The sequence below is a fragment of the uncultured Amphritea sp. genome, from assembly GCF_937127095.1.
Taxonomy (GTDB): Bacteria; Pseudomonadota; Gammaproteobacteria; order Pseudomonadales; family Balneatricaceae; genus Amphritea.
Map to the genome: position 1 here is coordinate 1 of NZ_CAKZLP010000040.1, position 57,671 is coordinate 57,671.

60 protein-coding genes are annotated in these 57,671 nt (G+C 50.8%); 23 read left to right on the forward strand and 37 right to left on the reverse strand.

Annotated elements, in window-relative coordinates; genetic code table 11:
* From Q0499_RS08935 to secB, 3 genes are all read left to right on the forward strand, one after another.
* The coding region (locus Q0499_RS08935) for a rhodanese-like domain-containing protein (protein WP_363317784.1) at positions 1-447 on the forward strand (447 nt) is incomplete at its 5' end.
* A 2-nt stretch (positions 448-449) separates the two neighbouring features.
* Positions 450-704, forward strand: coding sequence for a glutaredoxin 3 (gene grxC, locus Q0499_RS08940; RefSeq protein WP_299198427.1), 255 nt, complete (start codon positions 450-452; stop codon positions 702-704).
* Positions 705-730: 26 nt separating this feature from the next.
* On the forward strand, positions 731-1,213 hold the full coding sequence (secB, locus tag Q0499_RS08945) for a protein-export chaperone SecB (protein ID WP_299198429.1): 483 nt from the start codon (positions 731-733) through the stop codon (positions 1,211-1,213).
* A gap of 92 nt (positions 1,214-1,305) precedes the next feature.
* On the opposite strand, the gene trmL is transcribed toward secB, so the two are convergent.
* The 4 genes from trmL to glnA all read right to left on the reverse strand — a co-directional run bounded on the left by trmL (position 1,306) and on the right by glnA (position 5,993).
* The gene (trmL, locus tag Q0499_RS08950) at positions 1,306-1,770 is read right to left on the reverse strand and encodes a tRNA (uridine(34)/cytosine(34)/5-carboxymethylaminomethyluridine(34)-2'-O)-methyltransferase TrmL (RefSeq protein WP_299198432.1); all 465 of its coding nucleotides are present in this window, start codon (positions 1,768-1,770) and stop codon (positions 1,306-1,308) included.
* Between the two features lie 55 nt (positions 1,771-1,825).
* Complete coding sequence (gene glnG / locus Q0499_RS08955; RefSeq protein ID WP_299198609.1) at positions 1,826-3,250, reverse strand: nitrogen regulation protein NR(I); 1,425 nt, start codon at positions 3,248-3,250, stop codon at positions 1,826-1,828.
* The gene (gene glnL / locus Q0499_RS08960; protein WP_299198434.1) at positions 3,250-4,314 is read right to left on the reverse strand and encodes a nitrogen regulation protein NR(II); all 1,065 of its coding nucleotides are present in this window, start codon (positions 4,312-4,314) and stop codon (positions 3,250-3,252) included. Before glnL ends, glnG begins: the two co-directional genes overlap by 1 nt.
* 275 nt (positions 4,315-4,589) lie before the next feature.
* Positions 4,590-5,993: a glutamate--ammonia ligase gene (gene glnA, locus Q0499_RS08965; protein WP_299198436.1), complete on the reverse strand. Its 1,404-nt coding sequence runs from the start codon at positions 5,991-5,993 to the stop codon at positions 4,590-4,592.
* A 438-nt stretch (positions 5,994-6,431) separates the two neighbouring features.
* Here glnA and typA point away from each other — a divergent pair, with 438 nt between their 5' ends.
* The 4 genes from typA (at position 6,432) to Q0499_RS08985 (ending at position 10,651) form a co-directional block, all read left to right on the forward strand.
* Positions 6,432-8,249 (forward strand): translational GTPase TypA, encoded by a 1,818-nt coding sequence (gene typA, locus Q0499_RS08970; RefSeq protein WP_299198439.1) that lies wholly within the window; start codon positions 6,432-6,434, stop codon positions 8,247-8,249.
* A 97-nt stretch (positions 8,250-8,346) separates the two neighbouring features.
* Positions 8,347-9,297: a prolyl aminopeptidase gene (gene pip, locus Q0499_RS08975; protein WP_299198441.1), complete on the forward strand. Its 951-nt coding sequence runs from the start codon at positions 8,347-8,349 to the stop codon at positions 9,295-9,297.
* Between the two features lie 19 nt (positions 9,298-9,316).
* Positions 9,317-9,754: a D-aminoacyl-tRNA deacylase gene (dtd, locus tag Q0499_RS08980; protein ID WP_299198444.1), complete on the forward strand. Its 438-nt coding sequence runs from the start codon at positions 9,317-9,319 to the stop codon at positions 9,752-9,754.
* 3 nt (positions 9,755-9,757) lie between these two features.
* On the forward strand, positions 9,758-10,651 hold the full coding sequence (locus tag Q0499_RS08985) for an AEC family transporter (protein WP_299198446.1): 894 nt from the start codon (positions 9,758-9,760) through the stop codon (positions 10,649-10,651).
* 71 nt (positions 10,652-10,722) lie between these two features.
* Here Q0499_RS08985 and Q0499_RS08990 read toward each other — a convergent pair whose 3' ends face one another.
* From Q0499_RS08990 to gyrA, 12 genes are all read right to left on the reverse strand, one after another.
* Positions 10,723-11,004 carry a ComEA family DNA-binding protein gene (locus tag Q0499_RS08990; protein ID WP_299198448.1) on the reverse strand — a complete coding sequence of 94 codons (282 nt, stop codon included), beginning with the start codon at positions 11,002-11,004 and terminating at the stop codon, positions 10,723-10,725.
* Between the two features lie 79 nt (positions 11,005-11,083).
* Positions 11,084-11,791 (reverse strand): orotidine-5'-phosphate decarboxylase, encoded by a 708-nt coding sequence (pyrF, locus tag Q0499_RS08995; RefSeq protein ID WP_299198450.1) that lies wholly within the window; start codon positions 11,789-11,791, stop codon positions 11,084-11,086.
* 32 nt (positions 11,792-11,823) lie between these two features.
* Positions 11,824-12,999: a lipopolysaccharide assembly protein LapB gene (gene lapB / locus Q0499_RS09000; RefSeq protein ID WP_299198452.1), complete on the reverse strand. Its 1,176-nt coding sequence runs from the start codon at positions 12,997-12,999 to the stop codon at positions 11,824-11,826.
* Position 13,000: 1 nt separating this feature from the next.
* Positions 13,001-13,306 (reverse strand): LapA family protein, encoded by a 306-nt coding sequence (locus Q0499_RS09005; protein WP_299198454.1) that lies wholly within the window; start codon positions 13,304-13,306, stop codon positions 13,001-13,003.
* A gap of 32 nt (positions 13,307-13,338) precedes the next feature.
* Positions 13,339-13,638: an integration host factor subunit beta gene (gene ihfB / locus Q0499_RS09010; protein ID WP_299198457.1), complete on the reverse strand. Its 300-nt coding sequence runs from the start codon at positions 13,636-13,638 to the stop codon at positions 13,339-13,341.
* A 69-nt stretch (positions 13,639-13,707) separates the two neighbouring features.
* Positions 13,708-15,384 (reverse strand): 30S ribosomal protein S1, encoded by a 1,677-nt coding sequence (gene rpsA, locus Q0499_RS09015; protein WP_299198459.1) that lies wholly within the window; start codon positions 15,382-15,384, stop codon positions 13,708-13,710.
* A gap of 26 nt (positions 15,385-15,410) precedes the next feature.
* Complete coding sequence (gene cmk, locus Q0499_RS09020; protein ID WP_299198461.1) at positions 15,411-16,094, reverse strand: (d)CMP kinase; 684 nt, start codon at positions 16,092-16,094, stop codon at positions 15,411-15,413.
* 1 nt (position 16,095) lies between these two features.
* Complete coding sequence (locus Q0499_RS09025) at positions 16,096-18,312, reverse strand: bifunctional prephenate dehydrogenase/3-phosphoshikimate 1-carboxyvinyltransferase (RefSeq protein ID WP_299198463.1); 2,217 nt, start codon at positions 18,310-18,312, stop codon at positions 16,096-16,098.
* Positions 18,309-19,436 carry a histidinol-phosphate transaminase gene (gene hisC, locus Q0499_RS09030; protein WP_299198465.1) on the reverse strand — a complete coding sequence of 376 codons (1,128 nt, stop codon included), beginning with the start codon at positions 19,434-19,436 and terminating at the stop codon, positions 18,309-18,311. The genes Q0499_RS09025 and hisC overlap by 4 nt, the downstream gene beginning before the upstream one ends.
* A gap of 15 nt (positions 19,437-19,451) precedes the next feature.
* On the reverse strand, positions 19,452-20,552 hold the full coding sequence (pheA, locus tag Q0499_RS09035; RefSeq protein WP_299198467.1) for a prephenate dehydratase: 1,101 nt from the start codon (positions 20,550-20,552) through the stop codon (positions 19,452-19,454).
* A gap of 23 nt (positions 20,553-20,575) precedes the next feature.
* Positions 20,576-21,658, reverse strand: a complete 1,083-nt coding sequence (gene serC, locus Q0499_RS09040; RefSeq protein WP_299198469.1) for a 3-phosphoserine/phosphohydroxythreonine transaminase — start codon at positions 21,656-21,658, stop codon at positions 20,576-20,578.
* 206 nt (positions 21,659-21,864) lie between these two features.
* On the reverse strand, positions 21,865-24,525 hold the full coding sequence (gyrA, locus tag Q0499_RS09045; protein ID WP_299198471.1) for a DNA gyrase subunit A: 2,661 nt from the start codon (positions 24,523-24,525) through the stop codon (positions 21,865-21,867).
* Positions 24,526-24,769: 244 nt separating this feature from the next.
* Here gyrA and ubiG point away from each other — a divergent pair, with 244 nt between their 5' ends.
* The 3 genes from ubiG to Q0499_RS09060 are packed head-to-tail and all read left to right on the forward strand — an operon-like array spanning position 24,770 to position 26,942.
* Positions 24,770-25,495: a bifunctional 2-polyprenyl-6-hydroxyphenol methylase/3-demethylubiquinol 3-O-methyltransferase UbiG gene (gene ubiG, locus Q0499_RS09050; RefSeq protein ID WP_299198473.1), complete on the forward strand. Its 726-nt coding sequence runs from the start codon at positions 24,770-24,772 to the stop codon at positions 25,493-25,495.
* 3 nt (positions 25,496-25,498) lie between these two features.
* The gene (locus Q0499_RS09055) at positions 25,499-26,179 is read left to right on the forward strand and encodes an HAD-IA family hydrolase (RefSeq protein ID WP_299198475.1); all 681 of its coding nucleotides are present in this window, start codon (positions 25,499-25,501) and stop codon (positions 26,177-26,179) included.
* A 22-nt stretch (positions 26,180-26,201) separates the two neighbouring features.
* Positions 26,202-26,942 carry a YciK family oxidoreductase gene (locus tag Q0499_RS09060; RefSeq protein WP_299198477.1) on the forward strand — a complete coding sequence of 247 codons (741 nt, stop codon included), beginning with the start codon at positions 26,202-26,204 and terminating at the stop codon, positions 26,940-26,942.
* Between the two features lie 94 nt (positions 26,943-27,036).
* On the opposite strand, the gene rluB is transcribed toward Q0499_RS09060, so the two are convergent.
* The 4 genes from rluB to Q0499_RS09080 all read right to left on the reverse strand — a co-directional run bounded on the left by rluB (position 27,037) and on the right by Q0499_RS09080 (position 30,010).
* The gene (gene rluB, locus Q0499_RS09065; RefSeq protein WP_299198479.1) at positions 27,037-27,882 is read right to left on the reverse strand and encodes a 23S rRNA pseudouridine(2605) synthase RluB; all 846 of its coding nucleotides are present in this window, start codon (positions 27,880-27,882) and stop codon (positions 27,037-27,039) included.
* A gap of 111 nt (positions 27,883-27,993) precedes the next feature.
* On the reverse strand, positions 27,994-28,380 hold the full coding sequence (locus tag Q0499_RS09070) for an H-NS family nucleoid-associated regulatory protein (protein ID WP_299198481.1): 387 nt from the start codon (positions 28,378-28,380) through the stop codon (positions 27,994-27,996).
* A gap of 85 nt (positions 28,381-28,465) precedes the next feature.
* Entirely contained in the window at positions 28,466-29,086 is a 621-nt protein-coding gene (locus Q0499_RS09075) for an L-threonylcarbamoyladenylate synthase (RefSeq protein ID WP_299198483.1), read from the reverse strand.
* A 48-nt stretch (positions 29,087-29,134) separates the two neighbouring features.
* Complete coding sequence (locus Q0499_RS09080) at positions 29,135-30,010, reverse strand: PHP domain-containing protein (RefSeq protein WP_299198485.1); 876 nt, start codon at positions 30,008-30,010, stop codon at positions 29,135-29,137.
* A gap of 38 nt (positions 30,011-30,048) precedes the next feature.
* Here Q0499_RS09080 and Q0499_RS09085 point away from each other — a divergent pair, with 38 nt between their 5' ends.
* The 5 genes from Q0499_RS09085 to Q0499_RS09105 all read left to right on the forward strand — a co-directional run bounded on the left by Q0499_RS09085 (position 30,049) and on the right by Q0499_RS09105 (position 34,289).
* Positions 30,049-30,612, forward strand: coding sequence for a septation protein A (locus tag Q0499_RS09085; protein ID WP_299198490.1), 564 nt, complete (start codon positions 30,049-30,051; stop codon positions 30,610-30,612).
* Between the two features lie 12 nt (positions 30,613-30,624).
* On the forward strand, positions 30,625-30,924 hold the full coding sequence (locus tag Q0499_RS09090; protein WP_299198492.1) for a YciI family protein: 300 nt from the start codon (positions 30,625-30,627) through the stop codon (positions 30,922-30,924).
* Between the two features lie 112 nt (positions 30,925-31,036).
* Positions 31,037-31,663, forward strand: a complete 627-nt coding sequence (locus tag Q0499_RS09095) for an OmpA family protein (RefSeq protein ID WP_299198494.1) — start codon at positions 31,037-31,039, stop codon at positions 31,661-31,663.
* Positions 31,664-31,894: 231 nt separating this feature from the next.
* Positions 31,895-32,251, forward strand: coding sequence for a rhodanese-like domain-containing protein (locus tag Q0499_RS09100; RefSeq protein ID WP_299198495.1), 357 nt, complete (start codon positions 31,895-31,897; stop codon positions 32,249-32,251).
* Positions 32,252-32,414: 163 nt separating this feature from the next.
* Positions 32,415-34,289, forward strand: coding sequence for a TonB-dependent receptor (locus Q0499_RS09105; protein ID WP_299198496.1), 1,875 nt, complete (start codon positions 32,415-32,417; stop codon positions 34,287-34,289).
* Positions 34,290-34,398: 109 nt separating this feature from the next.
* On the opposite strand, the gene purL is transcribed toward Q0499_RS09105, so the two are convergent.
* A complete protein-coding gene (gene purL, locus Q0499_RS09110) occupies positions 34,399-38,301 on the reverse strand; it encodes a phosphoribosylformylglycinamidine synthase (protein ID WP_299198497.1) in 3,903 nt (1,300 codons plus the stop codon).
* Between the two features lie 112 nt (positions 38,302-38,413).
* On the opposite strand from purL, the gene mltF reads away from it, so the two are divergent.
* The gene (gene mltF, locus Q0499_RS09115; protein WP_299198499.1) at positions 38,414-39,928 is read left to right on the forward strand and encodes a membrane-bound lytic murein transglycosylase MltF; all 1,515 of its coding nucleotides are present in this window, start codon (positions 38,414-38,416) and stop codon (positions 39,926-39,928) included.
* Between the two features lie 147 nt (positions 39,929-40,075).
* Positions 40,076-41,314, forward strand: a complete 1,239-nt coding sequence (locus tag Q0499_RS09120) for a M14 family zinc carboxypeptidase (protein WP_299198501.1) — start codon at positions 40,076-40,078, stop codon at positions 41,312-41,314.
* Positions 41,315-41,332: 18 nt separating this feature from the next.
* Here Q0499_RS09120 and tadA read toward each other — a convergent pair whose 3' ends face one another.
* The gene (gene tadA, locus Q0499_RS09125) at positions 41,333-41,842 is read right to left on the reverse strand and encodes a tRNA adenosine(34) deaminase TadA (protein WP_299198503.1); all 510 of its coding nucleotides are present in this window, start codon (positions 41,840-41,842) and stop codon (positions 41,333-41,335) included.
* Positions 41,843-42,192: 350 nt separating this feature from the next.
* Here tadA and Q0499_RS09130 point away from each other — a divergent pair, with 350 nt between their 5' ends.
* The 5 genes from Q0499_RS09130 (at position 42,193) to Q0499_RS09150 (ending at position 45,306) form a co-directional block, all read left to right on the forward strand.
* Positions 42,193-42,753 (forward strand): twin-arginine translocation pathway signal protein, encoded by a 561-nt coding sequence (locus Q0499_RS09130; RefSeq protein ID WP_299198505.1) that lies wholly within the window; start codon positions 42,193-42,195, stop codon positions 42,751-42,753.
* Between the two features lie 260 nt (positions 42,754-43,013).
* Complete coding sequence (locus Q0499_RS09135) at positions 43,014-43,724, forward strand: Crp/Fnr family transcriptional regulator (RefSeq protein WP_299198507.1); 711 nt, start codon at positions 43,014-43,016, stop codon at positions 43,722-43,724.
* A gap of 235 nt (positions 43,725-43,959) precedes the next feature.
* Entirely contained in the window at positions 43,960-44,502 is a 543-nt protein-coding gene (locus Q0499_RS09140; RefSeq protein ID WP_299198509.1) for a hemolysin III family protein, read from the forward strand.
* Positions 44,503-44,898: 396 nt separating this feature from the next.
* Positions 44,899-45,048, forward strand: coding sequence for a lmo0937 family membrane protein (locus Q0499_RS09145; protein WP_299198511.1), 150 nt, complete (start codon positions 44,899-44,901; stop codon positions 45,046-45,048).
* Between the two features lie 45 nt (positions 45,049-45,093).
* Positions 45,094-45,306 (forward strand): hypothetical protein, encoded by a 213-nt coding sequence (locus Q0499_RS09150; RefSeq protein ID WP_299198514.1) that lies wholly within the window; start codon positions 45,094-45,096, stop codon positions 45,304-45,306.
* A gap of 127 nt (positions 45,307-45,433) precedes the next feature.
* On the opposite strand, the gene Q0499_RS09155 is transcribed toward Q0499_RS09150, so the two are convergent.
* The 6 genes from Q0499_RS09155 to Q0499_RS09180 form a co-directional block, all read right to left on the reverse strand.
* Positions 45,434-45,742, reverse strand: coding sequence for a YqjK family protein (locus Q0499_RS09155; RefSeq protein WP_299198516.1), 309 nt, complete (start codon positions 45,740-45,742; stop codon positions 45,434-45,436).
* Complete coding sequence (locus Q0499_RS09160) at positions 45,739-46,149, reverse strand: phage holin family protein (protein ID WP_299198519.1); 411 nt, start codon at positions 46,147-46,149, stop codon at positions 45,739-45,741. Before Q0499_RS09160 ends, Q0499_RS09155 begins: the two co-directional genes overlap by 4 nt.
* 4 nt (positions 46,150-46,153) lie before the next feature.
* Positions 46,154-46,465 carry a DUF883 family protein gene (locus Q0499_RS09165; protein WP_299198521.1) on the reverse strand — a complete coding sequence of 104 codons (312 nt, stop codon included), beginning with the start codon at positions 46,463-46,465 and terminating at the stop codon, positions 46,154-46,156.
* 219 nt (positions 46,466-46,684) lie between these two features.
* Positions 46,685-48,769 (reverse strand): bifunctional diguanylate cyclase/phosphodiesterase, encoded by a 2,085-nt coding sequence (locus Q0499_RS09170; protein ID WP_299198523.1) that lies wholly within the window; start codon positions 48,767-48,769, stop codon positions 46,685-46,687.
* Positions 48,766-48,912 carry a hypothetical protein gene (locus Q0499_RS09175; RefSeq protein ID WP_299198525.1) on the reverse strand — a complete coding sequence of 49 codons (147 nt, stop codon included), beginning with the start codon at positions 48,910-48,912 and terminating at the stop codon, positions 48,766-48,768. Before Q0499_RS09175 ends, Q0499_RS09170 begins: the two co-directional genes overlap by 4 nt.
* A gap of 22 nt (positions 48,913-48,934) precedes the next feature.
* Positions 48,935-49,057 (reverse strand): hypothetical protein, encoded by a 123-nt coding sequence (locus Q0499_RS09180; protein ID WP_299198527.1) that lies wholly within the window; start codon positions 49,055-49,057, stop codon positions 48,935-48,937.
* 366 nt (positions 49,058-49,423) lie between these two features.
* Between Q0499_RS09180 and Q0499_RS09185 the strand changes: the two genes are divergently transcribed.
* Positions 49,424-50,080 (forward strand): OmpA family protein, encoded by a 657-nt coding sequence (locus tag Q0499_RS09185; RefSeq protein WP_299198529.1) that lies wholly within the window; start codon positions 49,424-49,426, stop codon positions 50,078-50,080.
* 179 nt (positions 50,081-50,259) lie between these two features.
* On the opposite strand, the gene Q0499_RS09190 is transcribed toward Q0499_RS09185, so the two are convergent.
* The 9 genes from Q0499_RS09190 to atpD all read right to left on the reverse strand — a co-directional run bounded on the left by Q0499_RS09190 (position 50,260) and on the right by atpD (position 57,213).
* Positions 50,260-51,138 (reverse strand): F0F1 ATP synthase subunit gamma, encoded by an 879-nt coding sequence (locus Q0499_RS09190; protein WP_299198532.1) that lies wholly within the window; start codon positions 51,136-51,138, stop codon positions 50,260-50,262.
* Positions 51,135-52,685, reverse strand: a complete 1,551-nt coding sequence (locus tag Q0499_RS09195) for an alternate F1F0 ATPase, F1 subunit alpha (RefSeq protein ID WP_299198534.1) — start codon at positions 52,683-52,685, stop codon at positions 51,135-51,137. Before Q0499_RS09195 ends, Q0499_RS09190 begins: the two co-directional genes overlap by 4 nt.
* Positions 52,669-53,502, reverse strand: coding sequence for a F0F1 ATP synthase subunit B (locus tag Q0499_RS09200; protein WP_299198536.1), 834 nt, complete (start codon positions 53,500-53,502; stop codon positions 52,669-52,671). Before Q0499_RS09200 ends, Q0499_RS09195 begins: the two co-directional genes overlap by 17 nt.
* A gap of 3 nt (positions 53,503-53,505) precedes the next feature.
* Positions 53,506-53,787: a F0F1 ATP synthase subunit C gene (locus tag Q0499_RS09205; protein WP_299198538.1), complete on the reverse strand. Its 282-nt coding sequence runs from the start codon at positions 53,785-53,787 to the stop codon at positions 53,506-53,508.
* A 67-nt stretch (positions 53,788-53,854) separates the two neighbouring features.
* Positions 53,855-54,586 (reverse strand): F0F1 ATP synthase subunit A, encoded by a 732-nt coding sequence (locus Q0499_RS09210; protein WP_299198540.1) that lies wholly within the window; start codon positions 54,584-54,586, stop codon positions 53,855-53,857.
* Positions 54,576-54,938, reverse strand: a complete 363-nt coding sequence (locus Q0499_RS09215; protein WP_299198542.1) for an ATP synthase subunit I — start codon at positions 54,936-54,938, stop codon at positions 54,576-54,578. The genes Q0499_RS09210 and Q0499_RS09215 overlap by 11 nt, the downstream gene beginning before the upstream one ends.
* Positions 54,925-55,329 (reverse strand): AtpZ/AtpI family protein, encoded by a 405-nt coding sequence (locus Q0499_RS09220; protein WP_299198611.1) that lies wholly within the window; start codon positions 55,327-55,329, stop codon positions 54,925-54,927. The genes Q0499_RS09215 and Q0499_RS09220 overlap by 14 nt, the downstream gene beginning before the upstream one ends.
* The gene (locus Q0499_RS09225) at positions 55,329-55,742 is read right to left on the reverse strand and encodes a F0F1 ATP synthase subunit epsilon (RefSeq protein ID WP_299198544.1); all 414 of its coding nucleotides are present in this window, start codon (positions 55,740-55,742) and stop codon (positions 55,329-55,331) included. Before Q0499_RS09225 ends, Q0499_RS09220 begins: the two co-directional genes overlap by 1 nt.
* Entirely contained in the window at positions 55,717-57,213 is a 1,497-nt protein-coding gene (atpD, locus tag Q0499_RS09230; RefSeq protein ID WP_299198547.1) for a F0F1 ATP synthase subunit beta, read from the reverse strand. The genes Q0499_RS09225 and atpD overlap by 26 nt, the downstream gene beginning before the upstream one ends.
* Positions 57,214-57,671: the final 458 nt, after the last annotated feature.

Here is a 57,671-nt window from a genome sequence, read left to right on the forward strand (position 1 = left end):
TTCAGCGACTTCGCAACTGGCCGGATACAGAGAATGGAACAACTGCTCGAATTCATCACTAACAATATTATGCTGGTAGCAGCCTGGGGCTTAACCCTGGCAATGCTGCTGTGGACTGAACAGAATAAAGCAGGAAAGTCCGTAGGCACCCATGAAGCTACCCGACTGATCAATAAAGATAACGCGGTGATTCTGGATATCAGACCTAAAAAAGAGTTCACCACCGGCCACATCACCGATGCAATCCATATTCCGGTAACTGAACTGGATAAACGGATGAGTGAGCTGGCCAAACATAAACAGAAGCCGATTATCGTTGTCTGTAATATTGGCCAGACTGCCGGTGCGGTTAGCAAAAAGCTCAAAACTGCGGGTTTTGAAAACGTTGTGCGCCTGTCAGGCGGCATGACCGAATGGAAAGCCCAAAGCCTGCCGGTGATTAAATAGTCATGGCGGAAATCACCCTATACAGCAATAGCTGGTGCCCCTTTTGCCGCAGGGCAAAGATGCTGCTGGATCATAAAGGTGCCCGCTATACAGAAATAGATGTCGAAAAAGTTTCTGGCGCCCGCCAGGAGATGAACAAACGCAGCGGCCGGACTTCCGTGCCTCAGATATTTATCGACCAACTTCATGTCGGCGGTTGTGACGATCTTTTTGCCCTGGAACAACAGGGAAAGCTTGATCCGTTACTGGCCGGTTAACTCATTATTTACAGGAAAACAGGACCATGGCAGAGAACGAACAGAACACTCAGGAACAACAGGCTCCTCAGTTTGCTATTCAGCGTGTTTATATTAAAGACTCCTCTTTTGAAGCACCTAATTCACCTAAGATCTTCACAAAGCAGTGGCAGCCAGAGATCAACCTGGATATGAATACAGCAACCACCACGCTAGATAAAGGCGTTTTTGAAGTGGTTCTGACACTTACTGTTACCGCTAAAAACGATAGCGATACCGCCTTCCTGGTTGAAGTACAGCAAGCGGGCATCTTTACCATCACCGGCCTAGCCGATGCTGAACTGCACCATACTCTGGGCGCGTTCTGCCCGAGCATTTTGTTCCCCTATGCACGGGAAGCGATCGACAACATGGTCAACAAGGGAAGCTTCCCCGCCCTGATGCTGTCACCGGTCAACTTCGATGCATTATACGCTCAACAGATGCAACAGCAGGCTGCAGCAGCGGCTGAAGAAGCGCCACAGCATTAAGTTCACTAGCGTCCAATTAAAAATCCGATAACAGCGATGTCATCGGATTTTTTATGCGTTCTCGAACGATGCTGCTGTTTGCGATCAGCTGCTCAGGTATTGCCACCGAACCCCAACTGTCGCCAGGCTTCATAGACCACCACCGCAACCGTATTTGACAGGTTCAGACTACGGCTGTCGGCATTCATCGGCAACCTGAGACGCTGCACCGCAGGCAGGCTATCCAGAACCTCTGTTGGCAAACCTCGTGTTTCCGGGCCAAACAGCAGCACATCTCCTGCTGCAAAGGCCGCATTGGCATAACACTGACTGCCTTTAGTTGTCAGCGCCCATACAGTTCCCGATGCAAGCTCTGAAAGACAACTGGCAAGATCCGCATAACGCTTTACCCGGGCGAACTCATGATAATCGAGCCCGGCACGACGCAGTTTTTTATCATCAAAATCAAATCCCAGCGGCTCGATAAGATGTAACTGAAACCCGGTATTCGCACACAGGCGGATAATGTTACCGGTGTTTGGCGGTATCTCCGGCTGGTAAAGCACAACATGAAGCATAAAAAAATCCCTGACTCTCAACGAGGCAGGGATTATAGCTGAAACTATCGTAAGATTACTCTTCTACAAACTCAGGCACATCATCCATACCCAGCTCTTTGATCTTGCGCGTCAGGGTATTACGTCCCCAACCCAGCAGCAGCGAGGCGTCCCGACGCCGACCCGCCGTTTGCTTCAGCGCCGCTTCGATCATTATTTTTTCAAACGCCGGTACAGCCGTATCTAAAATAGATGTCGACCCCTGCTGCAACTGTTTCTCCGCCCAGTTGCGTAACGCCTTCTCCCAGTTAGAGGTGACGACCTGTTCATCACCTGTCTGATCCAGCAGCTCCGGAGGCAGATCACCGACCAACACCTCTCGACCAGACGCCATAACGGTTAGCCATCGACAGGTATTCTCTAACTGCCGCACATTGCCGGGCCAGGGTAGCGTGCTCAAAAACTTCTCGGTCTCCGGGTGCAGCAGTTTTGATTCTACACTCAGCTCTTCGGCAGAGCTTTGCAGAAAATGGCGCGTCAGCCGGGGAATATCTTCCCGACGTTCTGCAAGCTTTGGAATATGAATACGGATAACGTTCAGACGATGGAAAAGATCTTCCCGAAAACGCCCCTCCTGCACCAGCTTTTCAAGGTCCTGATGCGTCGCGGCAATAATCCGCACATCCACTTTAACGGATGTATGACCGCCGACACGATAGAACTCTCCTTCTGCCAGTACCCGCAATAATCGCGTCTGGGTATCTGCAGGCATATCCCCGATCTCATCGAGAAACAGCGTACCACCATCCGCTTGTTCAAAACGTCCAGGACGAGCGGAGGCAGCACCGGTAAACGCACCCTTTTCATGACCAAACAGCTCTGACTCAATCAGATCTTTAGGGATAGCCGCCATATTCAAAGGAATAAACGGCTTAGATGAGCGCGGACTATGCTGATGCAGCGCATTAGCCACCAACTCTTTACCGGTACCGGATTCACCATTGATCAGCACTGTGATATTGGATTGTGACAAGCGCCCGATAGCCCGGAACACTTCCTGCATTGCCGGAGCTTCACCGATAATTTCAGTTTGCGCTTCTGGTTCGACACCCCGCTGCTGTTGCTGTTCACGGGAGTGTTCCACTGCACGCAAAACCAGCGCTGCAGCTTCATCAATATCAAAAGGCTTAGGCAGATACTCAAATGCCCCGCCTTTATAAGAGGCCACCGCACTATCAAGGTCTGAATGAGCGGTCATAATAATTATTGGCAGTTCGGGATGTTCGGTATTCACCCGCTCAAGCAGATCCAGTCCGTTAATACCCGGCATCCGGATATCACTCACAACGACATCAGGAACCTCCCGCGAAAGTTGCTGCAACATGCTATCGCCGCTTTCAAATAGTGTGACTCTGACCCCTTCACTGGAAAGAGCTTTATCCATCACCCAGCGAATTGAACGGTCATCATCTACAATCCATACAGATGCAGCATTAGTCATCATTGTAGCTCCAGAGGTATTAATAATTGAAAGCAAGTCTCTCCGGGGACACTACGACACTCGATCAGCCCCCGGTGCTGTGCCAATACAGATTGTGCAATAGACAATCCAAGGCCCGTTCCGACAGCCCTGCCACTCACCATCGGATAGAAAATTTTCTGTAAAAGATCTTCCGGTATACCCGGCCCGTTATCCGTTATCTCGACACAACAAACCAGCCGATGCATCTCCGCGCCCAGTGTCAGGTTACGCACCACACGGGTACGTAACAGAATGCGCGGTTCTTCCGTTTCTGATTCCTGCAGTGCCTGCATACCGTTACGTACAATATTCAGCACCGCCTGTATCAACTGTTCCCGGTCACCCATAAACTCAGGCAAGCTTGGGTCATAATCCCGTTGTACATGAACCAGACTGCCGAACTCAGCAATAACCAGACTGCTCACATGCTCAAGTATGGAATGAATATTTACCTCTTCCATACGCGGCATTTTATGCGGCCCTAACATCCGGTCGACCAGATTTCTTAAGCGATCGGCTTCTTCGATGATCACCCGGGTATAATCGTGCAACGACTCATCGGCCAGTTCACGCTCAAGCAACTGTGCAGCGCCCCGCAACCCACCCAGCGGATTTTTAATCTCATGAGCCAGCCCCCTGACCAGTGAGATCACGGTTTCATGATTACTCAGCAACTCCTCTTCACGGGAGATCCGAATCAATCGGTCCCTGGGCGTCAGTTCAATCAACACCAGCCGACCATATTTCTGTGGCATAGGATTGACACTATAATCAATGGTGATCTCCCGCCCCGCCAGCGTTGTCAGCTTTGCCTCCCGTTTAGTAAACGGGTGGCCATTCTCCAGCGCGCCGGTTAGCGCGTTGTGATCATCATCCACCAGAAACCAGTCATGAAACGGCAACTGACACAAACGCCGGGCACTGGCCTCCAGCAACATCTCAGCAGACGGATTCATATACACCAGCTGCAGCTCACTATCGACCAGCAGGGCCGCAGTAGACAGGTTGTCTAATATATGTTTATGCAGATCGGGTGTTTTCATCTTTGATGTTCTGCCTCAGAAACGGACCATGATTACGTTTAACTTAACGTACAAGGTTGCTATAAAGATGTTAGCAAAAAGCAAACCAACTCAGTGCACAGAATAAAATAAGCACAGATTCGGGGATTTTCAGTCACTCTGGCGCAATTCAAGCCATCCGAGAATCCACAACAATAAAATCATACGCACCAACTTAGTGCAATCAAAAGCCTACCAAATACGAGGAATAAAAAAAGCCTCCCGAAGGAGGCTTGTTTTAGTTAATCCAGAGTGGATTAAACAGAGTAGTACAGATCAAACTCAATCGGGTGAGTTGTCTGACTTACTTTCAGACACTCTTCCTTCTTCAGACCGATATACGCGTCAATCATGTCGTCGGTAAATACACCGCCAGCAGTCAGGAATTCACGATCGTTATCCAGCGCATCCAGTGCCTCTTCCAGAGAAGCCGCAACCGTTGGGATAGCCAGTGCTTCTTCTGCAGGCAGGTCATACAGATCTTTATCTGCCGGATCACCAGGGTGAATCTTGTTCTGGATACCATCGAGGCCAGCCATCATCAGCGCAGCAAAGCACAGGTAAGGGTTAGCAGAAGGATCCGGGAAGCGAGTCTCGATACGGTACGCTTTAGGATTAGTCACGTATGGGATACGGATAGACGCGGAACGGTTACGGGCAGAGTATGCCAGCATAACAGGCGCTTCAAAGCCTGGAACCAGACGCTTGTATGCGTTGGTAGAAGCGTTAGTCAGTGCATTCAGGGCTTTCGCGTGCTTGATGATACCGCCAATATAGAACAGCGCAGTTTCACTCAGTCCTGCATAGGCATCGCCGTGGAAGATATTTACACCATCTTTAGACAGAGACTGATGCACGTGCATACCGGAACCGTTATCACCTACCAGCGGTTTAGGCATAAAAGTTGCCGTTTTACCGTAAGCGTGAGCAACGTTATGTACACAGTATTTCAGAATCTGAACTTCGTCAGCTTTAGCTGTCAGTGTGTTCGGGCCCACACCGATCTCACACTGACCAGCCGTTGCAACTTCGTGGTGATGTACTTCGATAGTCAGACCCATCGCCGACATTGCATCACACATAGCCGCACGCAGATCATGCAGAGAGTCGACTGGAGGAACCGGGAAGTAACCACCCTTAACACGTGGACGGTGACCGGTGTTACCACCTTCATAGCTATTATTAGTCGACCATGACGCTTCTTCAGAACCGATTGAGTAACCGCAACCGCTGATATCAGCATGCCATTTAACTTCATCAAAAATGAAGAACTCAGGCTCTGGACCAAACATAGCAGAATCGGCAATGCCAGTAGACTTGAGGTACGCTTCAGCGCGCTTGGCAACGGAACGTGGATCACGCTCATAACCTTGACCGGTGGTAGGCTCAACGATATTACAGCGTACAATAATAGTTGAATCTTCAGTGAATGGATCCATTACAGAAGCCGAATCGTCTGGCTGCAGGATCATGTCGGACTCGTTAATACCCTTCCAGCCAGCGATTGACGAACCATCAAACATCTTGCCTTCTTCGAAGAAGTCTTCACTTATTTCGGTAACCGGGATAGTAACGTGCTGTTCTTTACCGTGAGTATCGGTGAAACGCATATCAACCCACTTAACATCATGCTCTTTGATCAGATTCAGAGTCTCTGACATGTGACTTTCTCCACTAGATTATATTGCCAGACGCCCGACCGATCCCTTATGACTGATATAGTCAAACCGGTCAGGTTTATATCGCCTTAAAATCAGCAAGGGCTATGCCAGTTGGCACAAGCACCGAAAATACGCGGCCTAGCGTGGTTCTGATCAAATTTGAGACAAGCCAACCCATGAATATTGAACCAAAACAGGGCGAACAGACAAATAATGAACCATTCTAGTGCATCTTGCATTTTTCCAGTTTGCCTTAACCCTCACTGCCTCAAAAAGGTGCCTTCATAATACTCGAACCTATAGTACTTATCTTCTAAAACAGATCAACAATTCGGAAAAAAAAACTATTTTTATCATTCAGCACATAAGAAAGACGCAGCCGCGGTATATCTTATGTATAATGTGCGCTTCTAAATTTGTCTGCACAGGTCCCCAGACGTGATCGAAAACTTAAGAAACATCGCCATCATTGCCCACGTAGACCATGGTAAAACCACCCTGGTTGATAAACTTCTATCACAGTCCGGTACGCTTGGCCGTCGTGACGAAGGCACCGAACGAATCATGGATTCGAACGACCAGGAAAAAGAGCGGGGTATTACCATTCTGGCAAAAAACACTGCCATCAAATGGAATGAATACCATATCAACATTGTTGATACCCCCGGACACGCTGACTTCGGTGGTGAAGTTGAACGGGTGCTGTCGATGGTTGACTGCGTCTGCTTGCTGGTTGATGCCGTTGACGGCCCGATGCCACAAACCCGTTTTGTGACACAAAAAGCCTTTGAGCAGGGTCTGCGTCCAATCGTAGTCGTCAACAAAGTTGACCGTCCTGGATCACGTCCGGATTATGTTATCGATCAGGTATTCGATCTGTTTGACAGCCTCGGCGCTACCGACGAGCAGCTGGACTTCCCGATCATCTACGCTTCGGCACTCAACGGTGTTGCCGGCAATGAGCCAGATGAACTGGCCGATGATATGACGCCTCTGTTCGAAGCGATTGTCAAACATGTAAACCCGCCACAGGTTGATACTGTAGGCCCGTTCCAGATGCAGATCTCGGCACTGGACTATAACAGCTATGTAGGTGTTATCGGTGTAGGTCGGGTTTCCCGCGGCACCGTGCGACTTAACCATGTGATTAAGATCATCGACCGCGAAGGTAAGGTCCGCAACGGTAAAGTGCAGAAAATCATGGGTTATATGGGTCTGGACCGCGTTGATGTTGAAGCGGCTCAGGCAGGCGACATCATCTGCGTTACCGGTATCGACGCACTGAATATCTCCGATACGCTGTGTGATCCGTCTGCTGTTGAAGCATTGCCGCCCCTGTCTGTCGATGAGCCTACCGTATCGATGACTTTCCAGGTTAACGATTCACCATTTGCCGGTCAGGATGGTAAGTTTGTCACCAGTCGTAACATCAAAGACCGTCTGGATCGCGAACTGATTCACAACGTAGCACTGCGCGTTCAACAGGGCGAGTCCCCTGAGAAATTTAAGGTTTCTGGCCGTGGTGAGCTTCACCTGTCAGTGCTGATCGAATCGATGCGTCGTGAAGGTTTTGAGCTGGGGGTTTCCCGTCCTGAAGTAATTCAGAAAGAAGTTGACGGTAAAACTCACGAGCCTTTCGAAATCGTTATGATCGACGTAGAAGAGCAGCACCAGGGCAACATCATTGAAGAGCTGGGCAAGCGCAAAGCGGACATGACCAATATGGAAGTGGATGGTAAAGGGCGTATACGCCTGACCTTCCTGATCCCTTCCCGTGGTCTGATCGGTTTCCGTTCACAGTTCCTGACCATGACCTCCGGTACCGGCATCATGACCTCTGTATTTGACCACTACGGTGTGGTTAAAGAGGGTGAAGTGATCAGCCGTAACAACGGTGTACTGGTATCAATGGTGACCGGTAAAGCACTGGGATACTCTCTGTGGAACCTGCAGGAGCGTGGTCGCCTGTGTGTCGAGCCTAACATCGAAGTCTATGAAGGCATGATTCTGGGCATTCACAGCCGCAGCAACGACCTGGCCGTTAACCCGATCAAAGGTAAGCAGCTGACCAACGTGCGTGCATCCGGTACCGATGAAAACATCCAGCTGACGCCTCCGATTCGCTTCACACTGGAACAGGCTCTGGACTTCATCGAAGATGACGAGCTGGTAGAAGTAACACCTCTCTCTATCCGCATCCGTAAGAAGTTACTGAGCGAGAACGAGCGTAAACGTTATTCCCGTTCTGGTAAATAAGTGCTTTAGCATTTAAATCTGCACGCAAATAGCCCGGACAGCAACCGCTGTTCCGGGCTATACTCCCGGTGTCTGCCAGACTGACAAGGACACCTATATGAACACCCTTTTTCCTGATATACACCCCTATAAACAGCATCACCTTGCTGTTGATGATCTGCATACCCTCTATATTGAAGAGAGTGGCAACGCTCAGGGCATTCCTGTTCTATTCATTCATGGCGGCCCCGGCGGCGGCACCAGCAGCTTTAATCGCTGTTTCTTTGACCCCGAAAAATACCGCATCATCCTGTTTGACCAACGCGGCTGCGGGCTCTCAACCCCCCATGCAGAGCTGAAAGACAACACCACCGCTCACCTGATCAGCGATATTGAAAAGATCCGCGAGCACCTGCATATCGATGAATGGCTGCTGTTTGGTGGTTCATGGGGCTCCACACTGAGCCTGCTCTACGCCGAAAGCTTTCCTGAGCGGGTTTCAGGGATGATTCTGCGGGGTATATTTCTCTGTCGGGACCGTGATATTCACTGGTTCTATCAGGAAGGTGCCAGCGCTATTTTTCCCGACTACTGGAAAGAGTATCAGAAGGTTATTCCTCTACAGGAACGCAGCGAGATGCTGCAGGCCTACTATAAACGCCTGACATCCGACAACGAAATCGCGCGCATGTCTGCCGCTAAAGCCTGGTCAGTCTGGGAGGGCCGCTGCTCTACCCTGGACCCCAATAGCGATCTCGTCGATCACTTTAGCGACCCGCATATCGCTCTGGCAATGGCCCGGATAGAGGCGCACTACTTCATCAATAAAGCCTTTATCGAGCCGGATCAGATTATCTGGGATGCTGGTAAGATTCAGCACATACCCACCGTCATTGTGCACGGACGCTATGATGTCGTTTGCCCGATTGAACAGGCATTCGCACTGCATGATGTGCTACCCCTGGCTGAGCTGCATATCGTCAGAGATGCCGGCCACAGCGCATTGGAACCAGGTAATACCGACAACCTGATCAAAGCTACCAATCAGTTTGCGCTGTCAAAAGCCTGAATAATAATAAGGAACAGAGTTGAAAGCACTTATTCAGCGGGTCCGGTCCGCATCAGTTGATATTGCCGATAAACGCCACAGCACTATAGGCCCGGGAATACTACTTCTGCTGGGTATCGAAAAAAATGACACCGAAGCCAGCGCCGACAAACTTCTACAGAAAGTTCTGAATTACCGCATTTTTGCCGATAACGAAGGCAGGATGAACCTCAATCTGCAACAGCGACAAGGCGGCCTGCTGATCGTATCCCAGTTCACTCTGGTAGCCGATACCGCCAAGGGACTGCGCCCCGGTTTTTCCAAAGGCGCGTCACCTGAGCAGGGCGAAGCGCTGTACGATTATTTTGTTCATCAGGCACAGGCGCAACACCCTGACATTGCTACCGGCAGTTTTGGAGCCGATATGCAGGTCAGCCTTATTAACGATGGCCCTGTAACCTTTCTACTGGAAGTCTGATCAATGGACACTACAACCCTGGCACTTGCTGAACGTATCTTTCTGACCGTGTTTCCGCTGTTTGCGATAGTGTTATGTGGCTATGTTTATGGCCGCTATAAAAAACCAGACATGTCACTGGCGAACCAGCTGAATATGGATATCTTTGTGCCAGCACTGATCTTCTTCGTGCTGTCAGATAAATCCTTTGATCTGGTGAAATACCAAGCACTGGCAGCAGGTGCTGCGATTGTTATTCTAGGGTCCGGACTACTGATCTGGCCCCTCTGCAAAATACTCAAAGTAAACCCTAAAACCTTTTTACCACCCATGATGTTCAGCAACAGCGGCAACCTTGGCCTGCCATTGATCATACTGGCGTTTGGCGAGCAGGCACTGCCAGCAGCGATTATGCTGTTTATTGTTGAGATGACCCTGCACTTTACCCTGGGCATCTACATGATGGACCATCGCACCAAGCCCTGGCGACTGTTGCGTATGCCGATTATTATCGCCACCATTGCAGGCCTGCTCTGGAGTAGTTTGAGCCTGCCTATGCCGGCATCTATCTCAACCTCGCTGGATATGCTGGGACAGATCTCCATCCCTCTGCTGCTCTTTACGCTGGGAGTCAGGCTGATCACCGTTGACTTCAGTGCCTGGAGGATAGGCGTCACCGGAGCCATTATCAGCCCGGCTATCGGCATTCTGATTGCTTTTGCCGTGCAGCAACTACTGCACCTGGAAGCAGAGCAGTTTGCCTATCTGATCATCTTCGGCGCACTGCCACCTGCGGTACTCAACTACATCGTAGCTGAACAATATAATCAGGAGCCAAAACAGGTCGCTTCGATTGTGCTGTTGGGTAATATGGGTTCACTGATCTTTATTCCGCTCACCCTGGTATTCGTGTTATAAAAAAGGCTGCCTTACGGCAGCCTCTACAACTAAAACTTTCTTTCACAGCAACAACAATAAGTGCCTAAATCTTACTGCGGGTCTTCAACCATAATACTCTGCAGGTTTTTAGCCACGGTAGCACTACCGATACCCTTCACGTTAGCCAGTTCATCCACTGTTTTGAACGGCCCGTTTGTTTCACGGTATTCGACTATCGCTTTCGCCTTTGCCGGCCCTACCCCCTGTAATACCTCGACCAGTTGATCAGCAGTTGCCGTATTGATATTCACCATCGGCTCTGCATAAGCCCCCAACGGTAAACTCAGACAAAGTAGCAGTAACATCGATTTAAAACACAAAGTCCATTTCATAGCTATTTCCTTTTGTTAGAGACTATAAAGCCGGTAGACACCGGCTTTATAGTAATAGCACATGACAAAAATGTGACAACTAACGTGCTGCAAGAATCTCCTGCTCAATTCGACGTAACGCCTCGACCGGCACTTCAGCCTGCGTGATCGGTCGACCGATCACCAGATGAGTACTACCAGCGCTAATCGCCTCAGCGGGTGTCATAATCCGCTTCTGATCACCCACCTCAGCATACGCAGGGCGAATTCCCGGCGTCACCAGCTGAAACGTCGGAGAAATGATCTGTCGCAGCGTTTTTACCTCCTGCGCGGAGCAAACCACACCATCGAGACCGCTGTTCTGAGTCAGCAATGCAAGGCGTTTAACCTGCTCAAGCGGTTCGATATCCAGACCGATATCCGCCAGATCCTGTTGCTCCATACTGGTAAGCACAGTCACCGCGATTAACAATGTCTGCGCACCGTTCACCTGATCGAGTTCATTACGGGCAGCTTCCATCATCCGACGACCACCGGAAGCATGCACATTTACCATCCATACACCCATCTCAGCAGCGGCTCTGACCGCTTTAGCGGTGGTATTGGGGATATCATGAAATTTGAGATCAAGAAAGACATCAAAGCCTCTGCGGTGCAGCGCTTCAACAACGGCCGGACCGGCACGGGTAAACAGCTCTTTACCGACCTTAACGCGGCATTTTTCCGGATCCAGTTGTTCAGCAATCTTCAGGGCAGATATCTGGTCCGGGTAGTCCAGCGCAACAATAACGGGTTTTGTTTCATTCATTCGCTTACATCTCATACAGATTCAGATCCGGACTACTCACCCTCAAGTCCCTGGATCGGTTTAGTCGTCCCCCAACTCTGACAGGAGGGACATTGCCAGTGCAGCGACTTCCCTGAAAAACCACATCGCTGACAATTATATACCGGCTTACTCAATTCCAGCTGCCCCGTCAGGCCGCGCAACACCATCAGGCTTTCATTGGCCCCTTTTGACGCGTGCGCAATATACAGATCAATCAAACGGTTAAACCCCTTAACAGAGGGGCGATGCTTCAGCTGGTCAGTAATAAACGCACCCGCAGGGTAGGCCCCCTGCTGTTCCAGTATCCTGCCAGCCAGAGCAAGCATTACGCTGGTTGACGGATACTTATTCAACCACTGCTTCATCAGACGCTCGAAATCAGCCAGCTGTTTCAGCTCAGCATAGCAACGCTGCAGACGCTTGATGGTTTCAGATAAAAACTGTGGATCTTGGGTAGCAATCCGCTTCAGTTCACTAATCGCACCTTTCCAGTTCTCCTGCTGAATGGCGATATCTGCCAATAGCAGACTGGCGCGGACACAGCCTTTATCAAAATTCAAAGCGGTATTCAGCTTACCGGTAGCATGGCGATAACGTTGCTGAGCAATATAACCCTCTGCCAACTCACAGCAATAGTGGCTCAGCTCTACCTCCAGCCCTTCTAACTCAGCGGCGCTCTGCTGCTTAGCCACCTCAATCGCCTGCCCCCACTCCTTCTCTTTTTCATAGAGTTTTATCAACAGAGCAACAACTTTCTGATGGGTTTCTGCACCGGGACGCTGCGCCCGAATCTCCAACAGCAGGTTTTCGGCGCGATCAAACAGCCCCACCGCGAAGTAATCCCGTGCCAGCGCCATCTGAATACGCATGAAATCATCACGGCAAAGGTCTGAGCGGGCTAACAGATTCTGATGGATCTGAATGGCACGCTCGACATCACCTTTCTTACGAAACAGCTTCGCCAGCGCGAGATGAGCAGGAATAGTATCGGAATTTATTTCGAGTGCGCGAATAAAGCTCTCAATCGCTTCATCGGTTTTTTCACTCAGAAGGTAATCAAGACCGCGAAAATACTCCTGTTGAAGCGAGGTTGGCAGAGGTGAATTATTATCCCGCTGGCGACGCCCCAGCAGCCAGCCGATAGCGACCGCCATAAATAGCGGGATAATGAACAGATAGTCATTCATTTCAGGAAGTGCGTTTCAAGGATGCAGTACGCAGCTGATCAAGCTCCCTGTCAGCAGAACTAATCTTCCGCTTCGCCGCCTTAAGTTTAAGCTTTAACAGCATCACAAACATACTGCTAACCAGAACTCCCGCAATACCACCGACGACAAAGCTGGCCATCAACCAGATCGACAGACTGGCTTCGGGCAGCGTAAAGAAAAACATATTAATGCTAACCATCTCGGTATTCAGCGTGGCAAAGGTCCAGCCACAGAACAAAAAGATGATACACAGCGCCAGCACAAGCAGCGTTTTTAACCAACGCATCATTAACCCCTAGATTTAATCAATCCCTTATCTTAAGACCGTCCGTTTTTAAGACTGTCATTTACCTGCTCACGCAGTTCCTTACCTGGTTTAAAATGTGGTACATATTTAGCTTCCAGCGATACTGAATCACCGGTTTTTGGATTACGCCCCACACGTGGCGAACGAAAATGAAGGCTGAAACTACCAAACCCTCTGATTTCGATACGATCGCCCTGAGCGAGAGACTCAGTCATATGGTCCAGCATTGTTTTAACTGCCAGCTCTACATCTTTAATTGAAAGCTGTTCATTCTGGTCAATCAAACGCTCGATCAGTTCAGACTTAGTCATGCTCACCCCCTGATATTTGATGGTCTGGTATTTACCACACCTCTCATCAGAAATTATGTATATCCGTTGCTATTTCTTTTCCAGTTGAGCTCTGATCAGGTCTCCGATAGTCGTCGGCCCCTCAGACTCAACCTGCTGATGCTTAATCGCATCCAGCGCCTGTTTTTCCTGCCGCTTTTCGACCTGCTTCACCGACAGCGTAATCGTTCGGGTGCGCCGGTCAATATTAACCAGCATCACCTCAATATCCGCTCCGACAGTAAATACATGGGTCAGATCGTCGATCCGTTCAAATGATGCTTCCTGCACTTTAACCGTGCCCTCGACACCCTCAGCCAGGCCAACCACTAACTGTTTCGGCTCAACCTGTGTAATTTTACCCTGAACAACCGCGCCTTTGGCATTCGCAGCGGTATACTCAGAAAAAGGATCACTGCCTAACTGCTTAATACCCAGTGAGATACGCTCCCGCTCAGAATCAACCGCCAGAACTACGGCACTGACAGTATCACCTTTACTATAGGCTTTAACCGCCTCTTCACCTTCCTGATCCCAGGACAGGTCAGACAGATGCACCAGACCATCAATACCGCCATCCAGGCCGATAAATACACCAAAATCGGTAATCGACTTGATCACGCCGGTGATCTCTGTGCCTTTAGTATAGCGTTCTGCAAAAGCATCCCAGGGATTAGCCTGACACTGTTTCATACCCAGTGATATACGCCTGCGCTGTTCATCAATATCAAGGATCATCACCTCGACCTGCTCACCCAGCTGTACTACTTTTGAAGGGTGAACATTCTTGTTGGTCCAGTCCATCTCAGATACATGAACCAGCCCCTCGATACCCACCTGAATCTCGGCAAAACAACCGTAATCGGCAATGTTAGTGACCTTAGCGGATACTTTGGTACCGACCGGATGAGCTGTCTTGAACTCATCCCAGGGATCAGGTGTAAGTTGCTTCATACCCAGAGAGACGCGACTCTTTTCACGGTCATAGCGCAACACTTTAACATCGATCTCATCGCCGATCGTCAGCATTTCACTCGGATGTTTGACGCGTTTCCAGGCGATATCGGTAATATGCAGCAAGCCATCCACGCCACCCAGATCGATAAATGCACCATAGTCGGTGAGATTTTTCACAATCCCCTTAACCGTCATTCCCTCATTAAGGGTTGCCAGCAATTTATCCCGCTCTGCATTGTATGCGGTTTCCAGGACTGCTCGCCGGGAGACTACGATGTTGTTTCGTTTGGCATCCAGCTTAACCAGCTTAAATTCAAGCTCTTTGTTTTCTAAATGAGAGGTGTCACGCAGGGGGCGGATATCAACAAGAGAACCCGGCAGGAAGGCACTGATAGAGTTAACATCAACGGTGAAACCACCGCGAACCTTACCGGTGATACGTCCGGTAATAATCTCGTCATTTTCAATCGCTTTTTCAAGCACACCCCAGGATTCAGCACGTTTCGCCTTTTCACGGGAGAGCTGAGTTTCACCAGAACCATCTTCGAGAGACACCAGGGCAACTTTTACCTGATCACCAACAGCGATGCTCAGTTTGCCCTCATCATCGAGAAACTGACTTCGAGGGATGACTCCCTCCGACTTCAGTCCGGCATTAACAATGACAAAATCGCCATCAACCGCGACAACAGTACCCGTCACAATAGAGCCTGGTTGCATATCCAGCTCTTTCAGGCTCTCTTCAAACAGCTCAGCAAAACTCTCATTCATACCGGCTAAACCTCATTTTTTTGCCGTTAACGCAGACCCTTATGTCTCGCCTGATCCAGCACAGATGCTAATACCTCCTCAATACTAAGATGAGTCGTATCAAGGCAGATAGCGTCTTTTGCAGGCTTGAGAGGCGCTACTTCACGATTCATATCGCGCGCGTCCCGTACCTGAATATCCTCCAATATTGCCTGAAGACTAGCACCGAGCCCCTTATTTATCAACTGGTTATAACGGCGGTTTGCCCGTTCTTCAGCACTTGCCGTTAAATATATTTTCAAAGGCGCTTCCGGGAACACTACCGTCCCCATGTCACGACCATCCGCAATCAGGCCCGGCTCGGACACAAAGGCCCGCTGGCGCTCAAGCAGCGCATCCCTGACCGAACCAATCGCCGCGATAACAGACGCATCAGAGCCGCACTCTTCTGTGCGAATAATAGTGGTTACATCTTCGCCCTCCAGAACAATGGAAACCTCATGATGATTAGCAGACGTTTCGAACTGAACATCCAGATGTGCCGCCAGCACCACCAATGCACTTTCATCATCCAGTGCCACACCGTGATGCCGTGCAGCCAGGCCTACTAACCGATACAAAGCACCACTATCGAGTAAATTCCAACCCAACTCACGAGCCAACAGGCTGCAGATAGTGCCTTTCCCTGATCCGCCAGGACCATCAATTGCAATAACCGGGAAATGTCCCATGTTACTTCTCCTCTTTGCGAACCCGGATACCTACCTGCTGAGCCAACTCAACAAAGTTTGGAAATGAAGTGGCAACATTGGCACATTCGCGTATTTCAATATTGCCGGTAGCCCGCAGCGATGCAATGGTAAATGCCATCGCTATACGGTGGTCATCATGGCTTTCAATCACACCGCCACCCATCTCACTGCCACGAATCATAGCACCGTCCGGTGTACCTTCGATGTCAGCACCGAGGATTTTCAACCCGTCTACCATCGCCTGAATACGATCACTCTCTTTTACCCGCAGTTCTTCAGCACCGGTGAGGACTGTTTCACCCTCGGCACAAACTGCTGCGATAAACAATGCGGGAAACTCATCTATCGCCAGGGGTACCTGGTCTTCAGGGATGCGGATACCTTTCAGCGGGGCATAACGGATACGGATATCAGCCACCGGTTCTCCACCGACTTCCCGTTCGTTCAACAGCTCAAGGTTACTGCCCATCGCCCGCAGAATATTAATAACGCCGATACGCGTCGGATTAATGCCGACATGCTCAAGGGTGATATCGGAATCAGGACAGATGGCTGCTGCAACCATAAAGAAGGTTGAGGATGAGATATCCGCAGGCACATCGATCTTAGTCGCGGTCAAAGAACCTCCACCGGACAGTGACACTTTATTACCTGCAACATCCACAGAATAACCAAACCCACGTAACATACGTTCGGTATGATCTCGCGTCGGTGCCGGTTCAATAACAGTGGTTTCGCCTTCGGCATACAGCCCGGCCAGCATCACGCAGGATTTCACCTGCGCACTCGCCATCGGCATCTCATAATTGATCCCTTTCAGGGTCTGTCCGCCTTTGATCTTCACCGGAGGACAGCCATTTTCGCCGGTTTGTACATCTGCACCCATCAGACGCAGAGGCTTAGCCACCCGCTCCATTGGACGCTTGCTGAGGGAAGCATCACCACTCAGTTCAGAATCAAATGACTGACCGGCCAGCAAACCGGACATCAAACGGATAGTGGTACCGGAGTTACCCACATAAATAGGCCCCGGTGGCTGACGTAAGCCGTTAATACCGACACCATAGATTTTGACTGCGCCCTGATGCGGGCCTTCAATAACAACCCCCATATCGCGAAACGCCTGCAAGGTCGCCAGACTGTCTTCGCCTTCAAGAAAGCCAGTAATCTCGGTGATACCATCAGCCAGAGATCCCAGCATAATGGAGCGGTGTGAGATAGATTTATCGCCAGGAGCCCGAATAGTGCCCTGTACCTGACCACCGGGTTGTGCATAGAATGTAGTGTCTTTTATCATCATATTATTTTGCGAGTACGCTGAGCCCGATAAAATTTTAGAAAAGTGTTCACGTGCGGCCTTGGCCCGGGTAAAAATACCCAGCATTGCAAGGCTGTCTTCAGATTCAATCGCTGTACGCAGCCGATTAACACCTGATGTAAATTCATCAATCTTTTGCAGGATCGCCTGCTTGTTTGCCAAACCGATGTCATGCCACATCGTCGGATCACTGGCGGCGACACGGGTAAAGTCCCTGAAGCCTCCCGCGGCATAGCGGAAAATATCATTACAATCCTGTTCCTGCGCCAGCGTATCCACCAGAGAAAACGCCAGTAAGTGGGGCAGATGGCTGGTCGCCGCCAGCACCTCGTCATGCCGATCAACATCCATCTGCAACACCTGAGCACCCACTGACTGCCACATCCGGGCGATCAGTGTGACCGCAGCAGGGTCACTTTCAGGCAGCGGCGTAATGATCACTTTATGATGTTCAAACAGTGTTGCATCTGCCGCCGCCACACCACTCTTCTCAGACCCTGCGATCGGGTGTCCGGGAATAAAGCGTTTGGGTGTACAACCAAACAGGGCAATGGCTGATCGGACAACGTTACCTTTAACGCTACCCACATCTGTAAGAATAGTGTCGGGGCGTAAAACCGGCAAGATTTCTGCCAACACAGACTCAATCGCTTTTACCGGCACCGCCAGCACAATGACATCCGCCCGGGCAGCTGCCTCGAGAAGGTCTGTCGCCGCTTCCTCAATAATACCGAGACGCAGCGCTGTCTCCAGCTCATCTTTGTCGCGATCGAAGCCGATCACCGTGCGACAGATGCTTCGCGCACGCAGAGCACTTGCCAGAGAACCACCTATCAGTCCTAAACCAATAACCAGAACCCGTTCAGTCAAACATCTCACAGTGTATCTGCCTTTCCTGACTGCTGCTTCAATACCCTGGCGAAAGCGGCCAGAAACCGGTTATTTTCGTCTGGCAAGCCGATTGTTACCCGCAGATGATTGGGCATCTGATAGTTAGCAACCGGTCTGACGATCACCCCTTCCTGCAGTAATCCGGCATACAACGGCGCTGCGTCACAGCCACAATCGACGGTAATAAAGTTCCCCACAGAGGGTATCCAGCCAAGTCCCAGCTGGGCAAACCCCTGCTCCAGCTGCTGCATACCGGTACGATTCTGTTCAACACTACGCTGCAGATACTCGCTATCGCTGAGCACGGCGGCGGCTGCCTCAAGTGCAGGGATATTGACATTGAAAGGCTGACGTACACGATTCAGCAGATCAGTGATCGCCGGAGCAGCCACCGCATAACCGATACGCAAAGCGGCCAGACCAAACGCTTTAGAAAAGGTACGGGCAACCACCAGATTTGGATATTCGTTTTGTAACGCCAGACCCGACATGTATTCAGGTTCTGAAACATATTCCAGATAGGCCTCATCAAGCACAACGATAACATTCTCAGGCACTTTCGCCATAAATGCCCGCATCGCCTGATCGCTAAACCAGGTGCCGGTCGGATTATTCGGATTAGCCAGAAAGATAACCCGGGTTTTATCGGTCACCGCCGCAGCCATCGCATCAAGATCATGGCCCCAGTCCCGTGCCGGAACAACCACTGCACGGGCGCCGGTTGACTGAGCCACCAGCATATAGACAACAAAGGAGTACTCTGAGTAGATAACCTCATCACCCGGCAGCAGAAATGTCCGGCCAATCAAATCAAGAACATCATTTGAGCCATTACCCAGGGTAATAGTATTCACACTGATGCCATAGTGATCTGACAACGCCTGTTTCAACTTAAAACCACTGGCATCAGGATAGCGACAACTCTCACCCAGGGCCGCCTGAATCGCGGCTATAGCAACCGGACTCGGGCCCTGCGGGTTTTCATTACTGGCCAGTTTAATACTGTTTTTGATGCCCAGCTCGCGTTCCAGCTCCTCTACCGGCTTACCCGGCTGATAGGGATGAAGCCCCTGGACTCCGGGCGTTGCTAACTGATAGAAATCACATGCCATTCATTTTGCTCCAGATCAGAGTACTGCTACCGGGTATGATCCCAACAGTTTTAGTTCCACAGTATCAGACTGCAGTTCCTGCAGTACGCCCTGTATATGCTGATTCGCCGCATGCCCTTCAAAATCGATGTAAAACATTGAATGCGAATTCTCGGTGCTTGCGGGACGGGTTTCAATACCGGTCAGACTGATCTTATGTTTATGAAAATGTTCCAGCAGTTCATACAATGCCCCTGCCTTATCTTTGACCGTCACCAGAATAGAGGTTTTATCATGGCCGCTTTCCCCCACCTCCTGATCACCAATAATCAGATAGCGGGTACTGTTATCAGACTGGTCATCAATATTCCGGGCAACGACATTCAGCTGATACAGATCAGCCACCAGATCACTGGCAATCGCCACCGCCGAAGGCCCTTGTTTAATTGCCATTCGGGCCGCTTCAGCGTTACTGTTTACAAGGATACGTTCGGCTGAGAGAAAATGGGTGTCCAGCCAGCTGCGGCACTGCGAGAGCGTCTGTTGTGGCAGGTAGATACGGGCGATATTTTCCAGCCCTTCATCGCCTGAGCGCAACACATGATGATGGATACGCAGACCCACCTCACCGCAGATTTTAAGATTAAAGCGCTTAAACAGATCCAGCGTATGGGTAACCATCCCCTCGGAAGAGTTTTCGATCGGCACCACACCATAGTGCGCACCACCGGCCTCGACTTCACGAAACACCTCATCATTGCTGTTAAACGGAATGCAGTGGGCGGAGTGGCCAAAATGTTTGCTGGCAGCCTGCTGGGTAAACGTCCCCTCAGGGCCGAGAAAAGCCACATGCATCGGTTTTTCCAGTGCCAGACAGACTGACATAATTTCACGGAATAGCCGGGCTACCTCAAGATCAGCAAGTGGCCCTTCATTGCGTTCCATAACCCGGCGCAGCACCTGCGCTTCCCGTTCAGGGCGATAGAAAACCGCCTCCTGCGCGCCCTGATACTTCTGCTTGATCTCAGCTACATTCTGCGCGCAGCGGGCACGATCGTTAAGCAATCGATGAATCTGCTTATCGATCGAGTCGATCTGATCGCGCACTAGTTTCAGTTCTGATTCCTGATCACTCATCCTTCCGTCCTCTGCTATCGGGCTTAGGCGTGACGCTGCGAAAAGTCCTGCATAAAGGCGATCAGCGCATCCACACCCTCTTCAGATACGGCATTATAGATACTCGCGCGCATGCCGCCGACTGAACGGTGTCCGGGAAGATTGAGTAAGCCCTGCTGCTCGGCTTCCAGAAGAAACTGCTTATCCAGATCAGCATTAGCAAGAATAAAAGGAACATTCATCCAGGAGCGCGCATTGATCGCCACCGGGTTGGAATAGAATGGATTACTGTCGATCGCCGCATAGAGCTTCTCCGCTTTACGACGGTTAAGCTCAGCGATCGCTTCAACACCGCCCTGAGCTTTAAGCCACTTAAACACCAGCCCCGCCAGATACCAGCCAAATGTTGGCGGCGTATTCAGCATAGAGTCGGCATCAGCGTTGACTTTATAATCATACAGCGCCGGTGTTAATGGCAGAGTATCCCCCAGCAGGTCGTCACGGATGATCACCACGGTCAGACCCGCAGGTCCGATATTTTTCTGTGCTCCCGCATAGATCATACCAAAACGGCTGACATCAATGGGACGTGACAAAATATTGGATGACATATCGGCTACCAGCGGCACACCACCAGTCTCAGGGATATAATCAAACTCGACACCCCGAATGGTTTCGTTAGGCGTGTAATGGACATAGGCAGCATCCGGATTGAGCTTCAGCTCATCTTGCGCCGGAGCACTGGTAAAGTTATTGCCTTCTGCCGTAGCAACTACATTTACGTCACAGTAACGGGATGCCTCTTTAATCGCTTTGATCGACCAGTCACCGGTATTGATATAGTCAGCAGTGGTTTTACCCCGCAGCAGGTTCATCGGGATCATGCTGAACTGGCTGCTCGCACCACCCTGCATAAACAGAACCTTATAGTTATCCGGGATATTCATCAGGTCGCGCAGATCCTGTTCAGCTTCAGCTGCAACAGCAACGAACTCATCGCTTCGGTGACTCATCTCCATGATGGAAAGTCCAAGACCATGCCAGTCAAGAAGCTCTTCCTGAGCCAGTTTGAGGACCTCTTCAGGCAGTGCAGAAGGACCCGCACTGAAATTATAATTACGTGTCATTTTGATAGATCTGCTACAAAGTTCGTAAAAAGGGTTTTAAAAAAGATCGTCGATAAGCGATCTTCTAAGTCATTCTGTAATGACTAATTTTCAAAACTGATTGCTGCAACTGACGACTACAATCAGCGCTTAAAACAAATTGCTTTTAAAAAGCAGCCTAAGACAAAAATGTGCGGTCTGAGCCGCACATTTATTTAGCCTCACCGTCAGGCGTCGGTGTCATCCTCGGGTGTCTCAGAAGAATCTGAGGCTGGCGCATCGGCTGAATCCTCTGGCAATTCGCCGTCGACCAGCGTTCCTTCTATCAGTTCGCCATCTATTAGCTCATCGTCCGACACTTCAGGTTCCTCTATTCGTGCAACGCCAACCAGATTTTCATCCGCAGCCACACGAATCACCCGAACCCCCTGAGTGTTACGACCCAGCACGGAAATCTCATCACCGCGGGTACGCACCAAGGTGCCCTGATCGCTGATCAGCATCACATCATCGCCTTCAAACATCTGCACCGCGCCGATCAGTTCACCGTTACGATCGGTACACTGCATTGCGATAACACCCTGACCACCACGACCATAGGTCGGGAAATCCTCAACCGCGGTCTGCTTACCAAAACCATTGATACTGGTGGTCAGAATACGGCCATTTTCCTGAGGAATAATCAGTGAGATAACCTTCGCACCTTTATTCAGTCGGATACCGCGAACACCGCGAGCTGTACGACCCATCGGACGAACATCATCTTCTGCGAAGCGGATTGATTTGCCCTGACTGGACACCAGCATCACCTCAGCGGTACCGTCGGTAATAGCAGCACCAATCAGCGTATCCCCTTCATCCAGTGCCAGCGCGATCAAACCGGTAGAGCGCGGACGGGAGAAGTTAACTAACGGCGTTTTCTTCACCGTACCGTCGGACGTTGCCATAAACACATAGTGCTCATCGGCATATTCATTCACGGTCAGGATAGTGGTGATGCGCTCACCCTCCTGCAACGGCAGAATATTGACAATCGGACGTCCTCTTGCCGCACGACTGGCTTGCGGAATCTCATACACCTTCAGCCAGTACACTTTACCCAGGTTGGTAAAGCAGAGAATCGTGTCATGGGTGCTGGCGATCAGCAGCTTCTCGATAAAGTCTTCATCTTTCACTGCAGTGGCAGACTTACCTTTACCACCCCGGCGCTGAGCCTGGTACATGGTCAGCGGCTGAGTCTTGGCATAACCACCGTGAGAGATGGTCACCACCATATCCTCTTCAGCGATCAGATCAGCGACAGTAAAGTCCTGCTGAGACGCGATGATATCGGTGCGACGCTCATCACCAAACTCTTCAACGATCTGTTCCAGCTCTTCACGGATAACTTCCATCAGCCGCTCAGGACTGTTCAGAATAGCCAGCAGCTCAGCAATACGCTCCAGCAGGTCGCGATATTCAGCGATCAGCTTGTCATGTTCCAAGCCCGTCAGGCGATGCAAACGCAACTCAAGGATCGCCTGAGCCTGCGCCGGTGACAGGTGATAAACACCGTCGTGCATGCCGTATTGTGCTTCAAGATCTTCCGGACGGCAGGCATTCTCACCTGCACGCTCCAACATCACAGTTACCTCACCGGGCTGCCATGATGTTTCAATCAGTCGTTCTTTAGCTTCTGCCGGTGTCGGAGAGCTCTTAATCATCTCGATAACGGCATCAATATTGGCCAGCGCAATCGCCAGACCTTCCAATATATGCCCCCGCTCACGTGCCTTGCGCAACAGGTACACCGTACGCCGGGTAACCACTTCACGACGGTGGCGAATGAAGCATTCGAGAATCGATTTCAGATCCAGTGTACGCGGCTGACCATCAACCAGCGCCACCATATTAATACCGAAGACATTCTGCAGCTGGGTCTGAATAAAGAGGTTGTTAACCACTACCTCAGAGACTTCGCCTTTACGCAGTTCGATAACGATGCGCATACCGTCCTTGTCGGACTCATCACGCAGTTCGGTAATCCCTTCAAGCTTCTTCTCTTTAACCAGCTCAGCGATCTTTTCAATCAGCCGCGCTTTGTTAACCTGATACGGGATCTCAGTAAAGATGATCGACTCTTTACCGTTTTTGTCATTGGTCTCGATATGATGCTTGGCACGCAGATAGATGCGGCCACGACCAGTCTGGTAGGCCTGCAGGATACCCGCACGACCATTGATGATCGCCCCGGTTGGGAAGTCAGGTGCCGGAATATATTCCATCAGACCATCGATGCCGAGATCCGGATCATCGATCAGCGCAATACAGCCACGCACAATCTCGCCGAGGTTATGCGGCGGAATATTGGTCGCCATACCGACCGCGATACCGGCAGAGCCATTCACCAGCAAGGTCGGAACCTTAGTCGGCATGACCGCTGGAATCTGTTCCGTGCCATCATAGTTGGGCACGAAATCAACGGTTTCTTTATCCAGATCGGCCAGCAATTCGTGCGAGATCTTCGCCATGCGGATCTCGGTATAACGCATCGCCGCAGCCGAATCACCATCGACTGAACCGAAGTTACCCTGACCATCAACAAGCATATAACGCATCGAAAATGGCTGGGCCATCCGTACGATGGTGTCATACACAGCACTATCACCATGAGGGTGATATTTACCGATGACGTCACCCACCACACGGGCAGATTTTTTGTACGGCTTATTCCAGTCGTTGCCCAGCTCACTCATGGCGAACAGCACCCGACGGTGTACCGGCTTAAGTCCATCCCGTACGTCTGGTAACGCACGCCCCACGATTACGCTCATCGCGTAATCCAGATATGACTGCTTCAGTTCATCTTCGATGTTAACTGGCAGAATCTCTCTGGCTAAATCACCCATAATAGCTCTGGCTATCCTTGAATCTGACTGCTGAGAATTAAGTGGTTAAACCCACCCTGAAAGCGGTAAACCATAAGCCCGCGAGTATACCATAAAGAAATTGCAATATTCTCGCAAAATTAAGACCTTGGACACCTGAATCAGGGTTCTGCGCAGTTCCCGATCAGACATTCTGTATTCGCCCCTTCAGCAGTGCTAGAATGGCGCAGAATTTTCACCCGACATCAGCCTTTGGCAGCAAATTATGACTGACACGCAGAACAACACCGGCGCAAATATCGACCCCCAGGAAATTGCTAAATTTGAAGAGCTGGCCAGCCGGTGGTGGGACCGTGAAAGCGAATTTAAACCACTGCACGACATCAACCCGCTACGGGTCGACTTTATCGATCGTATCGCGGCACTCAATGGCAAGTCAGTGCTGGATGTCGGCTGTGGCGGCGGCATTTTATCAGAAGCGATGGCTCACCGCGGCGCTGCAGTCACCGGTATAGACATGGGCGAAGCCCCCCTTAAAGTAGCTAAACTGCACGGTTTGGAAAGCGGCGTTAACGTCTCCTACCGCCAGGTGACCGTGGAACAACTGGCAACCGAACAACCGGCAAGCTTTGATATGGTGACCTGCATGGAGATGATGGAACATGTTCCCGACCCCTCCTCAATTGTGGATGCCTGCAGTCGGCTGGTAAAGCCAGGCGGTTTTGTCTTTTTCTCCACCCTGAACCGCAACCCTAAAAGCTACATGATGGCCATTATCGGGGCTGAACACCTGCTAAAACTGGTGCCCAAGGGCACTCACGATTTCAACAAGTTTATCCGCCCCTCCGAACTGGCCAGCTGGATACGCCAGAGCGGCTTACAGAGCGAGAAAATCACCGGGCTGACATACAACCCACTGAGCAAAACTTACAGGCTCAACGACAAAGATGTCGACGTGAATTATATGATCGCCACGCGGAAGCCTGACTGAGCGATGAATACTCTTCTGCCTGAGGCGGTACTGTTCGACCTGGATGGCACACTGCTCGACACTGCCCCGGATTTTCATCATGTGATTAATCTGCTTCTGGCCGAACACCAGCGCCGCCCTATCAGTTATGAGTTTATTCGCGGCTATGTTTCCAACGGGGCACGAGCCATGGTCAGTGCAGCCTTTCAGACAGATGAACAGGCCGATGGCTTTGACCTGCTACACCAACGGATGCTGGAACTCTACCTACAGCACCTGGATGTTAAGACCAAACCGTTCGCCGGCATTCCTGAACTACTCAGATGGCTGGGAGACAACCAGATCCCCTGGGGAATTGTCACCAACAAGCCGGAACTCTACACCACGCCGGTCATAGTAGGCCTCAACCTGCAACCCCCAGCCAGCACCGTAATTTGCCCGGATCACGTTAAAGAGAAAAAACCCCACCCGGAAGCGCTATTTCTGGCCTGTAGCGAACTCGGCAGTGCACCGGAACGTACTGTCTATATCGGCGACCACCGCAGAGATATTGAAGCAGGTCTGCGTGCTGGTATGCAAACCATTGCTGTCAGCTATGGCTACCTTGACGAAGGTGAAGACATTAATAGCTGGAACAGTCATTTTCAGGCAGATCACGCCAGCGAGATCCGCCCCATACTTGAAACACTTTATCGCCACAACTAAGCGATCAGACAGAGGAGCGGTCATGTACGAATATCAGGCACCGGAAAACTTACTGCAAGATAAAATCATCCTGGTTACCGGCGCCGGTAGCGGTATCGGACGGGCTGCTGCTCTGAGCTATGCCGCCCACGGCGCCACCGTTATCCTGCTGGGCCGCACCGAAGCAAAACTCGACGCGGTATACGATGAAATAGAAGCCGCAGGCTATCCTCAGGCCGCCATCATCACCCTGAATCTTGAGACCGCGAGCGAAACCGATTTTGACAACCTGGCTGCCACCCTGGAACAGGAGTTCGGCAGAATTGACGGCATTCTCCACAACGCCAGCCTCCTCGGCATTCGCACCCCGATTGAAAGCTACGACCCGATCGTCTGGCAGCAGGTCATGCAGGTTAACGTCAATAGCGCCTTTATGCTGACACAGGCCCTGCTCTCACTAACCAACGACTCAGAAGATGCTTCTATTATCTTTACCTCATCCGGTGTTGGCAGAACCGGCAAAGCCTTCTGGGGCGCCTATGCGGTCTCCAAATTCGCAACAGAGGGAATGATGCAGGTGCTGGCTGACGAACTGGAACACAACCCCAGCATCCGCGTTAATGCGATCAATCCCGGCGCCACCCGCACCGATATGCGCGCCAACGCCTACCCTGCAGAAAATCCGGAAGACAACCCGACTCCGGAACAAATTATGCCGCTTTACCTTTACCTGATGGGACGGGATAGCCGCGCCATCAATGGCCAGTCTCTGAACGCGCAGTAAACCCGTTAAAAACAACAACCATTCCTGCAAAAAAAACGCAGCCCTGTGAAGTGACTGCGTTTTTTCTACCCACTATTAAGCTATCCGCGACTGACTAGCGCTCAGACTTTTTAGGCCCCACCGACCGGCGTGTCTTCTGCCGTTTAGCCCGACGCACTGCAGTTTCCTGATCCTGAACCGACAGCGGCTTATTATGCTTCTGCTTCATATCCATCATACTGGAGAGCATATTGATCTCTTTCTGAGACAACTCCTTCCAGTGACCCGCTTTCACCTCACTCGGCAGGAAGAAGGGCCCGTAGCGCACCCGCTTTAGTCGGCTAACCTGAACTTCCTGAGATTCCCACAACCGTCGTACTTCGCGGTTACGCCCTTCCATAATACAGACGTGATACCACTTGTTAGCACCCTCTCCATTAAAGAACTGCACATCAGTAAAGCGCGCCATACCATCTTCCAGCAGCACGCCTTTCTTTAACCGGCCAATCATCGCTTCGTCAACATCACCCAGAATACGTACCGCATACTCACGATCAATATTGGCCGATGGATGCATCAGATTGTTCGCTAATTCACCATCCGTCGTGAACAGCAGCAAACCTGAAGTATTGATATCCAGACGACCTACCGCAATCCAACGCCCCTGCTTAAGCGGCGGCAGATGATCAAATACTGTTGACCGCCCTTCGGGGTCATGACGGGTAGCCACCTCACCCAACGGCTTGTTATAAATCAGCACCCGGCGCTCACTATCGCGCTCAAACACCATTTTCTGTGCCTGCCCGTCAACCTCAACCTCATCCCGAACTGAGATTCTGTCGCCGAGCGTTGCAACCTGACCGTTGACTAAAATACGGCCAGCTTCAATCCAACGTTCCATCTCACGACGTGAACCTAATCCGGAACGCGCCAAAACTTTCTGAAGTTTTTCGTCTATCACCGACGCATCCTCACATTAAGAAACCTGAAACAGGTTCCTGATAAATAAATAAACAAAAAAGCCCTTCGACGCTTCGCCGAAGAGCTTTTTAATCCTAACGGAAGCAACTTATTAAATTAAGAAGTCTTCCTTGGTTTTGCCTTTAGCGAATTCAGCCTGAAACGCAGCAGGCGTACGACCCCGACCAGACCACTGGTATACATCACCATTTTCATCGGTTACCTGATATTTAGGCGCAACCTTTTTCTTAACCGGAGCTTCAACCATGCTCATAAGATCATCAAGACCAATGCCAGCATCCAGCATACTCTGCTTAATGGCTTCAATTTTTTCTGAACGCTCACGCTCAACAGCGATCAGCTCCTCTTCCTGAGCCTGTTTTTCTTCCAGAATCTCAGTCAGATCTGCAATTGCCTTTTCGATATCAGCACTGGAAAGTTCATTACACTGTTTACGCAGTGAATTTTTACGGGTAAGAAGTTTTACAAAGTCGGTCATTATAAATCACCAATGAAAATAAGTTTGGGAACAAAAGAATTATTAATTAAGAAATACATTTTTTCAATAAAAAAACCATGCATATTTATTCAAAGTCTGACACATCACCCGCACCCCGACGAATAACGACCGGCACATCATCAACCAGGTTAATTACGCTGGTTGCTTCCATACCGCAATATCCACCATCAATGACAAGATCAACCTCATGCTGTAACAGATCCCTGATTTCATATGGATCAATCAGAGGAAGTTCCTCTCCCGGCATAATGAGCGAAGTGCTCATTATCGGCTCACCTAATGCTTCCATCAGCTGCAGCGCAATATTATTTTGCGGAATCCGAAGACCTATTGTACGCCGTTTAGGATGTAATAATCGACGAGGGACTTCAGTCGTAGCATTTAAAATGAAAGTATACGCGCCCGGAGTCATCGATTTTAACAAACGATAAACTGAATTATTCACTTTAGCATATGTGCCAATCTCTGAGAGATCACGACATACCAGAGTAAAATTATGTTTATCATCCAGTTTACGAATGCGCTTAATTTTCTCAACGGCCGACTTATCACCCAGATGACAGCCTAACGCATAAGCACAATCAGTAGGGTAAACAACAACCCCACCTTTTTTTATAATCTCAACAGCCTGACTAATCAGACGCGGCTGGGGATTTTCAGGATGGATCTGAAACAGCTGGCTCACAGGAAAATCTTCCACTAATTAATTAAATGCATTTTACTTAAAACTCAGTTAATGCTGAAGCAATTTAGAAAGCACATGGGGATTATTACTGCTATATCGTGGATATTTTCCAATTCCGGTCCAGTGAAACTGTCGTTTATGGAAATCACTCCCCGCAGACACCATCATTTTATGTTTTGATGCCAGTTTATCCAGTTGCAACAGATGTCCGGATTCCACCCCGGGATAGCTTATTTCAATCGCATCACCACCCTGCTGAGAAAAACCATCCACCAACAACCTTACTTTGGTAAAGGTCATATTATATTTTGTCGGATGCGCCAAAACAGCAATACCACCCGCCTGGTGAATAATATCTATTCCCTGCGTCATTGTAGGCCAGTCAACTTTTACATCACCAATTTTACCCGCACCTAAGAACCGACTAAATGCCTGTACCTCATTATTAACAATACCCGCTTCTACCATTGCCAGCGCAAAATGAGGGCGCCCTATCTGACCGTTTCCCGCCAATTCAACCACCCGGGGTAAAAGGTCCGGCATATTGCGTTTACACAGTTTTTCCGCAATCAGTCCTGCCCGCATCAGTCGCAGTGCATCAAGCTGCGTTAGATAGTCCGCTAAAGCCGGGTTGTTTTCATCAAAACCCAAGCCAATAATATGCACCATATTGCGCCCCCACTGACAGGTCAGTTCGGTTCCCGCAATCGCCTGGATACCATACTCAACCGCAGCCAACTTCAATTCACTAACCCCGGCCACAGTATCGTGGTCAGTAATCGCGAATACACCAACCCCTTTATCCGCTGCACCTTTAAGCAGCTCAGCAGGGGTCAGCTCACCATCGGAATAACAGGAATGACAATGGAGATCGCTGAAAGGCAATTCCTCACAGGTTTCGGGTTTATAACTTAACTGGCTCACTCTATAATCAACCCACTTCCTAATCAAAAAAAGTTGCTATGAAAATACTTCTCGATTTCTTACCCGTCATTATCTTCTTTATTGTTTATAAAAGCACCGATGATATTATTCTGGCAACCGCCGTGCTAATTCCCGCTACACTGCTACAGATGCTCTATACTTGGATCAAGACCCATAAGATAGAGAAAATGCAGCTGGTAACACTGTTACTGGTAGTTTCTCTTGGTGGCCTCACCATTGCCCTGAATGACGAATCATTTATCAAGTGGAAGCCCACCATCGTAAACTGGTTGTTTGCTCTGGCCTTCCTTGGAAGTCAGTTTATTGGCAAGAAGACCATTGTTGAACGTCTCATGAGCAGTGCAATTGAGCTGACAACCGATGTCTGGAGAAAACTGAACCTTGCCTGGGTTACTTTTTTTCTCATCATGGGTGCGGCCAATCTCGCCATCATAAAGCTCTATCCTGATAACAACGATCTGTGGGTCAACTTCAAGCTATTTGGCATACTCGGCCTTACGCTTATTTTTATTATCCTGCAGGGTGTCTATATTTCCAGACACATAAAACCCGAGCCGACAGAAAACAACAGTGAAAACTAAGGAAGACTACCGATGTTCTACGCCATCATCTGTGAAGACGCCCCCGGAACACTTGAACAACGAATGACTGCAAGGCCCGACCACCTTGCTCGTCTGGAGGTTCTTCGCGATGAGGGCCGACTATTAGTCGCCGGGCCTCACCCCGCGATTGATAGCGAAGACCCCGGTCCTGCAGGTTTTACAGGCAGCCTGATCATTGCTGAATTTGGCTCTCTGGCACAGGCTGAGTCCTGGGCTGATGAGGACCCCTATAAAAAAGCAGGGGTTTATCGACAAGTGATGGTAAAACCATACAAAAAAGTTTTACCATAGTGTCTCTTTTAGGCTTAAATGCCCTCTATCAGCCCACTCTGTTTAAGTTAGGTTCAGGTTGAACTGGTATAAATAGCCGACAAAAGAACGAAATTACAACATAAGGATGTATATGATGAAGAAACTTGCACTTTCAGCCGCTCTGGCTCTGACCATGGGAATTTCTGCAGTAGCTAATGCCCACCCAACCAACGCCGGTTATGCTACCAGCTCTAACGACACTGTTTGGAAAACCAGTTACGGCGAGTGCTGGGAGCACAGCTACTGGACTGCAGAGGACAAAACTGTTGAGTGTGGCGCTGAGCCTGTCGCAGCAGCACCCGCTCCGGCACCTGCACCAGCACCTGCTCCTACAATGGTCATGAAAATGGTTGATGCTCAAGAGAGCCACATTGTTTACTTCGACTTCGACAGCAGCAAAGTAACTGACGTTAGCGCTATCGTAAACTATGTGGGTTCCCTGGCTAAACTGAACTCTATCGAGCTGAAAGGCTACACTGACTCAATCGGCACCAACGCATACAACGATGCACTGTCTAAGCGTCGTGCTGAAGCTGTAAATACCGCGCTGGTTAACGCTGGCATCGAAACCAGCAAAGTAGTTTCTTACTCTTTCGGTGAAGCAAATCCAGTGAAGGTATGTACTGATGCAGGCGCATCACGCAAGGCTTGCCTGAGAGAGAACCGTCGCGTAGAAGTCTCTATCAGCGGTCAGAAGCAGGTCAAAGTTCAGCAATAAGAGCTTGAAAAGAGCTCCTAAAAACAGCTCAGCTCTAATATGAACTAGCATCAGTGCTTTATCTGCACTGCAGTAATAAAGCCTGATATAAACCGGTTACCGCACTATTCTCTTGAGCGATAACCGGTTTTTTTTATCTCTGAATACTTAAAATACTATGAATAATATCTCTTTCTCATACAGCTTCCTGATGAGCGTTTGCCGAAGCCAAACACAGGCCCCGGCCAACCGATGACCTCAAACAAAAAAGTATCCGGATGGTTTAGCTGGCTTCCTTTCGGCAACGTTGCCTCGATCTCACCTGAAAAAGCTGCCCGGCTGATTAATAACTACCTATTGATTGATGTCCGCACACAGATGGAGTTCGATAAAAGCCATATACCCGGTGCCATATCACTGCCACTTCAAAGCCTCAACACAGATCGAATCAACGAACTGCCCACAGATAAACCGGTCATCTGCATCTGCCTCTCTGCCCATCGCAGCAAACCGGCAACCCGCAAATTTATCAAAGCGGGTTTCGAAGCTCAGGAACTTGAAGGCGGGATGTTAGCCTGGTGGAAGCTTAAGCTACCGATTAAAGAGTAACCGTAACTCACTTTTCGCTATAAAAAACAAACGTCTACTTCAAGAGCACTACCTACCCCCTCCTTCAGGCGACAAATTGACGCATGTGCGTTTCTGTCACACCTCCCGCTAACCTTCAGGCTTTACCATAGCAGCGTCAAAATCACTGATGGAATGTAAGGTTATGAAGTACGTGAAAGCATATGTTTTGTTGGGAGTCTACGGCGTATCGGCGCCGTTAGCAGCGGCAACAAATTCTGTTGACAGCACCATCGTTGTCACCGCGACTCAGGTTGAGCAATCGATTCAGGATGTGGATGCCTCTATTGAGGTTGTCACCCGGGAGGAGATCGAATCATTCTCCAGCCGCAGCCTTGCCGAGGTTTTGAAGCAGAGTACGGGACTGGAGGTCACCGATGGGGGATCAAGCTCATCTGTTTCTATTCGCGGCTTCAGCGGTACACACACACTTATTCTGGTTGATGGTATGCGCCGGACTGAGAAATACGCAGGCAATAACGTCAACAACATCTCGCTACAAAACGTTGAGCGTATCGAAATTGTCCGGGGACCGATGTCAGCACTCTATGGTTCCGATGCCCTTGGGGGTGTCATCAACATCATTACACAGAAACCGGACAAAGACCTGTCACGCATCCGCCTGACCCTTGGCGGAGCTGAATCACCCGCCGGACGGGAAACAGTCATTGTGCATGCCAGCCGAGATTTTGTAACTGATAACAGTAACCATAGTATCGGGATCGAATATAAGCAGCGTAACCCTTATGAAAACGACAACGGCACACTGAATGAGGAGCAACGCACCTTTCTCAACTATCGTGGCCGGTATGATCTGCGGGATGATATTCAGCTATCCGTCGGTGCCGAGTATCTTGACCAGAACGATGAAAACCCTGACGCCAGCAGCGGCAAGTTTGAATCGGAAAAGCGTTATCAACTCAATGGTCGCTATACACAGCAGTTCGACACTGATCAGTTTGATCTGGATCTCTCTCAGGGTTACAGCGATGCGCTGGTCAACCGGGGCTCAGGTGAGGAAAGCACCGACTTCAGGCAAACTCAGTTAGAGGGACGCTATGCGGGTCTGTTCAATGACGTCCATCTATATAACCTCGGTGCGGGTTACCGCCAGGATAATGTGGATATCAGCATCAACACCCAAACCGTTGATCGTGATAACTACTACCTGTTTCTGCAGGATCAGTGGAGCCTGACCAACAGCGTCAACCTGACACTAGGCATACGCCACGACAACTATAATGACTTCGGCAGCACCACTAACCCCCGCTTATCTCTCTCCTGGAGTGAAGGTCCGTGGAAAATACGCGGAAGCTACGGTACCGCATTCAGCGCCCCCTCGCTGGTGCAGATGTATTCCACCTTTATCCGCAACGGTTATGGCACCAGCATCATCAATGGCAATCCGGACCTTCAGCCTGAAGAATCGGTCAGTTATGAGCTTAGCCTTGGATATCAACTGGACAGAGGCGCGCTGGAGCTCACCCTATACCGCTCTGATGTAGATCAGTTAATTGCCGCAGAACTGAATAGCACTTCAGGAACCTGTCCGGGCTTTACCTGTACAAAAACCTACCTGTACACCAATATTGATAAAGCAACGCTGGAAGGTGCAGAAGCAACTCTTTCCTATGCATTAACCTGGCAACAGAAGCTTAGCGCTTCCCTTGAATACCTTGATGCCAGGGACGCCACCACCGATGAGCGACTGACTGAGCGCGCCCGCTGGCAAAGCAGGATATCCCTTGACTCAGAGTGGAGTTCCACATGGTCTAGCAGCGTCAGATTTCGCTATACAGGCTACTACTACGCAACACCCACCCGTTTAATGTCTCCTTATGATTCACACTTTACCAGTGTGGATACCCATCTGAACTATCAGCTCAGTGACTCTGTGCAACTGATGGCGGGCATTGATAATCTGTTTAACCGTGAACTGCCGGAAAATATGGAGTTGCGCGGCACCCCACAAGACCCCGGTTCGCGCTATTACTCTGCAGGCATCAGCCTGAGCTTTTAAGAGCCAGTGTATTGCTATAAAAAAACGCGCCAGCGGCGCGTTTTCCTCACCACCAGCACATCATTAAACGAGGCCTGGCGAGCTGTAAAGCGGGGGTCTGAAGACTAAATCAGCCGACCCAAACCCGAGCATTACGGAACATCCGCATCCAGGCACCATCTTCTTCCCACTGATCCGGCGCCCAGCTATTGGTGACCGCACGGAACACCCGTTCAGGATGAGGCATCATGATAGTGACCCGGCCATCGGTGGTTGTCACACCACTGATACCCATAGGAGAACCATTCGGATTAGCAGGATAGGCTTCAGTCACCTTACCGTAGTTATCCACATAGCGTAGCGCCACAGCACCAGAACTTTGCAGATTTTCCAGGTGTGTCTGATCAGCAAACTCGGCACGGCCTTCACCGTGAGCCACGGCGATTGGCATCCGCGATCCGGCCATACCCTGAAGGAAAACCGACTGACTTTGCTGTACTTCAACCATCGCCACCCGGGCTTCAAACTGCTCGGACATATTACGTACAAAATGTGGCCAGAGATCGGCACCCGGAATCAGCTCGTGCAGGTTAGACAGCATCTGACAACCGTTACAGATACCCAGCGAGAAGCTATCTTCGCGATTAAAGAACGTTTCAAACTGGTCCCGGGCACGGCTATTAAACAGAATCGATTTAGCCCAACCTTCGCCAGCCCCCAGCACGTCACCGTAGGAGAAACCGCCGCAAGCAACCAGACCTTTAAAGCGATCCAGATCAACCCGCCCCTCAAGAATGTCACTCATGTGCACATCCACGGCAGCAAAACCAGCGCGGTCAAAGGCTGCACCCATTTCGATCTGACCGTTAACGCCTTGCTCACGAATGATCGCCATCTGTGGCCGCACACCGGTCTGTATATAGGGTGCAGCCACATTATCATTCTGATCAAAGGTCAGCTCGGCACTCAAGCCTGGGTTTTGTTTGTCCAGTAGTCCATCAAACTCCTGCTGGGCACAAGCTGAGTTATCCCGCAGGGATTGCATGCGGTAAGAGGTTTCCCCCCAGGTACGCTGCAATGTGGTACGGGACTCGGAATAGATCTCTTCATCATCAAAGTGAACCCGCAGCTCATCATCCATATTGACCGAGCCAATCACCTTGGTAATCTCGGCCAGGCCGGCTGCGTTCAGCTCAGTCAGTACAGCCTGAATATCATCGCGTTTAACCTGAATAACCGCACCCAGCTCTTCAGAGAACAGCGCCGCGGCAAATTCAGAGCTGTCAGTCGCCAGCATATCCAGGTTGATATCCACACCGGTATGCCCCGCAAATGCCATCTCCGCTATAGTGGTAAACAAACCACCATCGGCACGGTCATGGTATGCCAGCAGCAAGCCCTGTTCGTTGAGTTCCTGAATAGCCGTAAAGAAGGCTACCAATTGCTCAGGATCATCCACATCAGGAACATCCTGACCGACTTCATTATACACCTGCGCTAGGGCAGACAGACCCAGTCGATTCTGACCGTTACCCAGATCCAGCAGGATCAGGTCGGTGTTTTCAACATCGGTCCGCAGTTGCGGCGTCAGCGTCTTACGCACATCCAGTACCGGGGCAAAACCGGTAATAATCAGCGAGGTCGGCGCGGTTACCGATTTATCTTCACCGGCATCGTTCCATACGGTGCGCATCGACATAGAGTCCTTACCTACCGGAATAGTGATTCCCAGTTGTGGACACAGCTCCATACCCACCGCTTTAACGGTGTCATACAGTTTTTCATCTTCACCCGGATGACCGGCAGCACACATCCAGTTGGCGGACAGTTTAATATCGATAATATCGCTGATGCGGGCGGATGCCAGGTTGGTCACGGTTTCACCCACAGCCATCCGGCCAGACGCAGGCGAATCAACCAGCGCCAGCGGTGTACGCTCACCCATCGCCATCGCTTCACCGGCATAGGTATCAAACGATGCCGTCGTGACTGCACAGTTCGCCACCGGCACCTGCCATGGACCCACCATTTGATCACGCGCCACCTGGCCGGTAATCGAGCGGTCACCGATGGTGATCAGGAACGATTTAGAAGCAACAGCGGGCAGGTTCAGTACCCGTGTGGCCGCTTCTTTCAGATCGATACCGCTGGCATCAAAGGCCGGGACTTCATAACTGATGCGGTTAACCGAACGGTGCATTTTTGGCGGTTTACCAAACAGCACGCTCATCGGCAGATCAACCGGTTTATTCTCAAAGTGAGCATCGCTCAGGGTCAGATGTTTCTCATCCGTTGCCGTACCCACGATAGCGTAGGGGCAACGTTCACGGGCGCAGATCGCTTCAAAACGGGCCATATCTTCCGGCTGTACCGCCAGCACATAACGCTCCTGTGCTTCGTTACACCAGATCGCCAGCGGCGACATACCCGGCTCATCGTTATTCACATTACGCAGTTCAAAGTCACCGCCACAACCGCCATCTTTAACCAGTTCAGGGAACGCGTTAGACAGACCACCGGCACCCACGTCATGGATAAAGGCGATCGGGTTAGCATCACCCTGTTGCCAGCACTGATCAATCACTTCCTGACAGCGACGTTCAAGTTCCGGGTTATCCCGCTGTACCGAAGCAAAATCGAGATCCGCAGAGGAAGTACCAGAAGACATTGAAGAGGCAGCGCCACCGCCCAGACCGATCTGCATGGCAGGACCACCCAGACAGATCAGCTTGGCACCCACTTCGATCTCACCCTTATCAACGTGATCCGTCCGGATGTTACCGTAACCACCGGCGATCATGATCGGCTTGTGATAACCACGCACCTCTTCACCCGCTGCACCGTTAACCTTTTGTTCGAAGGTACGGAAATAACCGTTCAGCGCCGGACGACCAAATTCGTTATTGAACGCCGCTCCACCGATGGGGCCTTCTAGCATAATATCCAAGGCAGATACGATCCGCTCGGGTTTGCCATAATCAGATTCCCATGGCTGAACAAAGCCGGGGATTTTCAGGTCAGAAACAGTAAACCCTGTCAGACCCGCTTTTGGCTTAGAGCCTTTACCGGTAGCCCCCTCATCACGAATCTCACCACCGGAACCGGTGGCGGCACCCGAGTGCGGCGCAATCGCGGTCGGATGGTTGTGAGTCTCAACCTTCATCAGGATCTCAATACTTTCCTGATGATAGCCATACTCTTTGGTAGCAGGATTCGGGAAGAAACGCCCCGCTTCTGAGCCTACCATCACAGCCGCGTTATCCGAGTAAGCGGAGAGAATATTCTCACCGCCCAGCTCATTGGTGTTACGGATCATCGCGAACAGCGATTTATCCTGTGCTTCACCATCGATATCCCATGAAGCATTGAAGATCTTATGCCGGCAGTGTTCTGAGTTTGCCTGAGCAAACATCATCAGCTCCACATCCGCCGGGTTGCGTCCCAGCTCGGCGAAACTACTCACCAGATAATCGATTTCGTCATCCGCCAGCGCCAGGCCCAGATCGGTGTTGGCTTTCACCAGCGCATCACGGCCACCGGACAGAATATCCACCAGCGTCAAAGGGGCTGGCTGATCAGCACGGAACAGTTGTGATGCATCATCGACCGCGTTAAGCGTCGCCTCAACCATCCGATCATGGAGTGCAGCACGCACCTCATCCAGCTCCGCATCGTTCAGTGGCTGCTCAGAATGCACAAAATAGGCAGTTCCGCGCTCCAGCCGCTTAATGCTCTGCAGGCCACAGTTTCTGGCGATATCAGTCGCCTTTGACGACCAGGGCGAGATCGTACCCGGACGGGGTACGACTAAAATTAATTGACCTGAAGGCTCTTCCACTTTAGCTTTAGGGCCGTAGCAAAGGATACGCTCCAGCGTGTTTTGCTCCTGATCAGACAGGTTATTTTCCAGGTCAGCGAAGTGCATAAACTCACCGTAAACACCGGTAATGTGGGCAATTCGGGATTTCAGGGCAGACAGCAGCTTATCGTGACGAAAAGCAGAAAGAGCAGGCGCTCCACGCAGTACCAGCATGTTAGTTTCAAGCCTCTTGAGTGTGTCTAACAGATAGGTTGTATGTAGGAGAAAATTAAGGCCGAATTTTACTGAAATAGCGGATTGGTTACCAGAAAAAGCCCATTTTCTTATGCGAATAAATTCATTTCACGTTAAAGAGCTACTTTTCCTGCTGATTTCAGTATCGCTGTTTGTCGCTCTATTCCTCTATAACCAGAGTATCAGGACGCAGGTTGAATCGATCCAGAAAACCGGAATTCTCAGGGTTGCCACCCTTAACACACCGACAACCTACTACCAGGATAACAACGGAGAGCCCACCGGATTTGAATATGAGTTGCTGAAATCATTCGCCGATTACCTGGGTGTTGAACTCGAGCTGATCATCCCGGATACCTTCGGTGATATATTCACTCTGGTGAAAAATCGTAGCGCCCATATTGCTGCAGCCGGGCTGACAGTAACCGATGAACGTAACCAAAACTTTCTTTTCTCTCCCGCCTACGCATATTCCACCCCCACTCTGATCTACCGTGTTACTCAGGGCAAACCCGAGCCAAAATCGGTTGCCGATCTCGAGAATAAAAACATCAAGGTTATCGCCAATAGCAGCCATGCAGAACTGTTACGGACTCTGAAAAACACCTACGGCTACCTGAAGTGGCAGGAAACAACCACCAGCAGTGTTACTGAGCTACTTGAAGATGTGTATGAGCAGGAGATCGACTACACCGTCAGTGATGACTTTATATTCGACGCCCAGAAATCCTATTTCCCTGGTCTCAAAAAATCCCTGGCACTGAGTAAACCCAAGCCAGTCGCCTGGCTGCTGATTAAACAAAGTGACCAGAGTTTGCAACGCGCCACCCAGCGTTTTTTTGAGCGTCCAGCCACTCAGGAACTACTGGTTAAATTAAAAAAGAAGTACCTCACCCGACAAACCCGACTCGGTTATGTTGATATCGAAACCTTTCGCAGAGACCTGGAAACCCGTTTTTGTAAACTTGAGCAATATTTCATGATGGCTGAACAGGAAACCGATATCGATTGGCGTCTACTCGCCTCCATTGCATACCAGGAATCCCACTGGAATCCGAATGCCGTTTCACCCACTGGGGTTAAAGGAATCATGATGCTAACCCAGGCAGCCGCGAAAGAAGTAGGGGTCGCCGACCGCACTGATCCCGTACAAAGCGTCATGGGAGGTGCCCACTATCTGGAGAAAGTTATGGGCAAAATCCCTGACAGAATCCAGGGTAAAGAGCGGATCTGGTTTGCGCTGGCCTCATACAATATAGGCTATGGCCACCTTGAAGACGCTCGTGTTCTGACCGCCCGCGCGGGCAGAGACCCGGATAAGTGGAGTGATGTAAAAGAGTTTCTGCCACTACTGACCCAGAAAGAATACTTTCAAAGCGTACGCCACGGATATGCCCGGGGCTATGAGCCCGTATTGTATGTCAAAAACATCCGTAACTATTACGACCTGCTCGACTGGGAACTGCGAAAAGCCAAGATAGAAGCCGCTAAGCCGCCGCTAGGCCCGGCCGAAAATGAGGGCGAAATCTTCATGCCAGGGGCCTCTCAGGATAATGGTGCAGATGCAGTACAGGAGATGATCGATACTATTCCCTCAACACTCTGATCAGCACGGAACTGTGATACCTGTCCCGCTTTAGTCGGCGGTTTTTTTCATCATTCGTGCGAGCAGATCTCCATATCCGTAGAAAAGCCCATTACAATGCAGGTCTACACTATCCTGCAGAGTAAGCCAGACCCCATGTTTCATCGAATGATAACGATACTTGTCACCGGACTGACTCTCGGTATGGTTCCACCTGCGCTTAGTGAACCTGCAGACCCGTTGTCACTTTACACCGATGCCTCACACTCAGAAACCAATAGTCAATCAAACCAGATAACTATTGCTGATCAAAAACAAATCTCTGTGTTACAAGCGCATAGAGAGCCTGACATCGAGACAGTGTTACCAACAACAGCCTCGAAGCTAGCAAATACCTCAGACACACCAGCGGTCTCTGAAGTCGATACGGATGCTAAGATCGAAGCTATTCTTACATCAGATACTCAGCCTAAAATACCCACTGAAACAGACGCTAAAACAGAAACAATCTCACAGGTAAAGACAGCCGCTACAATAGAAAATGCGCCTGATAAAACCTTTACACCTGAAGTGGTCACCGGTCCCCATGAAGATGTTATCAGCATCTGCAAACAGATCGGTGAAAAACTTGGCAGTGTCTCTGCAGAAGAGTGTCTCGCGGCTGAATTTTCGCCCCCTCGCTTTTATTCACACAACCACCTGCCACTGTTAGAAAAACATTTTCCGGCATCCCCGAACCGGGAAGATCCCCCCAGAATTCTGTTTCTCGGGGGTATCCATGGCGATGAATACTCAAGTGTCAGCATCTCGTTTAAATGGCTGAAAATATTGCAGGAAAGCCACAACGGCACTTTCGACTGGCACTTTATGCCCCTGACCAACCCGGACGGACTACTGCAAAATAAATCGACCCGGGTGAATGCCAATAAAGTCGATCTAAACCGTAATTTTATCCCGGCAGAAACGTCGATTGATCCCCTGCAGCACTGGCAAAATTACGCCAGAAAACGTGCCCGCTATTACCCCGGAACCAAACCTCTGAGCGAACCGGAAACCCAGGCGATCCACCAACTGATCGACCGGCTACGACCCGACGTCATCGTTTCCGTTCATGCGCCCCACGGAATATTGGACTACGATGGCACAATCACCCCACCACGAAACCTCGGTCCACTGCAGTTAAAACAGCTGGGCACCTACCCTGGTTCACTCGGTAACTATGGCTGGTTTGTCAAACAGATTCCCGTGATGACTATCGAACTAAAACATGCCGGCATTATGCCCGGGCAAAACGATATCGACAGAATGTGGGCCGATCTGATCCAGTGGATACAACAACGTACCGAAGGGGATGGCACCCTGTTGGCACGCAAAGAGAGTATGCGTGAGAGGAAGCCTACTTTATAAAGCAGTGTTTAAAACCCGTCACTGAGGTCGAACGGCTGACGTTTTTTCGGCCTGCTTGGCAGCCTTTTTTTCAGCGCGTCGCTGACGAAAAAAAGCACTGATGGCATCGCTGCACTGTTCCGCCATCACCCCTCCGGTATATTCAGGCCAGTGATTCATCCATGACTGATCAAACATCAGAGCATTACTAATAACCGCACCTGCCTTGGGTTCAGACGCACCAAACACGACCCGCTTTACCCGGGCATGGATAATCGCTCCGGCACACATCGTACAAGGCTCGATAGTGACATAGAGCGTAGCCCCCGCCAGACGATAATTGGCGATCTTCGCAGCAGCCTCACGCAGCGCCATAATTTCAGCATGAGCGGTTGGATCATGGCCGGAGATCGGCTGGTTCCAGCCCTCACCAAGCACCTGCCCGTCCAGCACCACCACCGCACCAACTGGCACCTCGCCGACATCAGCCGCCAGCTGAGCCAATCGCAGCGCATGTTCCATCCAATGTAAATCGTCGTTATCATTCATGCGTTGAAATATACTCAGGAAACTATGATTGCAGGTTGTTCTAATACGATTCAGAGATTATATCACCCTGAAAAACATTGAGGGATGAAGAGATTCCCTCATGAAACACTTCGGATCGGCCTCTGGCTGAATCCCCCCCTTCTACTCCTGTATATGAACATGCACCTCCGTTCGTGTAAAACCATGTTCCTGCTTATCCTTAGCCAGTCACTTTAAACAGAGGTCAGTACAGTAGTATGTACGACAACGAACAGACTAAGCCTATGCATACGACTACCTTTGATCCCACAGTCGAATTTCAACTTAATACAATCCAACGACTTATGCTCAACCGATAAGGGAGTCTGAAGATGTACAAAATTAGCAGTTATTTCAGCACACTGATGTTCTCGGCAGTCGCCATCGTCTTGATGAGCACAATGGCACAGGCCGGTGCAGCAAGCGCAGAGGACCTCGACAAGGAGTCCCAGCAGGCCCTGAAAACCCTTTATGAAACCCAACCCTTTACTAAAACACTGTTGCAGAATGCCAAAGCTGTACTCGTATTTCCACATATCGTGAAGACAGGTCTGGTGTTCGGTGGCAGCTATGGCGAAGGGGAGTTAATCCAGGGATCACTCATTGTTGATTATTACAATTCTGTTTCCGGATCATCAGACCTGCAGCCCGGAACCCAGCCCTATGGTTACGCTGTCTTTTTCATGACGGATAGTGCCCTTAATTATCTCAAAGAATCGAAAGGTTGGGAGATTGGCGTGGGGCCTACCCTCGTTGTGGTTGACGACGGCATGGTAAAGAACCTGTCTACATCGTCATTGAGGGATGATGCTTATGCCTTCATCTTCAGCCAACAGGGATTGATGGCAGGGGTCAGTATCGATGGCACCAAAATATCCCGCATCAATCGATAGACCTGTAAAAAGTCAGATGCAGTTTGCATTCATCCTTAATGGATCACCGCCGAAAGACCAAAAACAACAGCAAAACCATCACCCGACGATAAACGTATCGGTAACAGATCAATAGCTTGTTCACCTTCACGGGAGCACCAATTTTGACTTCATGCCTGGGCAAAACACTTTAATGAAAACGAGTTCCTGCACGCCCTGTATTAACAACATGCGAGCATCGCTTTAGCTTACCCAACCGTGCCCATCATCAGGAGAATAATATGCCGCATCCAATGCTCGCTCAGGGAAAAAACCACCTGCTCGAAACTTTGACGCGCAAAGACAGGCAGCACTTTCTGGCAAACTGCACACCGGTTGAACTGGTGTTTGCTGATATTCTGGCCGAACCCGGCGAACCTATCAGCCACGTGTATTTCCCCACCGACAGTTTCATTTCTCTGGTGACACCCACCACTGCCGACTGTGCTCCTATGGAAGTAGGCTTGGTTGGCGATGAAGGGATGCTTGGAATATCTCTTATACTGGGTGTCGACATATCACCGCTACATGCTTTGGTACAGGGAGCAGGCATGGCGCTTCGCATGGAAGCAGACCCGTTTCAGCGCGAAATAGAGCGAAACCCCACACTACGGCGGGTACTGCAGTGCTATCTCTACGTGATGCTGGGTCAAATCGCACAAACCGCCGCCTGCAGCCATTTCCATATGATCGAGGCCCGCCTCGCCCGGTGGCTGCTGATGACACAAGACCGCGCACATTCAGATACATTTCATATAACCCATGAGTTCCTCGCCTACATGCTGGGCGTGCGTCGTGTGGGCGTCACCAAAGCCGCCTCTGCTCTGCAGCAGCGTAAACTGATCCGTTATAGCCGCGGGGAGATCACTGTTCTCCACCGCATAAATCTGGAAGCTGCGTCGTGTGGATGCTACACAGCAGAGATAGCCGCCTATACCCGAATACTAGGCTAAGAGCACCGTAAAACTATCAGGCACGTATATTCAGTGCCGTCAGCAACCCCTTTACAAACCCCTCATTTGTCAGCAGAAAGAGCGTTTTTTTGTCCATAGTACAATGTGCAATACCGTACAGAAATTAAACTCTATTGCAGGTAACTTTTATTAGATTACAGTGCCCGGCGATAACGTTACAGACCCGGGCTGCACCAGCACTCCCTTTTGCTTGAAAAAACCGTATACATCCGTGATGAACAAGACCGAACGTTTCAACAGTATTTCACATCTGATCGGTGCCGCGCTGGCACTGGTGGGTGCCGTTGCGCTGATTCTGGTCGCATTACAGGATGGGGATACGTACCGCATAGTGTCGTTCAGTATTTATGGCGTGACGCTCTTTCTGCTCTACTCGATCTCCACGATTTACCATGGGCTGCCCCCTGGATCTGCTAAACGAGTGTTTCGTATGCTCGATCATCAGGCCATCTATCTGCTGATCGCCGGTAGCTATACCCCCTTCATGCTGATTACACTCAAGGGTGTCGTAGGTTGGTGGATGCTCGCTGCGATATGGAGTATGGCATCTGTAGGACTGGTGCTCGATGCACTGCCGCGGTTTAGCAAGCGGGTACTGCAGATGGGCCTGTATTTTGTGATGGGCTGGTTAATCCTGCTGGCAATCAGGCCACTACTCGCGGCCCTGCCACAGGCGGGCTTCGTGTGGCTGTTAACCGGCGGGATCCTCTATTCATCGGGAGTGGTCTTTTACGCCCTTGACCAGCGCTACCCCTAGATGCATGGAGTGTGGCACCTATTCGTACTGGGGGGCAGTATCAGTCACTATGTGGTTATTCTGATCTATACCTGATAACAGTTAAGAATGCTCAACATCATGCAGAGAAAAGCCCGGCAGTGTTTGTCTGTGATTGCGGAATATTCACTTCCGGTAGCAGGCGATCAAACTCCCGCTTCAGCAACTCGCTACCGGAACCATAAAGGAAGGCCCGAGAGGCATCTGACTATGAGAAATAGTGTGTGCTAACAGACAGACGTGGGTGTTCTTCATTGCTAAGCTGAATTTGCAAGACCACCCGGTTCTGCACGCCTCACTCACAGTCATTAACGCAGATGAACAGTTAACTAAACACGACTAAAAACACCCTTAATACACAGTAATGGAGTGACGAAAATGCTTGAAACAATTGCAATTTTCTTAGTTGTCCTTTGGCTCCTGGGCTTGGTTTCTTCGTATACCTTAGGTGGATTTATTCATATCCTCCTGGTACTGGCTGTCATCGTTGTGGTGCTGCGTGTGATTAAGGGTAGACGGATAACCTAGTTAACTTGATAACTTCACAATGTTTGTATCACCAGGAATAACAAAATGAGTGGAATAAAAATCTTAGCCATCCTGCTGATCGTGGCTGGCAGCCTCGGCTTGATCTATGGGGGGTTCACATACACCCAGGATACCCAAACAGCCAAAGTAGGCCCATTAGAGTTAACTGTGAAGGATACGAAGACGGTCAATATACCAATATGGGCTGGAGTCGGAGCGCTAGTGATTGGTGGTTTATTACTGGCTATACGTAAGTAATCCCGGGCAGCGTTTATGGTTGGTACCGGCGGATGTCAGAACGGGCATCTGCCTTTTGACGGGCGTCCTTTACCATCACCGCCAGTCGCATTTAGAGAAGAGAAGTTGAGTACGAAAGTGACACTTTTCAGCGCGTTCTGAAGGGCCAGAATCGGGCATACTGATAGCGTACCATGCTGAAGATTCCCCATGCACGAACCAGCTGTCCAATCCGGTGCAACCGGTTGGACCGGGTTGCAAACACAAGCAAGGTACCTGTAGCCACCACCAGTGATGGGTGTGCACGCAGTGCCTGCCCAACAGCATAGACTCTGTCGACCCACTGCAGCTGTGTTTGCAAATGGGTTGCGATAGTGGATAACTCATTGCGCTGCACAGTGGCCTGCAACACCAGCGTCTCGCGATGTCGCTGCAGATATTGCTTACGTGTACTCATAACCCGGACTCCAGGCGTTCAACATCTTTGCGCAGTTCCGCCAGACTCGCGCTAAATAGCGGTGGACGGTTTCTCAGCTTACGCTTCAATACCCAAGCGCTAATGAAGCCAACCAGCAGATATAACAAGGCGAAGGCTGCCAGTGCGGTCAGACGATAGCTATCCCAAAATAACTGGACGATGAGAATAGTCGCCAGTAACAGTCCCAGTCCAAGAAAGAACAGCGACACCTGCTGGAGGATAAACAGTTCCCGAACTCTGATCCCCTCTTCTTCCAGCTCCGTAGACAGAATTTCTACCCGGGTACGCAGAACCTCAACAGAAGTGCCAAGCAACCGCTGCAGCGAAGCCAGCAGTCCCTGTGATCGGGATTTGGAGGGTTGTGCACCACTGTCGCTGTTCGTCATATGTCTAGCGCCGACCGCTTAACATACCCAGTAGTAAACCAACAGCACCGGCAATCGCCATCGCCTGCCACGGGTTTTGATGCACCAGTTGATCCGTCGCTTTGGCTGCGGCTTTGGTCTTGACGATAAGATCATCCTCCAGCACATTGAGTTTGCGCCGCGCCTCACGCAGATTCACTTCGGCGCGTTCACGTACCCCAGCAATTTTTCCACCGGTCTCATTCGCGGTGAACTTAAGCAACTCTTCAGCATCATCAATGACCTTCTTGAAATCCTCGACCAGCTGATCCCGTGTTTCCTGTGTTTCAGTTGTCATACCGTACTCCATAAAGTGTATTCGTAAGTCATACTATTCAAGATCGCATCGTCAGAATGAAGCGTGCATTCAATGGCGTCGAAGTCATATTTTAAAGGAGAGATCTCTTCGCCGTCTGTCTGCTGACGTACATACAGAGTAATTGCTCCACACCTTGTTTGTCGTGCTCGACATAACCCGGAACCGGGATTTAAAAAATTAGCGAACGACCGACGGATATCAGCGTTTGTCTGTTTGAATCAGCCGGCTAAACTCTGTCACTGACAATGCTTGACTGAAATGAAAGCCCTGTGCCTCGTCACACTGATGACTGCGCAGAAACGCAAGCTGCTCGTCCGTTTCCACCCCCTCGGCAATGACCCGCAGTTTGAGGTTTCTCCCCATACCGATCACCGCCATCACAATGGTCGCATCGTCCATATCGGTGACGATATCGTGCACAAAAGACTGGTCGATTTTCAGAGTACTGATCGGAAAGCGTTTCAGATAACTCAGGCTTGAATAGCCGGTGCCAAAGTCGTCAATCGCCAGCCGAACCCCCATCTCTTTAAGTGCCTCCAGCAATGACACAGCAGTGGAAACATCCTGCATAAGGATACTTTCAGTCAGCTCCAGCTCAAGATAACCAGGGTCCAGACCCGTTTCCTGCAGAATGCGGGTGATACCGGCGAGAAACCCCTTATTCCTGAACTCTGCTGCGGAAATATTGACCGCCACAGGCACCGCACACAAACCGGCATTCAACCACTCTTGTACCTGCTGACACGCTTCCCGTAGAACCCAGTTACCAATCGGCACAATCAGACCGCACTCTTCCGCGATGGGCACGAACTGATCCGGATAAAGCAGCCCGAGCTCAGGATCCTGCCAGCGAATAAGCACCTCAGCCCCGACCATCGCCCCGCTAGCCAGATTGATCTGCGGCTGGAAGTGCAGCAGGAATTCGTTTTCCGTGAGGGCGCGGCGCAGGCTACTTTCGATGGCCCGGCGATGCACTGCCTGAATATTCATCTCTGCCTGGAAATATTGATAATTGTTGCGGCCGTTTTTCTTGGCATGAAACATGGCGGTATCCGCATTCTGCATCACACTCTCCGCATCACAGCCGTCATCCGGATAGACGCTAATGCCGATGCTAAGGGTCACATAAAGTTCATGTCCGTCGATGAGATGGGGCGTATCAAACGCGACTTGCAAGCTTTCTGCTACCAGCCCCGCATCCTGGTTTTTTTCAATTTCAGGCAGCAGGATAACGAACTCGTCACCCCCCTGGCGACAAACCACATCGGTGCTGCGTACGTAAGCAACCAGACGGGCAGCAACTGACTTTAAAAGTTGATCACCGACTGTATGGCCCAGTGCGTCATTAATGTGTTTAAAATTATCCAGATCGATAAACAGCAACCCAACCTGTTTACTGTGCCGGTTGGACAGCCCGATCGTCTGAGAAAGTCGTTCTGTCAGCAATGCTCTATTGGACAAACCCGTAAGAAAATCATGTTGCGCCAGGTGAGTCATCTTCGCGGCCATCGCCCGCGACTGACTAACATCGTGAAATACAATCACTGCGCCGGCCACCTGGCCGTCCCGTTTATGGATAGGTGCGGCTGAGTCCTCGATAGCGGATTCAAACCCATCGCGCCGAATCAGCACACAATTAGCCGCCAGCCCCACGGTCTGATCCTCATAAAGGGCTCGCCGTGCCGGGTTATCAGCGGGCTGGCGGGTACTGCCATCGATAATATTAAACACCGTCGTCAACGGTTGACCCAATGCCTCCTCGCCAGACCAGCCAGTCATGACCTCACCGGCCAGGTTCAGATAGGTGACGTTGCCGAGAAGATCGGTAGCCAGCACAGCGTCACCGATGGAGTTAAGGGTAACCTGAGCTCGCTCCTTCTCCTCAAACAACTCTTCTTCCGCCGCCAGCAGTTCGAACTCCGTTGCTTTTCGCTCACTGATATCCTCTACCGTCAACACATGACCATGCCGCGAGGTCCCATCGTTGATAACGGCGCTATTGACGCGCGTCCACACCACACTGCCATCTTTGCGCTGAAAGCGAAACTCAGTACGTAATGGCGCTTCGCTGTGGGCTGCAGAATGCCAATCCGTGATGACCCGCTGACGATCCTCGGGGTGGATAGCTATGCTCCAGCGAGTGCCCAACGCCTGAGTAAAGCACAACCCCGAGATCCTCTGATATGCAGCATTGGTATAGATGCAACCGCCCTCTGCATCGGAAACGAAAATACCCAGTGGGGACGCATCGATGACCGCGCGAAAGCTCAGCTCACTCGTCAACACGACAACCCTCTCAACCAGATCTGACGAGCGTCGACCAGGGTGTAGTGATAATAACGGAGCTTCAATAGTTGCAGGTAATCGCTTACCTGACTCACGTTGGTGAACGCCAATCGTATATCAGCTATTGATGGGGCTGGCATTATACGGCTCCATCTTGTACTCCTAGTACTCCGCGACATCTTCGTCTTTTATCAGGTTGACATAATTACCACTAAGCTTGCCCCCCTCAGCTTTCACTTTGCCAGTAAACTGTTTCCAGTGACCTGCTGCTGTATCTATGCGCATATTAAACCTCCGTGTTGGTGCTCTGTCGAACTGTTCGAAAAAGGTTAACCGGACAGCTCTCAACGGTCAGTCATATAACAATTTATCCGCAGGAATAACATCAGTCTGTGCGTTACCGCACATTACATAGTGGCGCCGGGGCAAAGGTTATTAGCGTAGCTGTGCGTTTTCAGGCTGTTTTATTGTTGCGCTATGTGCGGTGGCAAACAGACGATGCGAATATGGATCAGTAGACTATACTCATTCATGCGTTGCACAAAAACAGTAAACGCATTAACTCAGGGTGGTGCCGCCTGGCAAAATATCTCTGCGATGCCAATTACTCGAATATTTTCTCAGTTTGACGTTCATTAAAGGAATAAGTGCATGAAACCAATTAGACAACACATTTCACAACTAGCGATTGCAGCCGTTGCATCAATAGCGCTGATTCCGCTAACCGCAATGGCCGAAGGTTATCTGGTCGACAGCAACGGTAAAAACGTGATGAGCAGTGATGGTCTGTGCTGGCACATAAGTGAGTGGTCACCTGCAAGCTATCGTGAGCCCTGCGACCCGGCTTACAAACCGGTAGCTGCGGTTGTTCCTGCTCCTGTCGTGGCCCCAGCGCCAGCGCCAGCGCCGCCGTTACGCAAAAAAATAAGTTTTTCAGGCAGTGCGCTGTTTGCTTTCGACAAGTCTGCACTGAAACCTGAGGGCATGGCGTTGATGGACAACCTGGTGCAACAGCTTAACAGTACAACCTACGAGACCATTGAGGTCACCGGCCACACCGATCGCATCGGCTCCGACGTTTATAACCAAAAGCTCTCAGAACGCCGCGCCCAATCGGTTAAAGATTACCTGGTCAGCAAAGGGGTCCCGGCAAACAGCATTACTGCGATAGGTAAAGGCGAAACAGCCCCCTCCGAAACGGGTGAATGTAAAGGGATGACCGTCTCAAGAACCAAGGCCTGTTTACAGCTCGACCGCCGTGTTGACATTGAGATGATAGGTACCAAACCGGTCGCCGGTAGTAACTAAATAGTTGTCACGCAGGAGCATTAAGACCTGTCAGGGATGACGCTCTACAATCCAGATAATAACGACAGCGGGAAATTACACCGGTAATTTCCCGTTTTTTTTGAAAAAAACCTTTCTGAAACAGTTATTCTTACTACCCGAACATCCCTTCAAAGCATTCTGAGCCGGGCGTCGTCCCACTAGTTCAGCGCTTCAAACCCGGAAAGCACATCAAACAGTTCTTCATCGATACTGCTCTGGCGCAGACGGTGAAAGGTTAAGTTAAGATCGTCTTGTAGTTCATCGATATTTTTTTCTGCCCGCTGCATCGCCGCCAGACGACTGGCATTTTCGCTGGCAAGTGATTCAGCACAGGCTCTGAAAAGGCTGACAAACAGATATTCACGTACCAATGCCCGCAAGGTAGCTTGTCGATCCGGCATCACTTCGGGGAGGTTGCTGGCAGGCCAGGGGATGTTAACCAGCTCATCCCGCCAGGCTTGATCCAGTGGTAACAGCTGTTGACTCATCGGGGTATAGATCGCATCGGCACGCGGGCTGTGATGAAACAGATAGACCCGTTCAATGCTGCCCGCTTCCCGCCGCGCTTCAAGCGCAATAAGAATCTGGCCCACCAGCGCAGTCACCGCATGAATCGAGTTAGGCAGAGTAAAACCTGGCTCCTGCTTCAGACGGGTTTCCGAAAGGCGCGACTGAAGACGTTCACCCACCGCCCAGAGGATTTTTTTACCCGACAACGGTGCCAGTGTATGCTCTACAAACTCGACCATCGCTTCATTGAACTGACCCACCAGCCCCTGATCTGAGCCGAACACGATCACGCCAATCGCAGCGGTACCGGGCGCCTCCCTGCCGGTTATCGCGCCGGACAGGTTATCTTGTTTGAAACAGGCGGATAACCCTAATTGCACTGTTCGGTAATAATCATCCAGCGAGCGGACCGCATTCTCATATTGAGTAATACTCGATGCCGCCATCGCCTTCATCGTCCGCACCACCGATTCGAGCTCTTCCGCACTGTCTATTTTGTGCCGCAGACTGGCAACACTGTCACTCATATGCTCCCACTCTCCTGATCTGGCATAAACGCTGTCAATGCGTCCCGCGCGAGCTGCACAATCGCGGTTCGATCCGGGTCACTCAGCTTATCTGCATGCGCCAAACGCTCCACAACCCCGGCAGGCAGTTCTGTTGCGCCGTTGCGCACCGCCAACTCTGCAGCAGGCATCTGCTCCAGCGGTATCTTGTCAAACAGTTGTTCGGTCAGCGCCAGCAGTATGGCAATCTGTGCGGCCATGCCAACCGGGGTAAATTCCGGCTGTTTAAGACAGGCGCGAATACGGCGGCCATGTTCAATCACTTCCAGTGTGTCATCATCCAGACGTGCGCCAAAACGGGCAAAGGTTTCCAGTTCTTCGAACTGCGCATAAGCCAGTTTGAGGTCGGCGGCAACCGCACGGTAGGCGGCGCGTTGTGCTTTACCCCCCACACGGGAAACAGATTTTCCGACATCCACTGCGGGCAATACACCCAGTTCAAACAGCGATGGCGAAAGATAGATCTGACCATCGGTGATCGAGATCAGATTAGTCGGAATATAGGCGGAGATATCCTGCGCCTCGGTTTCAATAATCGGCAGTGCGGTGAGTGATCCGCCCCCCAGCTCCGGGCGCAACCGGGTGGCGCGTTCCAGCAGCCGCGAGTGGATATAAAATATATCTCCGGGAAAAGCTTCACGGCCGGGAGGACGACGCAGCAACAGTGACAGTTCCCGATAAGCGCGGGCGTGATGCGTCAGATCATCATAGACAATCAGTACATCGCGCCCCTGCAGCATAAAATATTCAGCAATACTGGTTGCCGCATAGGGCGCGATATACGCCAGGCCGGGCGGGTCATTACCTTCGGTCACCACGACGATGGTGTACTCCAGAGCACCCTGTTCACGCAGCCGGGCAATCACTTTGGCAACCCCGGAGGCACGCTGACCAATAGCGCAGTAAACGCAGAGCACATTCTGGTCACGTTGATTGAGTATGGTATCCAGCGCTATCGCGGTCTTGCCGGTCTGCCGGTCTCCGAGAATCAGCTCACGCTGTCCCCGACCCACCGGAATAAGTGCATCAATCACCTTAATACCGGTTTGTAAAGGCACACTGACAGGGGCACGATCCATAATCGCGGGAGATGGCCGTTCAACGGGCAGACGCGAGGTAGCAACCAGATCGCCTTTGCCGTCCAGCGGCTGGCCTATCGGATTGATAATGCGCCCGATAAGCCCCTCTCCCACCGGCACATCAACCAGATGATGACAGCGTTTAACTTCATCACCGGCCTGCAGATGCCAGTAGTCTCCCAGCAGCACAACGCCGATCTCATCTTCATCGACATTGAAGGCGATGCCATAGATCTCACCGGGAAACTGAAGCACCTCTTCAAAGCCCACGCCGGGCAATCCGGACACGTTGGCTATACCGGTGGAGATACTGGTGATAGTACCCACTTCGCAGAGCTTCAACTCAGCGTCAAAAGATTGCCGGGCCTGTTGCAACGCGGAGAAAGTGTCGTCAAACATCGTTTGTAGCAATTCAGGCGCCTTTTTCATGGGTGTCCTGTCCTGCTTGCGACGGTCTGTTTACCTGATCAGCACCCTCCTCGACAGGGTCGGAGGATCGTAACAAGGCGTCAACACTATCCGCCAGTGCGACCAGATAGTCGTCAATACTCCACGCAATTTTCTGCCCCTCAGTCCTGATCTCAATACCGCTCACCAGATCCGTTTCAGTGGCAAACCCGATCTTCACACTCTCACCTATTTTTGTCCTGATCGCGGTTTCAAGCAGCGCGCACTGCTCTTCTGGCAAGGGATAGGCTGTGCGAACCACTAATGGCTGACCGGAGGATGAAAACGCTGACTTAAACTGCATTATCTCCTCATCATCTAATGTCTCTAAGCGCCGAATAAAAACATCTGTTATACGGGCTTCCAGCGTCGTTCCGGCAAGATCGCCGAGCGCCTTACGCGCTATCGCAAATACCTCTTCCCGGGTGCGCTGGCTCAACGCCTGCTTTAAGTTATGCTGCTCGTTTTTCAGTGCGGACTGTAACCTGCTGCGCAAGGTTTCCGACTCAGCTCTGACGCCTTCAAGCAGGCGCGCCCGCTCAGCGGCCACCTCCTCGGTTAGCTGACTCATGCGCTCAGACTGTTGTTTGTCGAACGCTGAATTTTTCTGTTGATATTTGTCGCGCAGGGCCTCTGCCCCACTCTTTGTCGCAGCGGCACTGGCGAGTTCAGTCGCAATCCTTTTTTCACGGGCATCGATCGCGGTGAGAATAGGTTGGTAGAGAAAACGCTTTAGTAACCACGCAAGCACCAGAAAATTGATCACCTGAGCCGTGACGGTAAACCAGTCGATTAGCATGACTTATTTACCTGCAACCTGAGTGACGGCAAAATTCCAAAAGGGGTTAGCAAACAACAAAATCATCGACACCACAAAGCAGTAGATCGCCGTGGATTCGATCATCGCCAGACCCACAAACAGTGTGCGGGTGATCGTAGCTGACGCATCTGGTTGCTGTGCTAATGAGGAAAGCGCAACGGCAACCGCCCGGCCCTCGCCCAGCGAGGGCCCAATCACACCGATAGCGATGGTAAGTCCGGCAGTGATAATTGATACCATTGCAATAATAGTCATGCTGTCCATAGTATCTCCATAGATCATATTAAAGGTCGTCTTAATGATTGTTGCGGTGATTGTGTGAGTCGTGGCTTCATTGCTCTGACTCCGCTTTATGACTTTTTAAATCGGGCTTATCTGCAGCCGTTTGATTTGCCGGTTTTTGTGACCGGGTTGCCGCTGCGATATACACGGTTGCCAGAATAAAAAAGATATAGGCCTGCACGATGCCGGTCAGCAGTCCCAGCAGCGTCATGACGATGGGAAACAAAAACGGCGTAATACTAAGCAGAATCGCAATAATCATGGCACCACTCATCATGTTGCCAAACAGACGCACCGCCAGGGCCAGAGTCCGTGACACTTCACTGATAATGTTAAACGGCAACATGATAAAGGTCGGCTTTGCATAGGAGGAGAGATAGCGGCTCACCCCCTGCTCCTGAATGCCGTACAGTGGCACCGCCACAAACACACAGAGAGCCAGTGCCGCCGTGCTGGAAAGTGATCCGGTGGGCGGTTCAAAACCGGGAATTATGGTCCCGAGTGCAGAGACAGCGATAAACAGAAACAGCGAGCCCAGAAAGCTAAGATAGCTACGAGGATCACTCAGGCCAACCTCTTCTATCTGCTTGCTGATGTTGATAACCACCACTTCCAGCAGGTTTTGCCAGCGCGAGCGATGCAGATCGGTCGATAGTTTCCGGGTGATCAGTACAGAACCGATCACCAGTACCAGCATCACCGCCCAGGTAAACACGATAGTGGAGTTGAGCTTCACAAAGCCCATCTGCCAGAAAATAATCTGATCGGGACTAAGGTGCATAATGACGCTTCTGTTCTGAGGGATGGACAGATTCTGTTTTAGCAACCCATCGCATCGCCACTGTGCGTACCGCAACAAACCCCAGCAGACCGGCGACCAGGCCCGGCCAGCTGTCCCCCAGAATAAAATAGAAGCCAACCACGACGATGCCGGTTCTCACCAGCATGCTACACAGAAACAGCAGCGCAACATGTTGACTGGAGCCCAGTTGCCGCACGGTCCACCACAGCCCCGCGAAATAAAACAGGCCCAGCAACGCCCCTGCCAGAAGTGATCCGGCCAGCGAGGCATAGCTCCCATCGACAAAGCTCCCTTCGACAAAGATACTCATCATATAATCAATCAAGATCATCTCCCTCCTCATGTCGGTGAATCTCCCGGTCCTCTTTATCAACCCAGCGCCAGGCATTGAAACAACCGAGACAGAGACCCACGACCAGTAACATCAGTGTCCAGGAGCGCCCCCCCGGATACTCTTTATCCAACCAGACGCCGAGCGCCGCACCCAGCAGGGTTGGTATGGCCACCGACCAGCCAATCAGCCCCATCATTCCCAGACCCGACCAGACCGTTTTATTGACATGTCGCTGAGCCTTGAGTTTACGTTCGGCCCGGCTTCCCACCTGTTGGCTAAACTCAGTGTTACCTGATCCGCAAGGCTTATTCTCAGCCTCAGCCATACTTTCTACTTCAGGCTTATTCTCTGCCTCAGGCTTGTTCTCTACTTCAGGCTTATCACGCATCACGACGCTCTGTCCTGATGCAGTGACACCAGGCGTCGGATAAAACCGCTGTCCATTTTTGCCAACACCGAACGCAACTGTCGCTCCTCATCATCAAGCTGCATAAATTCCTGTTCGACCGCCTCACGCAACTGGCTCAGTTGCATACCTCCGATGGCGTTACGTACAGAGACCCGCACATCAAAGCCAGATTTAACCAGCACACCCTCATCAACGGCGACGTAGCTTTCCTCCTCACCTTCAGTCTGAAAAACCAGGATGCCCGCCGTCAGTGATGCCACACAGTCAAGCCGGTGGGGCAAGATACCGAAAGAACCCGCAGGGGTTTCTGCAACGATCCGCTGCACCTGATGCTCCTCAGCAAAAACCTTATAGGGCAGAATAATTTTAAGTGTCATCTGTGCTGCTGACATCGTTGCCTTCCTCCGTCGCTACCGGTTCAACATCTTTGCGGGCTTCATCAATCGAGCCGATCATGTAGAGTGCTTTTTCCGGATAGTCCTTAAACTCGTCACGCAGAATACGTTCACAACCCTCCAGTGCATCCTCAAGACTGACCAGCTTGCCCGACATACTGGTGAACTGCTCGGTGGTGAAAAATGGCTGTGTCAGAAAGCGCTCCAATCGACGGGCGCGTCCCACCACTTTATGATCTTCCGGTGATAACTGCTCCATCCCCAGCATCGCGATAATATCTTTGAGTTCCGCATAGTGAGCCAGGGTGCTGCGTATCTGTTGTGCCAGGTCATAATGGCGCTTACCAATTACCCCCGGGGTGGCCATTTTCGAGCTCGACTGCAATGGATCAATAGCAGGATAAAGTCCCTCACTGGCCCGTTTGCGTGATAACACGATGGACGCTGAGAGATGAGAAAAGGTATGCACGGCGGCGGGATCAGTAAAATCATCGGCGGGCACATAGACCGCCTGAATTGAGGTGATCGCACCGCTGCCGGTATTGGCAATACGCTCTTCCAGTTGGGACAGCTCGGTGCCCATGGTTGGCTGATAACCCAGGCGCGCAGGCATCTGCCCCATTAAACCGGAGACCTCCATACCCGCCTGGATAAAACGAAAGATATTGTCGATCAGTAGCAGCACATCCCGATGCTCATCATCGCGAAAATATTCAGCCATCGTCAGCGCCGCATGACCCACCCGAAAGCGCGCACCGGGCGGTTCATTCATCTGACCGAACACCATCACCATATTGTCCAGTACGCCTGCTGCTTTCATCTCACGATAGAGCTCTTCACCCTCGCGGCAGCGTTCGCCAATACCACAAAATATACTCACCCCGGCATGCTGCCCGACCATGTTATGAATCATCTCGGTCAGCAGTACTGTTTTGCCGACACCCGCACCACCAAACAGACCCGCCTTACCGCCCCGTTCCAATGGCATCAGTACATCGATCACCTTGATACCGGTTTCGAATACTTCGGTTTTAGTGGCGCGCTGGGAGAGCGGTGGGGGTACGTTATGTACGGAACGCCACTGAATGTCGGTGGGTGCTGGCTGCCGGTCAGTCGCGTTGCCAAACACATCGAACATACGCGACAAGATCCCTTTGCCCACCGGCGACTGAAGCGGACCGCCGCTGTCTTCAACCACCATGCCACGGGATAACCCCTGAGTCGGCGTCAAAGCGATGCAGCGCACCCGCTGCTGATCCAGTTGTGAAAACACCTCTATCAGAATCTGCTTTTCAGCGCCGGTCTTTAACAGAGAGCGAATCGGCGGTAACTGCCTATCAAATACAACATCCACAACACTACCGCGCACGGAGATAACAGTGCCTGTGTTATGCAACACAGACCTGCTGTCGATATCCTGAGGTAACGGCTCATCAGTGAGAAGAGGCGCTTCCGTGTTGCTGACCATACTCGTTCACCTTTTGATTCAGGAAGCTAAGAGCCAGGCAGATCCGTGCCGATCTCATCAGCTCTTCGTCGACCTGTGACGTGAAATCAGTTGATGTAAGCGGTATAGAAACAGGCCAGTGGTAGTAATTCCACTGGCGAAAAGCCTAGAGAAGTGATCTCTAACAGACTCACCTTATAAGCTAGTTCAATAAGTGCAGGTTGCAACTGCTGATGCTTAACTGTCAGTCCTAATTACCCCTTAACAGCACATTCTATGACACCAGCGGTACTCGCTCTGTACGTTAGCGTACAGACTGCATACTTCATTTGAAGGGGTACGAGGTTTCGCTATCCATCACTGATGCTACGACAGCGACACAACTGGTAATAAAATTGAGGATGTGAAAAAAGTTCATCAGGAAGACCTGAAACTACCCCCGGATTGGAGGGAATAAGGTTTCAGTCTGAAAAAGTGCA

Bases quoted from the DNA above. Each gene is read 5' to 3' on its own strand.
- Q0499_RS09105 (WP_299198496.1), top strand. From the start codon at position 32,415: ATGAAGTACGTGAAAGCATATGTTTTGTTGGGAGTCTACGGCGTATCG.
- glnG (WP_299198609.1), bottom strand. From the start codon at position 3,250: ATGACTAATGCTGCATCTGTATGGATTGTAGATGATGACCGTTCAATT.
- Q0499_RS09070 (WP_299198481.1), bottom strand. From the start codon at position 28,380: ATGACCGACTTTGTAAAACTTCTTACCCGTAAAAATTCACTGCGTAAA.
- hisC (WP_299198465.1), bottom strand. From the start codon at position 19,436: ATGGCATGTGATTTCTATCAGTTAGCAACGCCCGGAGTCCAGGGGCTT.
- Q0499_RS08985 (WP_299198446.1), top strand. From the start codon at position 9,758: ATGGACACTACAACCCTGGCACTTGCTGAACGTATCTTTCTGACCGTG.
- cmk (WP_299198461.1), bottom strand. From the start codon at position 16,094: ATGGGACATTTCCCGGTTATTGCAATTGATGGTCCTGGCGGATCAGGG.
- secB (WP_299198429.1), top strand. From the start codon at position 731: ATGGCAGAGAACGAACAGAACACTCAGGAACAACAGGCTCCTCAGTTT.
- Q0499_RS09190 (WP_299198532.1), bottom strand. From the start codon at position 51,138: ATGAGTGACAGTGTTGCCAGTCTGCGGCACAAAATAGACAGTGCGGAA.
- Q0499_RS09225 (WP_299198544.1), bottom strand. From the start codon at position 55,742: ATGTCAGCAGCACAGATGACACTTAAAATTATTCTGCCCTATAAGGTT.
- mltF (WP_299198499.1), top strand. From the start codon at position 38,414: ATGCGAATAAATTCATTTCACGTTAAAGAGCTACTTTTCCTGCTGATT.
- lapB (WP_299198452.1), bottom strand. From the start codon at position 12,999: ATGAATGACTATCTGTTCATTATCCCGCTATTTATGGCGGTCGCTATC.
- Q0499_RS09055 (WP_299198475.1), top strand. From the start codon at position 25,499: ATGAATACTCTTCTGCCTGAGGCGGTACTGTTCGACCTGGATGGCACA.
- Q0499_RS09210 (WP_299198540.1), bottom strand. From the start codon at position 54,586: ATGCACCTTAGTCCCGATCAGATTATTTTCTGGCAGATGGGCTTTGTG.
- tadA (WP_299198503.1), bottom strand. From the start codon at position 41,842: ATGAATGATAACGACGATTTACATTGGATGGAACATGCGCTGCGATTG.
- Q0499_RS09165 (WP_299198521.1), bottom strand. From the start codon at position 46,465: ATGACAACTGAAACACAGGAAACACGGGATCAGCTGGTCGAGGATTTC.
- pheA (WP_299198467.1), bottom strand. From the start codon at position 20,552: ATGAGTGATCAGGAATCAGAACTGAAACTAGTGCGCGATCAGATCGAC.
- Q0499_RS09220 (WP_299198611.1), bottom strand. From the start codon at position 55,329: ATGCGTGATAAGCCTGAAGTAGAGAACAAGCCTGAGGCAGAGAATAAG.
- Q0499_RS09200 (WP_299198536.1), bottom strand. From the start codon at position 53,502: ATGCTAATCGACTGGTTTACCGTCACGGCTCAGGTGATCAATTTTCTG.
- Q0499_RS09160 (WP_299198519.1), bottom strand. From the start codon at position 46,149: ATGACGAACAGCGACAGTGGTGCACAACCCTCCAAATCCCGATCACAG.
- grxC (WP_299198427.1), top strand. From the start codon at position 450: ATGGCGGAAATCACCCTATACAGCAATAGCTGGTGCCCCTTTTGCCGC.
- rpsA (WP_299198459.1), bottom strand. From the start codon at position 15,384: ATGAATGAGAGTTTTGCTGAGCTGTTTGAAGAGAGCCTGAAAGAGCTG.
- Q0499_RS09005 (WP_299198454.1), bottom strand. From the start codon at position 13,306: ATGCGTTGGTTAAAAACGCTGCTTGTGCTGGCGCTGTGTATCATCTTT.
- trmL (WP_299198432.1), bottom strand. From the start codon at position 1,770: ATGCTTCATGTTGTGCTTTACCAGCCGGAGATACCGCCAAACACCGGT.
- Q0499_RS09215 (WP_299198542.1), bottom strand. From the start codon at position 54,938: ATGATCTTGATTGATTATATGATGAGTATCTTTGTCGAAGGGAGCTTT.
- glnL (WP_299198434.1), bottom strand. From the start codon at position 4,314: ATGAAAACACCCGATCTGCATAAACATATATTAGACAACCTGTCTACT.
- Q0499_RS09090 (WP_299198492.1), top strand. From the start codon at position 30,625: ATGTTCTACGCCATCATCTGTGAAGACGCCCCCGGAACACTTGAACAA.
- Q0499_RS09155 (WP_299198516.1), bottom strand. From the start codon at position 45,742: ATGAGTACACGTAAGCAATATCTGCAGCGACATCGCGAGACGCTGGTG.
- pyrF (WP_299198450.1), bottom strand. From the start codon at position 11,791: ATGAATGAAACAAAACCCGTTATTGTTGCGCTGGACTACCCGGACCAG.
- Q0499_RS09120 (WP_299198501.1), top strand. From the start codon at position 40,076: ATGATAACGATACTTGTCACCGGACTGACTCTCGGTATGGTTCCACCT.
- Q0499_RS09100 (WP_299198495.1), top strand. From the start codon at position 31,895: ATGACCTCAAACAAAAAAGTATCCGGATGGTTTAGCTGGCTTCCTTTC.
- Q0499_RS09085 (WP_299198490.1), top strand. From the start codon at position 30,049: ATGAAAATACTTCTCGATTTCTTACCCGTCATTATCTTCTTTATTGTT.
- ihfB (WP_299198457.1), bottom strand. From the start codon at position 13,638: ATGACTAAGTCTGAACTGATCGAGCGTTTGATTGACCAGAATGAACAG.
- pip (WP_299198441.1), top strand. From the start codon at position 8,347: ATGAACACCCTTTTTCCTGATATACACCCCTATAAACAGCATCACCTT.
- serC (WP_299198469.1), bottom strand. From the start codon at position 21,658: ATGACACGTAATTATAATTTCAGTGCGGGTCCTTCTGCACTGCCTGAA.
- purL (WP_299198497.1), bottom strand. From the start codon at position 38,301: ATGCTGGTACTGCGTGGAGCGCCTGCTCTTTCTGCTTTTCGTCACGAT.
- ubiG (WP_299198473.1), top strand. From the start codon at position 24,770: ATGACTGACACGCAGAACAACACCGGCGCAAATATCGACCCCCAGGAA.
- glnA (WP_299198436.1), bottom strand. From the start codon at position 5,993: ATGTCAGAGACTCTGAATCTGATCAAAGAGCATGATGTTAAGTGGGTT.
- Q0499_RS09135 (WP_299198507.1), top strand. From the start codon at position 43,014: ATGCCGCATCCAATGCTCGCTCAGGGAAAAAACCACCTGCTCGAAACT.
- Q0499_RS09095 (WP_299198494.1), top strand. From the start codon at position 31,037: ATGATGAAGAAACTTGCACTTTCAGCCGCTCTGGCTCTGACCATGGGA.
- Q0499_RS09180 (WP_299198527.1), bottom strand. From the start codon at position 49,057: ATGCGCATAGATACAGCAGCAGGTCACTGGAAACAGTTTACTGGCAAA.
- Q0499_RS08990 (WP_299198448.1), bottom strand. From the start codon at position 11,004: ATGAAATGGACTTTGTGTTTTAAATCGATGTTACTGCTACTTTGTCTG.
- Q0499_RS09145 (WP_299198511.1), top strand. From the start codon at position 44,899: ATGCTTGAAACAATTGCAATTTTCTTAGTTGTCCTTTGGCTCCTGGGC.
- gyrA (WP_299198471.1), bottom strand. From the start codon at position 24,525: ATGGGTGATTTAGCCAGAGAGATTCTGCCAGTTAACATCGAAGATGAA.
- Q0499_RS09205 (WP_299198538.1), bottom strand. From the start codon at position 53,787: ATGGACAGCATGACTATTATTGCAATGGTATCAATTATCACTGCCGGA.
- atpD (WP_299198547.1), bottom strand. From the start codon at position 57,213: ATGGTCAGCAACACGGAAGCGCCTCTTCTCACTGATGAGCCGTTACCT.
- Q0499_RS09185 (WP_299198529.1), top strand. From the start codon at position 49,424: ATGAAACCAATTAGACAACACATTTCACAACTAGCGATTGCAGCCGTT.
- Q0499_RS09195 (WP_299198534.1), bottom strand. From the start codon at position 52,685: ATGAAAAAGGCGCCTGAATTGCTACAAACGATGTTTGACGACACTTTC.
- Q0499_RS09150 (WP_299198514.1), top strand. From the start codon at position 45,094: ATGAGTGGAATAAAAATCTTAGCCATCCTGCTGATCGTGGCTGGCAGC.
- Q0499_RS09130 (WP_299198505.1), top strand. From the start codon at position 42,193: ATGTACAAAATTAGCAGTTATTTCAGCACACTGATGTTCTCGGCAGTC.
- Q0499_RS09060 (WP_299198477.1), top strand. From the start codon at position 26,202: ATGTACGAATATCAGGCACCGGAAAACTTACTGCAAGATAAAATCATC.
- Q0499_RS09140 (WP_299198509.1), top strand. From the start codon at position 43,960: ATGAACAAGACCGAACGTTTCAACAGTATTTCACATCTGATCGGTGCC.
- Q0499_RS09175 (WP_299198525.1), bottom strand. From the start codon at position 48,912: ATGCCAGCCCCATCAATAGCTGATATACGATTGGCGTTCACCAACGTG.